Below are 47,244 nucleotides of genomic sequence, written 5' to 3'. Positions count from 1 at the left end.
CTGAACCATAACCCTCAGATACCAGGGAAAACTCACCCACCTCCGCCTCGTACGCGCCCACAAAAACAACCCCGTAATCGCCCTAATACACGGACCACACACCATAATCATCAACAAAAACACCGGGGAAATCATCGCCGAACACACCATCAACCCCAACAAAACCTAACAACCAAAAAACGGACAAATGTCCTGAAACCCCCCAAACCCAAAACGGACAAATGACCCGAAACACCCACCCCAAAAACCCAAAAAATCCCGCGACATATGCGGACATATGTCGCGGGACATCACATTGCGGTAGCGGTGGGATTTGAACCCACGGTGGGTTGCCCCACACAGCATTTCGAGTGCTGCACCTTCGGCCGCTCGGACACGCTACCAGGTAATTCTATTCAGTTGTTGGTGTGGTTACTCGCGGCCGAAGGCACCGTAGGTACCTGAGGCGAAAAGCGAGGAACCGCTACCACTGGTGACGAAAATACGCCATCAGCATCTGCATTAACAGACCTTCAAAAGTCTAGCGGATATGGACACCAGAACTAAACTTTAGGCGTGAAAATGTGACGACTCCCGCGGCGAGACCCTTCACCCCACCGCAGCCGAAAGCAACCACCGTAACGCAACCGCGCGAAACGGTGTCACCAGCACCCCGCAACGCAATCTCGCTAACCGCGCCACGCACCACTACTGGTCTACAATCCCATACAACCTATCGCCAGCATCGCCCAGACCAGGGCGAATATAAGCCTGCGGGGTAAGCCCCTCATCGAGCGCCGCCACCACTACGGTTACCTCGGCGCGCTCACCAACTGCTTCTTTAACCCGTTCAACCCCCTCAGGAGCCGCCACCAAGCAAATACAGGTCACATCGCGCGCCCCACGCTCTAGGGCATACTCAATTGCTGCCACCAGAGTCCCCCCGGTAGCGAGCATCGGATCCACCAAGAAAACTTGCCGGTCAGTTAAATCTTGGGGCAACCTATTCGCATAGGTTTCGATTGCCAGAGTCTCCTCGTCACGTTTCATCCCCAAAAAACCGACCTCAGCGGTAGGAAGCAGGGCAGTCATTCCATACAACATCCCTAGCCCTGCGCGCAGAATCGGAATCACAATCGGACGAGGAGTTGAGATAACCTCGCCTTTCATGGATTGAATCGGGGTTTCGATTTGCTTAGGAGTAACCCGCACATGACGAGTCGCCTCATAGGCAAGCAGGGTAACCAGTTCATCTACTAGCTGCCGAAACACTGACGAAGGAGTGTCTTTATCCCGCAAAATAGTTAGTTTATGTTTTACCAGTGGATGGTCAATGACTTTGAATTCCATACTCCCAAAATATCCCGTTTTTTCTTCCCGCGCCCACCCCTTGACAAATACTTCGTCCTCTAAAATAAAAATCTCAGCTCACTAACAGCAACGCGCCCTATCCCTGAAGAACCTCAAAGAAAGCCCTAGCCGATTTTCTTCTCCAAAATACCGAAATCTCTACCCCGTTTCGCCCCGCCGAAACCACCCGGTGTTCTAACCTATTTATTATCGCGAAGTCAGGAGACGCAGATGAGCCAGACAGAAAATGGGATTAGCGAAGCCGACGAAATCAAGGTACAAAAAATCCCTAATAAGGTTTATGAGGCTGAGCTGTACCGTTTACAGGGAGAGCTAGGCAAACTACAGACCTGGGTGAAAGCTACCGGAGCCCGGATTGTCATTATTTTTGAGGGACGCGACGCGGCCGGCAAAGGCGGCACCATTAAACGGATGACCGAATATCTTTCCCCGCGAGTCGCCCGGATTGTGGCGCTACCTAAACCGACAGAGCGGCAAGAAACTCAATGGTATTTTCAGCGCTATATCGAGCATCTGCCCGCAGCCGGTGAAATCGTCCTCTTCGATCGTTCTTGGTACAACCGGGCGGGGGTAGAAAAAGTAATGGGCTTTGCCCGCCCCGAACAGGTGCAACTTTTTATGCGTCAATGCCCAATTTTTGAGCAAATGCTGGTAGAGGACGGAATATACCTGCGAAAATACTGGTTCAGCGTCTCAGATAAAGTTCAATATAAACGTTTTGAGTCCCGATTAGGTGATCCTTTGCGCCAATGGAAACTCTCCCCCATGGATTTAGAATCCATCACCCGCTGGGAAGATTATTCTCGCGCCAAAGACGACATGATGGTACATACGGATACTTCCGTCGCGCCTTGGCATCACGTACTGTCTGACTCGAAGAAGCAGGCACGCTTGAATATGATTCATCATTTCCTCAGCTCTATCCCCTACACGGAGATTCAAAGCGAGGCAGAGCCGATAAAACTTCCTCCACGTCCCGACTCCAGTGGATACGTGCGCCCCTCAGTAGCAGTATCCAAGTATGTTCCTGATTTTGCGGGCGAGGTTGCCAAACAACACAAGAAAAAGAAGCTTGCGGGTACTGAGGAAGATTTAAAGCAGTATCGCGATCACGAAAACTAGCTACCCTGCCCTGATTTGTCCCCAGCAGACTCTTCTGCGCTCACGCTGATTAAAGGTGATTTGATTAGCTTTAACCGTTCGCGCTCACATCGTGCGGAAAATCTGACTGGTTTTCATTTTGAAGCTTTTCGCGAGAGTTTCCGCTAAGACCGCTATGTTCGTTTCTGCCAATAATTGCTTGATTAATCGCCACTTCGCGCGTCACTTTCGTCAAGCGACGCTCGGCTGCGTTACGCTGCTTAGCCTGCACCAACATATTGTAAAGCACCAGCACTACCAGTAAATACAGCAAAAGATCTGCGCCGCGCCCGACCCCTAAGAATCGGGCAATTTTCGTGGTAATTTCCGGGAAAATAACCGCAATCACCGCAGCAACTGCAAAACCTAATATTCCCAGGCGACGCCAGGCGGTCTGTTTTGCCCCCAGGTTGGCTTTGAACATATAGAGGGAAATTGCCAGCACCAGAACAATCAGCAGGATTTTTATTAGCATCTTCAACCCCTATTTGACGAGCAATTCGGTAAGGATATTTATGGAGTTAAGCAGAGATTGCCCCTTGGATTTGGAATACTCCGTGTAGCGAATCAGTACACTGTGTTCCGCCCAAGGCAGTCCGGTCCGCGCCAGTTGCGCGACAATCTCAGAGGCGTGCGCCATCCGGTTTTGCAGCAGGCTCACCTGCTCGAATGCATCCCGTCGCAAAACCCGCAAGCCGTTATGGGCATCGGTCAGCTGCATACCGGTACGGTTGGCAGTCACTCGCGCTGCGGTTTTTAACACCAATCGTTTCAACCAACCCACCTGGGTTTTAGGAGATAAAAATCGAGACCCGAACACTATTGCCAAGTCCTCGTTTTCGGCTTGCTCCACCATGGCGAGGGCGTCCTCTACCCGGTGTTGCCCGTCAGCATCAAAGGTGACTAAGTATTTCGCCGGGGTAAAAGCACGTACGTATTCAATCCCCGTTTGCAGTCCCGCGCCTTGCCCCAGGTTCACGGGGTGGCGAATAACGGTGGCACCGCTAGCAGCTGCCTTCTGCGCGCTTCGGTCGCGAGAACCATCATCTATGCAGATCACGTGGGGAAAAACTGGCAGAAGTTCAGACAGCACTTCACCTATCACTTGTTCTTCGTTATATATGGGGATAATCACCCAGGTGTCATCTCTAGCTGCCATACCCCTACGTTTCCCTCTTTTCCCTGAGGATTAATTTACGACTTACAGGATACCAATCATGCAGAAGTTTTCTTATAGATGTAAAGGGCTCTGACACTTATAATGGTGGTGACATAGGGACGAGACCCAAGAAACGTTAGATTTTAGGAGCTATCTGCTCCCACCAGAAAAAGAAGGTTACTTTACTTATGAGCGCTAGTTTTATTCCCGCCGCTAAACCCATTATTGGCGATACGGAACGCGCCGCGGTGGACGCGGTTTTAAAATCCGGCATGGTGGCGCAAGGTCCGCGAGTAGCAGAGTTTGAAGAAAAGTTCACTGCTCAAATGGCTAACGGAACTGGTCAGCAGTCAGTAATGGTCAATTCGGGCACTTCCGCTTTGCACGTGGGACAGCTGGCTGCCGGGATCAAACCTGGCGACGAAGTAATCGTCCCCTCCTTTACTTTCGCGGCCACCGGGAACTCAGTAGCGATTATTGGCGCAACCCCGGTTTTTGCTGATATCGAGGACGACTATTTCTGTCTGGATCCTGAATCGATTGAAGCTTCCATTACCCCGAAGACTCGCGCTATCTTGCCGGTTCACCTTTACGGACACCCGGCGAACATGACCGCCATCATGGATATTGCTAAACGTCACGACCTGTTAGTATTCGAGGACGCCTGCCAAGCTCACGGTGCTACCTGGAACGGTCAGCAGGTGGGTACTTTCGGGGCTTTCGGGGCTTTCAGCTTCTACCCCACCAAGAATATGACTGCCGGCGAGGGCGGGGCGATTACCACCGGGGACGGTGAACTGGCACGTGAAGCCCGGATGATTCGTAACCAGGGCATGGAACAGCGCTATGCGAACGAACTGGTGGGTCTAAATAATCGGATGACCGATATTAACGCCGCTATCGGCTTGGCGCAGCTGTCTCAGGTTGCCGGCTGGATGGAAAAGCGCCGCGCCAACGCGAAGTTCTTAAACGAGAATCTACAGGGGGTCACGATTCCCCCGGTAGCGCCAGAGGCTGAACACGTTTACCACCAGTACACTATCCGGGTCAGCGAGGATCGCGATGGTTTTGCTGCCGCCTTGAAAGATGAATACCAGGTTGGTTCCGGCGTGTACTACCCGATTCCTAACCATCGCCTGCCATCTCTTGCGCCCTATGCACCGGGACTGGAACTGCCGCACACCGAGAAGGCAGCGAAGGAATGCCTGTCGCTACCGGTTCACCCCTCCCTCTCGCAAGGCGATTTGGAGCGGATTGTGGAAGCGGTAAACAAACTAGCCAAGGCGGGTGCATAAAACATGGCGAACCTGCGTTACGGAATTATTGGTATCGGCTCGATGGGCCGGCATCATGTACGTAATATCCGCGAGCTGCCCGGCGTAGACCTGGTAGCGATGGCGGATCCAGCTGGCGATAAGTTCGGGGTTGCCGAGGGGATGAATCTCCTCCCCGATATTGATGCCTTGATTGCGCAAGGGCTAGATGCCTGCGTAGTGGCAGTTCCTACGGTTTTCCACGAGGAAACCGCGTTGAAACTAGCCGAGGCTGGGGTACATACCCTGGTAGAAAAGCCACTTTCTACCGATGCAGAATCCGGGGAAAGGATTGTAAAAGCGTTCGCGGATGCTTCTTTGGTCGGTGCCGTGGGATACGTGGAACGCTGCAACCCCGCCCTCCTGGAAATGAAGAAACGGATTTCTGCGGGACAGTTGGGCGAGGTTTACCAGATTTCTACCCGCCGCCAATCTCCCTTCCCGGCACGGATTTCGGATGTGGGGGTAGTCAAGGATTTAGCTACCCACGACGTGGATTTAACTGCTTGGGTGGCGGGTTCTAACTATGTGTCAGTGTCGGCGGTGACCGCTTACCGGTCTGGTCGCGAAAATGAGGACATGGTCAATGTGGTCGGCAAACTGGAAAACGGGGTGCTGGTAAATAACCTGGTGAACTGGCTATGTCCTTTCAAGGATCGCAAGACCATTGTGATTGGCGAAAAGGGCGCACTGGTCGCTGATACCCTCATGGGTGACCTTACGTTTTACCGTAACGGCTCCTTACCGGTGGAATGGACTCAGGTAGCTAACTTCCGCGGGGTTTCCGAGGGCGAAGTTACCCGCTACGAACTAGCGAAACGCGAACCGCTGCGGGTAGAGCATGAACACTTCCGGGACGCTATTTTAGGCAAAGGCAGTGAGCATGTCTCTATGTCCGAGGCGCTGCAAGCCCTGAAAGTAACAGAAGAAATTCTTAAATCTGCTAAACAGCGCTGACCAGTCTCTGCCCTCTAGAGGACTTGGGTATGATGCCTATATGCGTTCGACTCCCAAGATACTGGTTATTTCGTTTTCGGATATTCAGCGTGATGCTCGTCTGTTGCGACAGCTCAGCGTGGTGAAAGACTTCGGACACGTAACTACTTTGGGGTACGGCAAGCAGCCGGAGGGCAGCGATGAGCACCTGCAAGTTCCTAGCGAACTGCCCTCGCTGCCGCAAACCATTCCGGGAGTGCTGAAGCTAGCGTTGCATTTACATAAGGCAAGCGAGTTCGCTGCACCTGCCTTAAAGCGTGCTCGCGAGCTGCTGCGTGACCGCCAATTCGACTTGGTTATCTCTAATGATGCTCGAGCCTTGCCAGTGGCTTTCTATGCCGCTGGTGACTCCACCCCGGTGTGGGCGGATTTGCATGAATGGGCGCCGGAAGAGCGAACCCATATCGCCTCTTGGCGGATTTTAGTTGCCCCCTATATTCGCTATATCTGCAAGAAATATCTTCCCCTTACCAGCGCTCAAACTACCGTTGCCGGCAGAATCGCGCATTTGTATCAGGAAACTTTTGGCGTTCAGCCCCAGGTAATGCGAAACTCTTGTCCCTTCCAGAACTTGTTACCAACAGAAACCGGAAGCGAACAGATTCGCTTAGTTCATTCCGGAGGTGCCGTTCCTGGCCGGGCTTTAGAAACGACAATCAAGGCAGTTGTCGCCGCGGGAGAGCGCTTCACCCTCGACTTATATTTGGTTCCAGCAAATGATGGGGGCAAGTATCTACGAGAACTAAAATCCCTGGCTAAGGGATCACCGCGTATCGTGTTCCACGATCCGGTAAAACCGGCAGAACTACCGAAAACACTTAATCAATACGATGTCGGGGTATTTTGGATTCCCCCCTTCAACACCAATGCTCGCCTCACCCTGCCCAATAAACTATTTGACTTTGTTCAGGCCAGGCTAGCGGTGGCGGTAGGTCCCACAGTCGAAATGGTTGATGTTGTTAAACAGTACGATTTAGGAATAGTTTCTTCCGGCTTCTCAGTGGAACAGATTGTTGAATCTCTAAACACTTTAACCTCCGAAAACATTGCAGTCTATAAACAAAACGTAGATGCGGCCGCAAGGGACTTAAGTTTCGATAAAGACGCGGAGGTTGCGAGGAGTATTATCAGGGAACTGTTAGGAAGCAAGCGTTAGCTAATCTGGATTTTGAGACCCTAGATTTCATCACCTTAGGTATCGTTTAGCAGAGAAGCTAGGAAGCAGGGAGGAAGTAGTGCAAATAAAAAGCATTCGGAAAAAACTTCTTGCTCTTCTACGCCGCAGCACGTTCCTAAACAATGTCCTAACCCTGGTTACTGGAACTGCTATCGCCCAGGCAGTTGGAATTGCGCTGGCAATTCCTTTGGCACGCCTATACACCCCTAGCGATTTTGGGCATTTCGCCATCTTTTCTTCCATCTCTGCTTTTGCCGCCACCATTGCTTCTCTGCGCTATGACCTGGCAATAGTCTTACCGAAATCAGATTCGGTAGCGAAACAAGTTCGCCGCCTAGCGCGCAGATGCATTCTACTAGCTTCTATTTTGACTTCGCTGCTTTGCATTGCAGGCGCCGACTGGGTTGGGAAAACCTACCAATCTCGACCTCTAACCATCTGCCTGTTTTTTGCTGGCATCTCAGTCTACGAGGTTGCAGAACTGTCTAACGTACAATACTGGCTGACCCGGAAAACTGAATACAAACTGATTGCGCAAAACCGGGTCATCCAAACCACCGGCGTTGCTGTTTTACAACTAGGATTCTTTTTCCTCTTCCCTTCCGTGGTCGGTTTATTCCTGGGAACGATTACCGGTCAAGCTCTAGCCCTCATGCTTTTGCTGTGGAAAACCCGGAAAGACCTACGCCCGGACAAAACCGAAAATCTTCCTTCCCTGCGGGAGTTAGCGGTTCGCTACCGTAAAATGCCACTCCTCAACGGCCCAAATGTGATGGTAGATGCCCTACGAAACAACGGAATGAATCTCATAGTAGGTTTATCCGGAGCCGGGGTTCTCGGTCAATTCAGCAAGGCGCAAGGAATATTGCAGGTGCCGATGGGGTTCATTACTGCTTCGGTGACCCAGGTGTTTTACCAAAGAATGGCGGTAGTAAAACCGGGCGAAATGCTCCCCTTAGTAAAGAATGTAACCAAGAAATTAACTCTCTTCGCTATCCCGGTGTTTACGCTGGTGTTTATCTTCGCTCCCTGGCTTTTTGTCTTCCTCTTCGGTCCGCAGTGGGATCAGGCAGGTTACTATGCACGCGCCCTCACCCCCTGGATTCTGGTAACCGTGCTTACCTCCCCAATTTCCAATATTTTCATAGTTACCGAAACCCAGGAACGAATGCTGGTTTTCGCGATTTTTTATTGCGCGGTTCCCTTAGCGATTCTGTTCTTCTCGCCCCTCACCATGCTTACAACCGTTGTTATCATGAGTTTGACCATGGCGGCGATGCTGCTCTTCATGTTGGCGATGGCATTTAAAGTAGCCAAAAAGTTTGACCTGGGGTTACTAACGCGCAATCCCGCTACCTAAACCTGGTTCTTTACTAGGGCAGTTAAACATAGAATGACCCTATGAAGATTCTGTCTGTTGTTGGAGCGCGCCCCCAGTTCGTTAAACTTGCCCCCATTGCAAAAGCGATAGAAAAGCAGGGAGCGGAGCACATTATTGTGCATACCGGGCAGCATTATGACCCGATGCTATCGGATGTGTTCTTCCGTGACTTAGGGATTCCTGACCCAGACGAGCATTTAGGGATAGGCAGCGGCAACCACGGCGAACAAACCGGGAAAATGCTAATCGCCCTTGAACCAGTGTTTCAAAAATACCAACCAGATTGGGTTTTAGTTTACGGCGACACTAACTCTACTTTGGCTGCCGCGGTCGCAGCGGTAAAGCTGCATCTACCGCTCGCCCATTTAGAGGCAGGGCTGCGGTCTTTTAATCGCCGAATGCCCGAGGAACGCAACCGGGTTTTAACCGATCATGCCGCTGACTTGTTACTTGCTCCCACTGTGGTTGCAGCCGAGCATTTACGTAACGAAGGTCTAGCCGAGCGCACCGTAGTAGTCGGTGACGTAATGACCGACGTAGTTTTACAGGTAAAAGAGCAGGTAAAAGAGAAGCCTTCTCCGATTATGGAGGAATTTGGTTTTTCTGAGGGCGCATATCGGCTCGCCACTATTCACCGCCCCGATAACACCGACGATAAAAATCGGTTAGAGCAAATCCTTGATTCTCTTGCCGACCTGGATTTGCCGACAGTTATCTTGGCACACCCCCGCCTGGTGGCGAAGTGCAAAGAGCACGGTATCCAGCTTTCCCGCGGAAATCTTTTGGAGCATCGTCCTCTCGCTTACCCGGAGCTGGTAGCTTCCGCCCTGCATTCGGCGGGAGTGGTAACCGATTCCGGAGGGCTACAAAAGGAAGCATTCTTGTTGGGAACCATGTGCACCACCGTACGTCCTGAAACTGAATGGGTAGAGACCGTAGAACTGGGGTGGAACCAGCTAGTTGAACCGGGAGCTACCCTGGTGAAAGCTGCCCAGCGCCCTCCGGCAAAAGCTACCGACCAAGCCCCTTACGGAGACGGTAAAGCAGCCGAGGTCGTGGTCAAAACTATAAGTAACTGGCAAGGCTAAGATTAAAATGCGTGTTTTATGGATTCCCTCCTGGTATCCAACCGCTGATAATCCCGCGAATGGAAGTTTCTTCGCGGAACAGGTTGATATGCTTCGCACCTGCGATATGGACGTGAGGGTGGTGGTCACGACCAGTGCTACCATCAAACAAGTAGAGCAGCAGGAAGCCCTGAAATTAGTTCCGATTCCCGATGGCTGCTCGATTGCGGTTCCCGCTATCCCCAGATCTATCGTTCCCGGAGATACCGCTATTGCACGGCTGGCAGCTAACAAAATAGCAGCATTCTTTGATGAGCAAAACTGGATACCAGATGTTATCCACGCACACTCTGTTTTTCCGGCGATTCTAGTAGCACGACAACTAGCGCGTATTTGGAAGGTTCCGTTTGGGATAACTGAGCACCGCCCCTCTACTCTTAGGATTAATCCCAAAGGTTTTCGCTATAAAGCCATCAGGGAAGCGGTAACCAAAACTGCATTTCGTTTTACGGTTTCTGATGATATGGCAAGTGCGCTCACCACCTTTTATGATTCGAAACCGTTTATTGCCTGCCGCCTGCCAGCTGCAAGTAGTTTTTTCTATCAAGACCTTTACTGTGGATTTTCCGAAAAATTCACCTTTGGTCATGTTTCTTCTCTGGATAGCAATAAGTGTCCCGTAAACATTCTTAAAGCCTTTTCACAATTGGAAAGCGCTACCGGATGTGAGCTGAAAATCGCGGGAGGTAGCTACAAGGAAATCAGTGACCTAAAGGCGTTAGCAGAAAAATTAGGTATATCTACACGAGTGAAATTTTTGGGACAAATCCCCAGAGACGATATGCCAGAGCTGATGTCTAAACTGGACTGTTTTATTTTGGCTTCCACCCGAGAGGCTGGGGGCACAGTTCTTTCAGAGGCACAAGCCTGCGGAATCCCCTGTATCTCTACAACTACTCCGGCAGGAAACTTCGCTATTAACTCTTTTAATGGATCCCTGGTTCCCATCGGAGATATTGCCAGTCTCAAAAACGCTATGCAACATCACTTAAATCTGGGGAAACCTAGTTTGAGGCTACGGACGCTAATCAGGGAGCAGGCCCGCGACGCCTGCTCCCCGCCGGCTTTCGCCAAAATCCATAGCCACTGCTACCAGGAAGTCACCGCAGGGAATCAACGCTGTTAGAGCTATTGCAGGCGGGTGAGGGTGTCGGCTACGGCTTGCGCCCGTGATTGCCAAGTTTGAGACTTTGCGACTTCCCTAGCGGTGGTAGCCTTTTGAGCTATCTCGGACGGATTTTCCGCTAAATGATTCAAAAGATTCCCAATCGCTTCTCTGTCATAGGGAACTACCCAGCCAGCACCAGTTCTTGCCACTAGCTGCGCTACATAAGTACCAGCACTAGCTAAAACTGGTTTTCCTCTGCCTAGATATTCAAAAAGTTTAAACGGAGCAGCAAAAGCTCTATACTCTTCCGGTTCCAAAGCCAATAAGCCGATACCAGCCCATTCATATTGGCTGTCCAACTGATCTTTTTCAGCATGAACTATTTCTATGTTTTCAGCGTCCTGAAGATTATATTCGACTTTTACTTGTTCCCAGTCTTTGTTACGTACACACAGACGCATACGGGCATCAGATCCCCGCACTGCCTCACAAACTTTATGTAAACGATAGTGGGAGCCTATTCCCCCGACATAAAAGACATTGCACTGGTCTACCAGCGGAGAATCAACTAGTTCTGCCCCCGGAGGCAACTCGGCAACCGGTTTGAAACCCTTTAAATCTAGGTATTCGCCCATAGCTTGTGAAGGCAAGAACAGTTGCACTTTATTGCGCCGATAAATAAACCAATCCAGCCGTTGGAATAGGTCGGTTACCCGATTCCAGACAGTTGTCGAAGTTTGTAAATCTTTACGGAATCTCCAATATACATCCCGGTAAAACACCCCGACTGGGATACCATGCGCTTTACAAATCTGGTGAATAGAGTGGTCAAGGAAAGGGGCAATCCCTTTTTTCAAAGAATCAGCGAACAGGTTTGGCTGCGTAGAGTTCTCAAAATAAAGAAAATCGTATTTCACTCCCCTTTGCAGCGACCGCCGTAACTGTTTCTTTAGGCTGCGCCGACGGGAGACATCACCGCTTAAGTCAAAGACTTCGTACCCTAAACGCGAAAAAGCCTCGCGCATAATCCGAGGACGTAACCGGGAAGCCGAATTTGCAGTCTCTGGGATTTCATAGGGCGCATGAAAAATCATTCGTTTTACCAAAGATAACTCTCCAACAGGCTAGATTAACCAATAGTAGTATTCTGCCACACCGCCCTAAGGAAAATCCCTAGGTGCTAGCATGGAGCAGGTTAGGACTCTAACGAAGAAAAGGAAGGCAGTGGGCACAGTTACAACTGTTGGAATGAGTGCTAACTGGTCACAGTTAGATTCCGACCCTCAAGAAAAAATACAGGTAAAATCCCTGTTAGATATAGATACCACTCCCCTCAGAGGTGGTATTGACCCAGCCAGCTGCATGAAGATGCGACAAAACTGGGCTGCCCTGCAAATAGGTGAGCACGGGGCTATCTTGGCTACCGACCCCCTCCGCTCTTTCCCGCTATATTGGGCTCGAACCAAGGAGGGCGTGGCAATCTCCGATTCTTGCTTCACCTTAGCAAAGAAAATCGGAGCTCGTCCTAACCGAAAAGTATCAAACTATATGCGGTATACCGGTTTTTGCCCCGGAGAAGAAACATTTTTCGCAGAAATTTCCTGTTTATCACCAGGGACGATTCTACATCTTGATTCTGTCGGGAAAGAAGTATCCAGAGTTTTCTATGACGATAATAGTTTCTCACTAGAACCCGCAATCACCAATGAGTTATCTTTCCGAAAAGAACTAGAAAATAACCTAGATTTAGTGATGAATAGAATGCTGGCAAGCATTGGTTCTAGCCGGATTCTGTTACCCCTCTCCGGCGGTTTAGATTCCCGCCTATTAGCTACCTGGCTGGTCAATCAGGGGGTAAACAATCTGCTGGCATTTAGCTATGGGGAATCCGCAAGCCAACCCGAGGCTAAAATCTCCCGGGAGGTTGCCTCGCGTCTGGGGATTCCTTTCGAATTTGTGGAACTCTCTTCCCAAAGAGTACATAGCTACTGGCAACGTAAAGAAACAGCGGAACTGTTACGTTATGCATCCTCCGGAAATGCACTGCCCCATATCCAGGACTTTGTTGCCTTGCAAACTTTGCTAGATCAAGGGCAGACCTCCCCTGGCGATGTATTACTTCCCGGTCACACTGTGGTGGGGAATATGCACAACCTGGAGCTGTTAGAGCAGACCAACACTACCTTTAAAGATATAACTCACGCGGTCATCAGTAATCACATGGGTTTAAGATATGGTCGACCCCCGCAATCTATTCAAAACCAAATGCGGGACGATTTGCTTACTCTAGCTAATCATCTTGATTTTGATGGCACTCCCCGCTCTACTCAACGTCTGGTAGAAGCATTTAATCTGCATGAACGGCAAACTAAATACATTAATAATTCGATGAAGATTTATGAATACCTCGGTTTACGCTGGGCGCTTCCGATGTTGGACAGAGAGTTTGCAGCCTGCTGGTTCTCAGGTGCGGTGGAACTAACGGCAAGCCGAGAATTCTATAAACGCTGGATAAATGCACTCTATGACGCTAAGACCGGTAAATCTAATCCGCTGTATGGGGCTAGCCGACTCCCGATACCCGGCTTTATCCGCCCCCTGGCGATTAAACTCGCCCACCTGACCCACTTTGACGTTTTAGTGTCTCATCTGCGCTCAGTTCATCTCACCATGAATCATCCGCTTGGGTTTACAAAATATTTACCGAAGATGAATCGGCTAGAACTCGCCTCTCGTCTGTTATTCGAAGGACCAATCATGGGGATTTGGACACGAGAGTTCCTTCACGGCAGATGGCATCAAGATTTAGATATTTTTGACCAGGTCGATAGTTAAGAAAACTTAGTGCCAAACCAGGCGGGAACGAGGAAGAGAAAATGCGGGTTGCCTACACCATCGGGATACTCAGAGTTCCTCCCACCTATTTCGCGATTCAGCATGCGGAAAAACTGAAAACTAACATTTCTGCACTCTTCGGCCTGGTTGTGGAAAAAAATGATGATTCAATAAAAATCCCCTTAATCTCGGCTGTTCCGGGCGAGGGCGTGCTCTCTTTTCGCAAGCGAGAGTATATTGAACCTTTATTCTTAGGTCGAATGAGCAGACAAATTACTGCTTTCCATCCTGACATTATTCATCAGCACTTCGCTACCTGGGCGATTCCCGCAACGAAGGCGGCTAAGAAAACCGGCGCGCCCCTGCTGGTAACCTTGCATGGCGCAGATGTGTTTATGCAGTTACATCCACCCCGCACCCTAATGGGACGCTGGCACCAAAAGAACTACCTTGCGGTAAAGAAGGAAGCAAATAAAATCTTGCCGGTAAGCCGCTATCTAGCCGATAAAGCTATAGAAAGCGGATTACCTGCCAGCAAAATCGAAGTTCACTACCAAGGTATCGACACTGATTTCTTCACTCCCCCGCCGACGCCCTCTAAAAATGAAATTCCCACAGTTTTACACGTGGGGGCTTTAAGCCTTGCCAAGGGAATTCCCACTTTAATTAAAGCCTCAAATATATTAAAGAGAACCATTCCCCATAAGTTGCTGTTGGTCGGAGACGGATCATTAAAACCAGAGGTATTACAGGCTCAACAACAGTACTCTCATATCTGCTATCTGGGGGCAAGGAATCGCGAACAGGTAAGAGATATGATGCAAAAAAGTGACCTGTTTGTACTGGCCACGCAGCAACATCAAGGACGAGAAGAAGCAGCAGGTCTGGTAACTTTAGAGGCTCAAGCCTGCGGAACCCCAGTAGTAATTAATCGCTCGGGTGGGGCAGTAGAAATGTTAAGTGAAGACGTAACCGGTTTTACTGCCGAACGCGAAAATCCAGAGTCTTTAGCGCACCAAATGCAAAAGTTCCTTTCTTTAGATCGCGCATCCCAAATAGAAATGGGGAAAAAGGCTCGGGAGTTTGTACTTAATGAAAGAAGTCTTGACTCTTCATGTCAGCGATTACTGTCTATGTACCACTCACTTTTGTAATGTTCTGTCTCTGTTTCCAGGCTAGGGAACATCTCAGTTCCTAGTTACAGGCAGTAATCTCATAGAGGGCAGCGGTTCCCCCGGAATCAATTTTCCGCAAAGCCGACCAATTGATATTTCGATAGAATCCGGGAGACTGCTTTTCCGAATTTTTTGCCATATTTGAAAGGTCGGAATCGTAATAGAAATAGGCAATATGGTGTTTCTTTAGAACATCACAAACTTCCTGGTCACGCCCAATATCAGAAAACCTATTTTTTAGATAGTTTTCGGCTTTATTTGAAGGACGGTAATACAACTGAGGCAAAACCACTTCCCTACCACTGACAGCTTGCGCTAAAGCGGAGCCATTCATCGGATCTCCCAGTATCAAGCCTTTATCTAAATTTTCTTCACGCAGCCGGTAGAGCATAGCTATTTCGCCAGACCTGGCAACGATGGTAGAAAAAGTGGAGTCAGGGTTATAAACCATCCGATAATAAGAGGCCTTAGCTATCACTCCCAGGGGAATAGTGCTCACCAGAGCTAGAGCGCTAATCCCACAGAGAAGTGGATTAAGCTTTTTCGCGGATGTTTTCAGATATTTGCTAACTATTTGCGGAAGCACCGAGAAACAGGCAGAAACTCCCAAAGCCATGATTATGACGTGGGGGACAGCTAAAGCGCTCAAGGCGCGATAGGGACTCATATACCATATACCCCCCAGAATCGTAAGGGGGAATATGCGCCACATGGTAGATAGCACCACCAGTGACATTGCCCCCCAGGCGCAGGTGACAACTATCGCAGATTTTCCGAAATGGCGAACGAATACCATTCCCATAAGGGTTACGAACAAACATAGAAACGCCAATAAATGCCGACTCGTTCCTACCAGGGAAGAAACCGGAATAGGATCAGCAGAAGCCAAAGATAGGATTTTGATAAAAGCTGATAGGGAGACATTAGGAGTGGTCTCGTAGGCGGTTGCCATCCGGTGAAGGGTATCTGAAATATAGCTGTTAGACATGATGGTTACAGTTACCACTACTAGCAGAGCCGCCAAGCCACTTCCCACAGCAACTAAGGCTTTAGCTCGCTGCTTCACGGAAAGTGCTCTTAACCAATTCCAAAGCATATACAGCGAAGAACCTAGTCCCAGCATACAGACATTGAACAGGAATGACGGATGTACTAGGCACAGAGGCAACACTAAAGAGCTTAAAAATACTATACGAATCACGCGGTCATACAGCGCCCTGGGATAAGATATCCGAAATAGAAATACAAAAGCAGCCCCTAGGGACGGCAGGCAGGCAACAGCCAGAGAGTTCGGGAAAACTGGGTAAGCGCTTTGTAGATAGGTAGGATAGACACTCACAACGCTTGAGCAAATCTGCGTAGCCAACACTATATCTGGGCGTTTAGGGAATAGTCCGTATGCAAGCAGAGATAACCCTAGAACCCAAAGCACCCCCACTACGACGTGCATACTGTTCACGCCGCTAACAATGGTGTCTTTCGTGGTAAATAGAGACACAAAATCATGCCAACCACTCGGGTAAATAGTTTTAGTGGTCTCTAAACCATACATTCGGGTTGCCCCACCGAAGGTTGAACCATTTCCAGAATTTAGGATGTTCCAAACCAGATTCATATGGAAAGTCGAATCAATCTGCTGAATAGGGCTCCGAACAGAAGTTGCGAAATAGAACGGAATGATTTGTAAGAGACAAGCTGCAACCCCGGTAGGAAGAAGCCACCGCGGTGGAGCAGTCACGTGCACCGGCTGGCATTTTCGCGACAGGAGATAAGCTGGAACGAAACTTAAAGCAGTCATCAACGAAAAACTAGCAATCCCCCATCGGATTCCCGCTAAATCAGCTAATACTGCTCCTAATGCACAAAAAGATAAGCTAATCAGTGGGGCGAACGCCCAGGCTGCAACCCCTTTTATCCGGGAAACCCAGGCTAGGGTCAGACCGGGAATATAAAGAATCAGTAAGGAACAAATTACTTGCAGCAGGTAGACCTGAAACACTAATTCTCCTAGCAGTAGTCTTTAATGAATACTTTTCTCTATTACCGATTAGGATTTTAACGATTCCCTGCGAGAACCTTAGCAACCGCCCGAGAGGATGCCCGCAAGGAACGATTATTAATTATCCATTGTCGCCGTTTTTCCCGGCTCTCAAGTGTGCTTTTTTCAGCATCGAAATCGCTAAATACCTTGCTGATACTGCTAAGAGAATAATCGGCACAAAACCCTAAAGAATTATCCACAATGTCTGACCTAGCCGGCCCCGGTCCCGCATAGATTACCGGTGTTCCACATGCCAAAGTAGACAGGACTTTCGTGGGGTAGGCATGGTCATATCCAGCGCCAGCTTTTATAGAAACCAGTCCTGCCTCTGCGCCAGCTATCCAGCGTGCAGTTTCATCGGGAGGAAGCGTTTGTAGGACGTGAACGCGTCCTTTCAAATCCGGTTGTTCGGCCTGTTCTTTAAGTAAATCCCAGTCACTGCCCTTGCCAAGAAACACTAGATGATGAGGAATGCGATCAATCACCTGAGCCAGAGCAGAGATAAAGATGCTGGCACCTTGCCATTCGGAAGCAGTGCCGGTGTAAATAAAATAGGGCGCATCTGCCAATCCAATATCATCTCTCTCAGCGCGAGATAACGGCTTAACTTCGCTGGTAAAGGTATCAGTATCAATTCCGTTGGGAATAAGATATACAGACTTTGCTCCCATTGTGCGCGCGGTCTCAGCGATTTCTTCATTAACCGCGATTACTGCCGCCGCGCCCCGAATGGCGAATGACTCTAAGGCTTTCACCGCAGTTACCACAAATTTGGGTGCGAAGGACGCACTGGCAGCTCCCCACAAATCCGGCAAGTAATACACATAGGGAACTCCCAGAATCCTCTGGGCTATCCGCATAAAAAACCCGGTAGTAGGAGGGGGCTCCACTAAAGTCACGGCAGCGCGAGGCGAGAACAGGACTCGAAAAAATGCCGGGATATCAAAACTCAGATATTGCAGATACCCGCGTACGTAACCTTCTTTATCGCGCAGTACCGGGAAACGCCGTACCCTACCTTGTTCATTGGCTGCCGCTCCTGGGGGTGCGGTGGTGGTCACTACCTCGACTTCTACTCCCTTGTCGCGTAAAGCCTGAGCTACGCCCGCCAAACGGAACGAGGCCGCTGCAGCCTCTGGAACATAAATTCGGGACACTATCCTAACGAAACCACGCCGTTTACCCACCTAAATTCCCCTGACTAGATTTCTCGCAGCTTATTTTCGCAAATTTCGCGAAAACGCTTGCCGGACTGGGGACACTCATACACACCCTCTTCTCCCGGAACGGGCTGTAGTTTCACCCCTGCTGGCCCCACCCAGCCGATACGGCGCGCCGGAACCCCGGCCACCAGGGCGTATCCTGGAACATCTTTGGTGACTACTGAACCGGCTGCTACCAGAGCCCAGCGTCCGATAGTTACCGGAGCTACGCACACCGAGCGCGCGCCAATCGCTGCCCCCTGCTTAATGGTGACCCCCACCTGTTCCCAGTCGGAGGCAGACTTAATCGAGCCGTCCTCGTTAATAGCTCGGGGAAAATGGTCATTAGTGAGCACTACCGCCGGTCCGATGAACACTCCATCCTCTAGGGATGCCGGCTCGTACACCAGGGCATAGTTTTGCACTTTGCAGTTATCACCCATCCGCACGCCCTCGCCGATATATGCGCCGCGCCCGATAATACAGTTCTTACCCAGCTGGGCGTGTTCGCGCACCTGAGCCAAATGCCAAACGCTAGAGCCCTCCCCAATCTGCGCTTCGGGGGAAACATCTGCACTATCAACTATGCGGGTCATAAAACCTCCAATGGTGAGTTTTCTTCCTCTTACCCTAACGCAAGAACACAAGTGCAGTTACCATGCTTAGAATATAAATAAACTAAATTCGTCGCTATTATTTTGGAGCTTTCATGCGCGTAGCAGTTGTGGCAATGGGAAAAATCGGCTTACCCCTAGCGGTACAGTTTGCCTCTAGCGGACAGGACGTGATTGGGGTCGATGTTAATGAAAAGACCGTTGAGCTTATTAACCAAGGTAAAGAACCTTTCCCCGGGGAAGCCCACCTGCAAGAAAAACTCTCTGAACTAGTACCGGCTGGTAAACTTCGCGCCACCACCAACTACGCGGAAGCTATCCCTAACGCAGATGCCATCGTTTTGGTAGTTCCCCTGTTTGTTGATGACGAAACCTGGCAACCAGACTTCGGTTGGATGGATGGGGCTACTCGTTCCTTGGCAGAGCACTTAACCCCGGGAACCTTAATTTCCTACGAAACCACCCTGCCGGTGGGTACTACTCGTAATCGTTGGAAGCCCCTGATTGAAGAAGTATCAGGGCTAAAAGAGGGTGAGGATTTTCATTTAGTATTCTCCCCCGAGCGGGTATTAACCGGACGAGTATTCCAGGATTTGCGCCGTTACCCCAAACTGGTAGGCGGGCTATCTGAGGCAGGTACCCAGGCGGCAATCAAGTTTTATGAAAGTGTCCTCCAGTTTGACGAGCGTCCCGACCTGCCCCGCGAAAACGGGGTTTGGGACATGGGTAACGCCGAGGCCGCCGAGATGGCCAAGCTGGCAGAAACCACCTACCGAGACGTTAATATCGGGCTAGCTAACCAATTTGCTGTCTACGCGGACAAAGTCGGTATTGACGTACAAAAAGTAATTGATGCTTGTAATTCGCAACCATATTCTCACATTCACCGCCCCGGGATTGCGGTGGGCGGACACTGCATTCCGGTTTACCCGCGTCTGTACCTGTCTACCGACCCTGATGCTACCGTGGTTCGCACCGCGCGCACCTATAACGCCGGAATGCCCGAATACGTAGTATCCCGGGTAGAGGACGTGCTGGGCGATTTGAAAGACGTCAAAGTGGCGGTACTGGGGGCTTCCTACCGGGGGGCAGTTAAAGAAACCGCATTCTCCGGAGTGTTCGCTACCGTTGACTCCTTGCGCAAGCGGGGGGCAAAAGTACTGGTACATGACCCCATGTTTAGCGACCAGGAACTCGCGGGCTTCGGTTGGGAGCCCTACCACTTCGGGGAAGAAATCACCGCCGCCATCGTGCAAGCAGACCATGCGGAGTACCAATCCATCAGCGCAAAAGACTTACCCGGCATCAAATTATTATTTGACGGTCGCCGGATAACCAATCCTCAGCTATGGAAAGGCACCCCCCGCATGGTCATCGGAAATTGGGCTTCCCAATAAAACGAATACCCCTATTTTTACTGTTTAAGCACCTGGTGATAGCTGGCTAAATCTAGCACCCCGTTACCGGAAACTCCGATTAGCACTACCTGCCCGTCCTTAGCCTCGCCGGAGCGGATAAAGTCCAAAGCTCCCGCAATCGCGTGAGTGGATTCAGGAGCCGGAATAATACCCTCTGCCCGGGCGAATTGTAATCCGGCAGCAAAAGTTTCTTCCTGCGGGTATGCTCGAGCTTCCATGAGTCCTAGATGGTAGGCATGGGAAATCATCGGAGCCATCCCGTGATAGCGTAAACCTCCAGCATGAATGGGATCGGGAACGAAATCATGCCCCAAGGTGTACATCTTCATCAAGGGGGTCAATCCGGAGGCATCCCCATAGTCGTAACGGTATTCACCCTTGGTGAGCGAGGGACAGGCTGCCGGTTCACAGGCAACTACCCGGGTTTTGGCATTGTCTCGAATGTTGGTACCAATAAATGGGGTCGCCAAACCCCCTAGATTTGAGCCGCCACCTGCACAACCAAAGACCAGGTCAGCCCCGGATTCTCCCGCTTTAGATAGTTGTTCTTGTGCTTCTAAACCGATAACGCTCTGGTGGATAAGAACCTGGTTCATCACCGAGCCCAAAGCATAATGTGCCTGAGGATCGGACACCGCAGATTCCACCGCTTCTGAAATCGCCATTCCCAAAGAACCGGTGGTGTCGGGATGCTCCGCGAGGATTTTACGTCCCGACTCGGTTAGCTCCGAGGGCGAGGCGTGGCATTTTGCACCATAAACTTCCATTTGTAAGCGCCGATAAGGCTTGTGGTCATAGGAAGTACGTACCTGCCACACTTCACATTGCATCCCCAACATCGAGCACGCCATAGCCAGGGAGGCGCCCCACTGACCAGCTCCGGTTTCGGTAGTCAGTCGCTTAATTCCCGCAACGGCATTGTAATAGGCTTGGGCGATAGCTGAGTTAGGTTTATGGGAACCGGCAGGTGAGTTACCCTCATATTTGTAGTAAATCCGGCATTTAGTACCTAATTCACGCTCTAGGTTATGGGCGCGGTACAGCGGAGCCGGTCGAAAATTGGTGTAAAGTTCGCGAATTCGTTGCGGAATCTCTATATAGCGTTCCTTACTCATTTCCAGTTCGATTAGTCCCGGAGGAAACAGAGGCTGCAAATCCTGAGCAGTTATTGCTTCTTTGGTCTGGGGATTCAGATAAGGAGGCATCGGCTCTGGAAAATCAGCGGCAAGATTGTACCAATGGCTGGGAATCTGGTTATCAATAGGGAATCCACCCGGTTTTACCTTGAGATTATCAGTCATTATTACTCCTATCTTTTTGTTTGTTTTAACCGCCGCCACCTAGACATAAAAATACCCGCCAGGAGGCGGGTTAATATGCGCATGAGAAAGCAACCCGCCTAAGCGAGCCACCACCACTGGATTTTATTTACCGGTGTCATTCTCATACCCACACTTTAGCCAAAACGTGAAAGCAACTACAAGCTGTCTCAAAAATTGGTGTTTTCCTTTTTTGGGCTTTAGTCTGAAATTAGCCATCAAGAGCAGTGCAGAGACCTGGCTCGCGCACTGCAGCAACCGATAAGACGGTGCTAATGCCAGGACCGATGGAAAGGGACTTATGACTAGCGTTAAAACGGATAAACCGCTGATTGAATTGCGGGACGTTTATAAGATTTATCCCCGCAAAAAGCAGGACAAGCTACACGCCCTTGATGGGATTTCCTTAAAAATCGGGGCGGGGGAAATCCACGGTATCGTTGGTCAGTCGGGAGCCGGAAAATCTACTCTAATTCGCTGTTTAACCGCACTGGAACGTCCAACTTCCGGCGAGATTCTGGTTGCCGGTCAAAACCTTTCTACTCTTTCAGAAAAGCATCTACGCCAGGCTCGTCGCTCTATCGGAATGGTGTTTCAAGCAGCTAACCTATTAGATTCGCGTACAGCCGCCGGAAATATTGCCTATCCGCTATATTTGGCGGGACAAAAACGCGGTGAACGCCACGAGCGGGTGCAAAAGCTCCTGGATTTGGTGGGGTTGCATGATCGGGGTTCCTCTTACCCCTCTCAGCTTTCCGGGGGGCAGCAACAACGAATAGGGGTCGCCCGGGCACTTGCCGATGAACCCCAAGTGTTGCTGTGCGACGAACCTACCAGCGCTTTGGATACGGAATCTACCAAGCAGATTCTGCATTTGATTAAAGATGTTCATGACCGTCTGGGCGTTACCGTCCTGATTATTACCCACGAGATGAGTGTGGTTCGAGAGATTTGTACTCATGTCACCTTGTTAGAGGGCGGGAAGATTGTGCAGACGGGGTCGGTAGCAGATGTAGTCAAAGCGCACTCCTCGCGGCTAGCTAAAGACCTGGTTCCACCCCCTAATGTAGAGGGCGAAGTAACTTTACAGGGTAAAGCCGCCACGGTGGTGGATATTGCGTTTACCTCTTCACCAGGAGTACCTACCGGTTCGAAAGTTATGGATTTGGTTGCTGAGCTGGGGGGCGATATCGTTGCCGGAACTTTTGAGACTGTGGGAACCACTCAAGTTGGTCGCTTGGCTGTAGGGGTAGAATCCACGAGACTGGACGCTTTTATTCGCGAAATGGAAAATCATCACATCTATACGGAGGTGCGAGCATGAGCTTTATCGCTACTACCTCACAGGTTGTGAATATGATGCCCTTCGCCGCGGATAGCTCTGGTCGTTGGTTTTCCAACCCGGTGATTACTAATAATCTGCTGGACGCCACTTTAGAGACCATCTATATGTCTTTATGGGCGGGATTATTCTCGATTCTGCTGGGATTGCCTATCGGTTTGTTGCTGGTGGCGACCGCTCCCGCAGGGCTGCTCTCAGGGTCTAAAGTCGCGCGCGTGCTCTACGCAGTGCTGGGATTCATTGTGAATGTGGGACGCTCGTTACCCTTCATTATTTTGATGATTTCGATTATTCCCTTTACTCGCCTGCTAGTGGGCACGACTTTGGGCTGGAAAGCTGCCGTAGTGCCATTAACGCTGGCAGCAGCTCCTTTCTTTGCTCGCCTGGTAGAATCCAATGTCCAGGGGGTAGAGAGTGGCAAATTGGAGGCCGCAAAAATGGCGGGGGCTTCCAATTGGCAGATCATGATGGGGGTACAGGTGCGCGAGGCGCTACCTGCTCTAATCCAATCAGTTACCGTCACTTTGATTTCTTTGATTGGTTACGGCGCGATGGCCGGTACTTTGGGTACCGGCGGCCTGGGTGCTCTCGCTATAAACTATGGTTACAACCAGTTTATGGGTGACGTAATGCTAATCGTGGTCATCGACATCTTGTTAATCGTGGTCATCGTACAGTGGCTAGGAGATATGCTTAGCCGGCTGGTAGATCACCGCTAAGGGAAAACCAGTCGGAGACCTATTACCGCTAAATCTAGCGGTTTTCAATAAAAGTCATTTCTTCTGGAGTAGCACTTGCTATCCAGAAATCCCCCTCCGTAGTCCATTTCGTAGACGCTGGTGAGGGCGGGTAAGAAAACTTTGTAAACTACCTAAAAACTACTTATAAGGATATTTAAAATGAAAACTTGGAAAAAAATTGTGGCTGCAGCTGGAGCTGCTGGCTTAGCTTTGAGTCTTGCCGCTTGTGGCAGTAATTCCGCTGAAGATACCAATAAACTGGTCGTGGGTGCTTCCCCTTCTCCGCACGCACAGATTTTGCGTTACGTGGCCGATAACCTGGCGGAAAAGCAAGGTATTCAGTTGGAAGTAAAAGAATACACCGACTACATTCAGCCGAATGAAGCCCTGAACTCTGGGGATTTGGATGCCAATTATTTCCAGACCGTTCCCTACTTTGATGAGGTAACCGCCAAGAATAACTGGCAGTTCGATCATGGCAAGGGAATCCATTTGGAGCCGCTGGGTATTTATTCCGAGAAGATCAAGGATATTAAGGATGTTAAAGATGGCGCCAAGATTGGGGTCATTAATGACACCACCAACCAGGCACGTGCCCTAAAGCTACTGGCTGATAATGGTTTGATTAAACTACCGAACGACGAAAAGCAGCAGCTGGTATCGGTGATTGCGAAGTCCAAAGAATACAATCCCCGCGGCTTTGAACTCTCCGAGGTAGAAGGACCACAATTGGTGCGTTCCCTCGCCGACCTGGATATTGCGGTGATTAACGGTAACTTTGCGCTCGGTGGAGGCAAGAAACCCTCAGATGCTTTAATTTTGGAAGCCACTGAGAACAATCCTTCCCTAAATATTCTGGCTTGGAAAAAAGATTCCAAGAAAGCAGAAGCGGTAAAGAAATTAGATGCTCTTTTACATTCGACAGAAGTTAAATCATTCATTGAAAAACAATACGCAGATAAATCTGTGTTACCTGGGTTTTAAGGTTTAATTCCTAAATCTAATACCTAATAGATAAGGGTGGGGGCATCAGGATTATCCTGATGCCCCCACCCTTATTAATCACAATCAGTGGCGTGGAATAGAACTTATTTCAACGTCACCGTGCAACCTTTAGCTCCAGCCTTTACATCTCCACTAGGGGAACTGACTGATTCCACCTGAGCTTTTTTAGTAAACACCACAGGGGTAATCGGATCTTTTTCTAGGCTGATTATTTTAGGAACATCTACTCGAACAATCGGTTGTCCGGCACTTACGGTATCGCCTTCACAGGCGAGTAGTTCAAAACCCTCACCTTTCAGCTGTACCGTATCAATTCCTACATGTACCAGCACTTCCAGCCCATTTTCGTCCCCGACTATCCCAAAAGCATGTCCGGTTTTGAATAACTTAATTAGTTTTCCAGAAATCGGAGCCAATACTTCTTGAACCTGCTCGTCAGGCTGGACAGCGAACCCTTCACCCAGCATTTTTTGAGCAAACACTGGGTCGGGAACCTCTGTCACTGCGTGTAGCTTTCCGCTGAGCGGAGACAATACGGACTGTTTCTTTTTGCCGAAGCCAAACACTGTTTTATTCCTCCTGTTCACCCATAAGCACAGCTGAACTGGACTTTAGCAGCATTGCCATATCGTCGTACACGAACTGAACCTGAGGACCAATCACCACTTGGATTGATTTTTGACCAGGACGAATAATCCCAGCCACTTTGGCCGCTTTAATTACTTTCTCGTTAATCTTCAGCGGATCCTTTACATTTACCCGCAGACGGGTAGTGCAATAATCCAAAGTATCAATGTTCTCTGCGCCACCTAAACCATTGAGAATGGTTGCAGCTTGGGAAGAGGGATCAACGTCCTCTAGGTCGGACATATCTAGCTCGTCATCTTCTAGTTCCCGTCCCGGAGTATGCATATTCATTACCCCAATCAAGGCATAGAAAATCACGAAGTAGAGAGCGAAGAACACTACGCCCATTACCAGCAACATATACCACTTGTTAGCCACCGGGTTTTGAGCCGATAGGAACATATCTACGAAACCGGCAGAGAAACCGAAACCGGCAGTCCAGTGCATTGCCGCTGCAATCGCGACCGAAACACCAGTCAATAGGGCGTGAACCAGGTAAAGAACCGGAGCTACGAACATGAAGGAGAACTCTAGAGGCTCGGTTACACCGGTAAAGAAGGAGGCTAGCGCGCCAGCCATCATCAGAGCGGCAACAGTCTTCTTCTTCTTATCTTCAGAACGCAGGTAGATAGCCAAAGCAGCGCCCGGCAGACCGAACATCATAATCGGGAAGAAACCAGCCTGGTAACGTCCAACTACCCCAACAACCTCACAGGTATTAGCGGCAGAATCCCAAACACCAGGACAATCAGCGGCAGTCTTTGCGGCTTCAGCAGCAGCAATAGTTGCCCCGCCGCCTAGGAACTTGCCGATGTCATTAATCCCGACAACATCAAACCAGAAAATAGAGTTCAAAGCGTGATGTAGACCAGTGGGGATTAACAACCGGTTTACAACGGCGTACAGACCGGCACCGATAGCCCCCATACCTTGAATCCATTGACCGAAGTTGAACAGAGCCGAGTACAGTAGCGGCCACAGTACGAACAGAATCCCCGCTAATACGATCGAGAATAGCGAAGTAAGGATAGGAACCAAACGGCGTCCCGAGAAGAATGCCAAGAAATCAGGCAACTTGGTCTTGTGGAAATGGTTGTAAACCCAAGCAGCTAGTAGACCTACCAGGATACCAATCAAGACGTTCTTGTCATTGATTGCTGCCCAACCTTGAGAAGCCCAATTCAGAGCAGCATCGCCCTCAAGCTTCGTTAAATCTACGCCCTTGTAAGAGGCTACAGCGTCCTGTCCAACTACCAGTTTAACCGTGGCATAACCCAAGAAACCGGATAGTGCAGACGCACCGTTATTATCTTTTGCTAAACCGAATGCTAGGGCGATAGCAAACAACCACCCCAGGTTGTCCAGTACCGCTCCACCGGCTTTAATCAACACGTAGGCAGCTACGTTATTAGCACCCCAACCTGTAGGGTCAATCCAGTAACCGATACCCATGAGGATTGCAGCTACGGGCATTACTGCCACAGCACCCATTAGGGCACGACCAAAGCGTTGCAGCCCTGCCATTGCTCTATCTTTCATTATTCATCCTTTTGTCGGATAACCGCTTCGCGCCTTGCGATACGGCTTTTAAATCTTCGCACCAACCATGTAAAAACATCGCCAGATAGGCAATTTCGCCTGTAACCTGCGATGATAATGGTTTCTGGATAAGTCTCCCGATCAATATTTTCGCCATGCTCCATTCGTCGCCTAGCTGACCGCGCAATATAAGCGCGATTTTATTTTCCCGGAAGTTACCGGCATGTACCCGTCTTTGCAGGTGCGCCAAATGACCGGTGAGATCGGCGCGAAGATTATTAGGTACGTCCTCCACTCCTAACTGGGAAGCTACCGTGTCTACCAGGCTGGCGAGCTGATTGGCTTCCGCGAGAGGACGTTTTACATTCCTTCCCGTACGTGCCGCCTGCAAATGCAAAGTTATCAAGGCGGCTTCATCGGGAGGCAAATTAATACATAGATTAGAGTTAAGAAAATTCACTATCACCTGGGCGGCTTTAAATTCTTCAGGATAAACCGCGGCTATTTCAGCTAATAAAGTGGAATGAGGTAGGGAGCCATGATGCAACCTTTGTACCGTAAACACCAGGTGATCAGTGAGCATCAGGTAGATGGAGGGATCTAATGCCCCCCCCAATAAATCGATACCCATATTAATAGCTTGCGAAATAATTTCTAGGACAGGGGTCTCTACGTTTTCCAGCATTTCTAGGAATGCTACTCGGTCTTTCCCAGTAGCCACGAAAGTTTGTTGGGCGGTACTGGGGTCAAGATTAGAGCCCGGTTTTTTACCGAAACCTATTCCTCGTCCTAATAAAATAATCTCGTTTTCTTGATTGCCAACATAAGCCAGTACCGCGTTGTTATTAAAAACGCGCGTCACCGTATATTGACTGCCTACCAAGATGGGAATCTCCTTGCAAAAGGTTAATGAAGCGTCCTCGCTTTCCCTGTCCGGTATTGCCCATCACCCAAGGGACGGTTACACCCAGATACATTCTTCAAAGTAAAACACTAACCCCACTGAGTCAAGTTTTTTTGTAAACTAACGTTTTTCGGTGTTCATTTGTAAGGTAAAGATATACGCCTAGCGGGTTTTAAGGGTAAAAGATTGAAACCCCCAAAAGCTTACACATCAGGAAGGAACGGGAAATGAAAACTGCTGATACGACCAGCATCCAGGAAACGAACGACCTCAACGAGCGGGTTATGTTAAACCGCCAACTAGCGCAAATGCTAAAGGGCGGCGTGATTATGGACGTCACCACCCCCGAACAGGCAAGGATTGCCGAGGACGCAGGGGCGGCAGCGGTGATGGCGTTAGAGCGTATTCCCGCAGATATTCGCGCTGCTGGTGGCGTTTCCCGGATGAGCGACCCGGCAATGATCAAGGGGATTCAAGAGGCGGTTTCTATTCCAGTGATGGCGAAATGCCGCATCGGACATTTCGTAGAAGCACAACTGCTAGAGGCTATCGAAATCGACTATATCGATGAATCAGAAGTGCTCTCCCCCGCCGATGACGTTTACCACATTGATAAAACCCAGTTCAAAGTACCTTTCGTGTGTGGGGCTCGTAACCTGAGTGAAGCGCTACGCCGTATTGGTGAGGGCGCAACCATGATTCGTACCAAGGGCGAGCCGGGAACCGGTGACGTTGTACAGGCGGTACGCCATATGCGCGCGATGAACGCGGAGATTCGGCGGATTTCCAGCCTGCGCGAAGACGAACTTTTCGAAGCCGCCAAGCAGCTTGAGGTTCCTTTATCTCTACTTAAAGAAGTACACGATTCCTCGCGCCTGCCGGTAGTAAACTTCGCAGCTGGTGGCGTTGCTACTCCCGCGGACGCTGCTTTAATGATGCAGCTAGGCGCAGAGGGCGTGTTCGTGGGTTCTGGTATTTTCAAGTCCGGCAATCCCGCTAAACGCGCCAGCGCCATTGTCAAAGCAGTCACCAACTTCCGGGACGCGAAACTGATTGCTGAGCTTTCTGAAAACCTGGGAGAAGCCATGGTGGGGATCAACGAAAACGAAATCGACCTGCTAATGGCAGAGCGCGGAAAGTAAGTCCCTGCAACAGAAACGGTAAGAAAAACTCAATGGAAAAAGTTGGCGTCCTAGCAGTTCAAGGCGCATTTATTGAGCATGAACATTGTCTGGAAGCGCTGGGTGCACAGGTGGTAGAGCTGCGTGAATCCGCAGATTTACGCAGTGGGTTTAACCGCTTGGTGCTGCCCGGCGGAGAGTCTACAGTGCAATCTAAATTGTTAATTGAGCTGGGAATGGCGGAGCGTCTGCGGGAAATGATTAGCGCCGGAATGCCAGTTTTAGGTACTTGTGCAGGCTTAATTTTGTTGGCAAAGCGGATTATGGGCAAACGCAGCGTCGATCGCACCGCGCTCGGCACCTTGGACGTTACCGTGGAACGTAATGCCTATGGACGCCAGCTTGGTTCCTTTAATGCCCGGGCTGATTTTGCGGGAATGAACGATCTGCCAATGACCTTTATTCGCGCCCCCCGCATTAGCGAAGTGGCTTCAGGAGTAGAAATACTCGGACGAGTGGACGACAAAATTGTAGGAGCGCGGGCCGGGGGTCAAATCGGGGTTACTTTTCACCCCGAACTGACCGGCGACCCGCGCCTACATCAAATGTTCTTGAACCTTTAGTTCCGGCTACTCTTAGCCTTCTTCGCGCTGGAAGCTCATCGTGGCTTCATAGTGTCCGGACTCGCTCGGCCAACGGGTAGTAATCGCCTTGGCCTTGGTGTAGAACTTCACGCCTTCGGGGCCGTGAATATGAGTATCACCCATCAGGGAGTCTTTCCAGCCACCGAAGGAATAGTAGGCAACCGGGGTGGGAATCGGGACGTTTACTCCTACCATTCCGGCCTCTACCTCTAGGGTAAACTTGCGCGCTACCCCGCCGTCATTGGTGAAGATGGCGGAGCCGTTGCCGAAAGGAGAGGAGTTAACGATTTCGATGGCTTCTTCATAGCTATCGGCGCGGGTAATCACCAGCACCGGTCCGAAGATTTCTTCATAATAGGCGGGAGCATCTTTGGGGCAGTTATCGATAATGGTCGGCCCTACGAAGTAACCGTTCGGGTAGCCCTCCGGTCGGAAGCCGCGACCATCACGCACGATGGTTGCCCCGCGTTCCTCAGCATCAGTAATGAGCCCTTCAATACGCTCCTGCGCTTTCTTGTCAATCACCGGCCCCATTTCGCAGCCCTGGGCCATGCCCTGATCTACATGGATCTGATCGGCGTGAGCTTTAACTTTCTCGGCTAGTTTTTCTCCAGCGCTGCCCACCGCGACTACCACCGGTAGCGCCATGCAGCGTTCACCAGCTGCCCCGAAAGCAGCCGCCGAAATATGTTTGGCGGCGAAATCAATATCTGCATCCGGCATCACAATCGCATGGTTGTTTGCCCCACCCAGCGCTTGTACGCGTTTGCCATGAGCAACGCCGGTGTCCTGCACGATATGGGCAACTGGAGTGGATCCCACAAACGAAATCGCGTCAATTCCGGGGTGTTCCAAAATCGAGGTAACTAGGTTACGGTTTCCAGTCAATACCTGATAAATACCGTCCGGCAGTCCCGCTTGTTTGTATAGTTCGCCGGTCAAGAGGGCAGCGGAAGGAGTGGAGGAGGCAGGCTTAATAATAATGGCGTTACCAGTAGCGATAGCTAGAGGGTGCATCCACATGGGTACCATTGCCGGGAAGTTGAACGGGCAGATACCCGCTACTACTCCCACCGGTTGCCGCACGGTGAAGATATCAACGCCGGTAGAAATCTGGTAGGAATGTTCTCCCTTCATATTGGCGTTAATTCCACAGGCGTAATCTAAAGTTTCACGTCCTCGCTGGATTTCTCCAATCGCATCGGAATAGTTTTTCCCGTGTTCCTGCACGATGAGCCTTGCCATCTTGTCCTGGTTTTCAAAAACCAGGTGGCGCATCTTGAACATTATGTCTACTCGTTTAGCCAAAGATATTTTTGCCCATTCTTTTTGGGCTTTCTGCGCGATTTTTACTGCTTCATCTAAATCTTCGCTAGAGGCGGAGGGAATGGTGGCGATAACCTCCCCTAATGCCGGATCTTCGATTTTTATTTCTCCGGCGGGTTTTCCCGATGCGTATTCGCCATTAATCCAGTGCTGCAACTGTTTTACCATTGTCAGTATCTCCTTTGATTATTGCTGACTTTATCGCCGGTCATGCCGGTTTTTCGACATCCCTAACACTTAATTGAAATGTCCTTACAAAGATTACTTTACTCGACTTAGGTCCCAGACACAACCGCTCGGGTTACTTACCCCTGGTCACTTTAGGGACACTTTCAGGGCTATCCCTAAAACGCTAACCCCAGGTTTAGGCGCTGCACCCCTTTGATTAGCGATTAGATTTAGAGGACGCAGTGCAGATTAGCGCAATCCCCTCCCCACTTTAGGGCGCACCCTCAAAATACAGTTAGGCTTATAAGGTGTTCCAGAATTTCGCCTGCTCCCCCCAAAAGATATACCGGTTCGGCATCACCGTAATGGCAATCAGCCTTTTGACCCTGAGCGCTTGCAGTCCCACAACCGACCACCACGCTTTCTCTACAAAAAACACAACCGCTAGCAGCTCCACCCCTAGCGCTACCCGCAAGGATTCCTCTACTCCACCCTCCCCTTCCGCCTCGCCCTCGACCCCCAGTCCAGAACCTGAAAAGATACTGGCAGGAAAAACTGTCGTAATAGATCCCGGTCACTCGATTGGGCGACACTTAACCAAAAAAGTTCCTGACGGACGCGGAGGGAGCAAAGCCTGTAATACCTCCGGAACCGCGACTAACAGCGGATACCCTGAACATACTGCCAACTGGAAAGTTGCCCTGATTTTGCAGACTGAGCTGCAAGAAAAAGGGGCAACCGTTCATCTGACCAAAAAAGATGACCATGCAGATAAGGTATGTGTCGATCGGCGCGGACAAATCCCGAACGAGAAACACGCCGATGCGTTCCTATCTATTCACGCCAATGGTTCCCAGTCGTCTGCCCCTCACGGATTCTTCGTAATGGTTTCCAATCCTCCGTTAAACTCTGCGCAAGGCGAACCGTCCCGGAAGCTGGCACGGGCAGTTTCCGAAGGACTTAGAGGCGCAGGGCTTAGCCCCTCCACGATTTTTGGGGCAAATCCCGTCCCCCGCTCCGACCTCGCCACCCTAAATTTTGCGAAAGTACCAGCAGTAATGGTGGAGCTTGGGGAAATGAGGAACCCTCAAGACGCTCAAAGACTATCCACCCCTCAAGGGCAACAACAGTACGCTTCCGGTTTAGCAAAAGGAATCATTAGTTTCCTTTCCACCAGCTCCGGCAAAAACTAACGCAGCAGCTAGTAGCTATCAGCAAAAGAGCCCTCGCCCTCAACTCGTATGCCTACCCAAAATCAACATTAAACCCCCAAACACCCCAAAGGAATCACCGCAATCCCGTCTTTTCGCATATAAGCCTGTTTTCCACCATACAAGACAGCGGCAGCTCGCATTTTTTCGCCGACACGTTCGCGCAACCATAGCAAATGCTTAACATCATGGTCGCTGACCCGATTCGCGGTTTTGACTTCCAAAGCCACTATTGCCCCTCCTCGTCCTTCTAAAACCAAATCGACCTCATGCTCACCTGCGCGAGTACGGAAATGCCCTACCGTAGCTTCTAGAGCTTGAGCAAAGACCCTAACGCATAGCACAGCCAAAGACTCAAACAACGCACCGTACATATTAGCCCCGGCAGGAGTCAGTAAATCCTGAGACTCTAAATCCAAGAGACGAGCTGCAAAGCCAGGATCTACTAGATGATGCTTAGGGCTGCTGGTCAAGCGTTTCCACCCCGAACCCAAAGGCTGCCAAGCTTCCAGAGGCTCCAAAATCCACAGTTTGGTTAAGAAATCACGATAGGTGCGGGTAGTTTCGGAACTGGGTTTATCCCCCTCCCCGGCAGTCGCACCTTCTAATATCTGCGCATAGGACGCGGTAGTCGCGGTAGCCTGCGCATAAGAACGCAACCAAGCTCGCAATGTGTGCGGGGTGCGGGTGAAATATCCTTGAGTAAAGATATCTTTATCCATCACGTCACGCAGATAGGAATCTACCGCCAAGCGCAAAGCGCGCCCAGTTAATTGTTGAAATCCGGGCAGCCCGGTTTGACAGATGGCATCAGCGTAATCAGAGGCAGTTAAGTCACTGCTACCGGTTATCGCTTGCTCACCGGCGAATAGGTCACGCAAACTGACGGTGGGGGTAGTAATTCCTCGTTCGGAAAGGGTTAAAGGTCGCATTCGTAAAGTTATGATTCTGCCCGCTCCCGAATGGGTTTGTACCCCGAGTTTGGGACTGGCGGAACCGGTTAGCAGAAAACTTTCGGGAGGTGCCCCATTATCAACCGCGCGGCGAACGGTATCCCAAGTTTCTGGCAATAGTTGCCATTCATCCAGGAGAACCGGTGGTGGTTGTTGTAGGAAAAGACGCGGGTCTGCCTGCAAAATAGTTCGGGTATCGACTTGGTCTAATTGGTAGGTGGTGCGGGCGAGTCGCTGGGCGGTCTCGGTTTTCCCCACTCCTTTAGCTCCTGCTATACACAGTGCAGGTAATTGGGTAAACACTTGGGCAATCTCATAGTCAATTACCCGTTTTAAGTAGTCAGACATATTTTTACTATAGTCTATCCACCTGTTTGCCGGAAAGTTATCTGCCTATTTGTCGGATAGTTATCAATCTGTTTGCCGGAAAGTTATCTGCCTATTTGTCGGAATAACCGGTGATTCCAAAAAGCAAGCACCTAAACGCACCCCAACTAGAGTCAGAAAACACGAGCAGAGGATGCACAGAAGTCCCCAGTGAAAGGAACTGACGATTGGATGCAACTTCTGAATTAAAGCGCCGGTAAATGGCTGAACCCTAGGGTTACCCCTAGCGCCGCCTAGCGAAAAAATCTTTTAACTGCCCTCCGCACTCGTCCGCTAAAACCCCGCCAATAACTTCTACGCGGTGATTCAGCCGGCTGTCTCGTAAAACATCCCGAACAGAGCCAGCAGCACCTGCTTTATCATCCCAAGCACCGAACACTACCCGCGAAACCCGAGCATTCACGATTGCTCCGGCACACATCGTGCAAGGCTCCAAATTCACTACCAAAGTAGTATCTGACAACCGCCAGCTTCCGCGTCTCCTTGCCGCCTGACGTAAAGCCACAATCTCGGCGTGAGCAGTAGGGTCAAACGGGGAAACCTCCCGCTGGTTAAAGCCGCGTCCGATTATTTGCCAATCCTCTAACTCGGATTCTTCTGGAACATTGAAAGAGCTATTACCTTGAGCTTTGCCCGAGAAAGAGCGCATAGCTTTCATCCCTCGCGCGCCCTCGTCCTCGAAGATAACCCCGTCGGAAGCATTAAGGGGTTGCGTCCTTCCTTTCCTAGGAGCGAGTACCAGCGCGCCCACCGGAACATCCCCGCCCTCACCGGCAAGGGCTGCCAGCTGCATAGCTTGGCGAATAGCCCAATCGAATCGATGCACACTCCAAATTTAATAGAGAACAGCTACCTGGTTGAAACCTATGGACTTATCCAGACAGAAACCCAAATAAGTGAGAGACTAACTATATGTTTGAAAGAGCCGGGCAAAAAGCCAAACCAGAAGATTTAATCAATGTCGATGACCTCCTAGCCGCCTACTATGACCTAGAGCCAGACCCTACCGAGCCGAGCCAACGGGTAAGTTTCGGTACTTCGGGACACCGGGGCAGCGCCTTCGACCATGCATTTAACGAAGCTCATATCGTAGCTATCACCCAGGCAATCGTAGAGTATCGCCGCAATCAGGGAATTAACGGACCGTTATTTATCGGGCGCGACACTCACGCCCTCTCCGAACCTGCCCACCGCAGCGCCCTAGAGGTGCTGGTAGCTAACGGAGTGGACGTACGGATTGATTCGCGAAACTCCTATGTACCCACCCCGGCGGTTTCCTTGGCTATTTTGCAGGCCAATGGCGCGCCTGGCGAGGTGCGCACCTCGGGTGCAGATGTGGCAGACGGGATTGTAATCACTCCTTCCCACAACCCTCCCCGCGATGGCGGCTTCAAATACAATCCCCCCACCGGTGGACCAGCCGATGTAGACGCTACCGGCTGGATTGCCGATCGCGCTAACCAGATTCTTGAGGATGGCTGGCGGAATGTTCCCCGCTCTACTTTGTCAGATTTATCCCGAGCAGATTGCGTACACCCCCATGACTACCTGCGAGAATACGTAGATGCGCTCCCCAGCGTAATTGACTTGGACGCGATTCGCTCTGCTGGCGTGCGCATTGGTGCCGATCCCTTAGGGGGCGCTTCAGTCGATTATTGGGGCATGATTGCTGAACGCCACGACCTGAACCTGACGGTAGTTAATCCGGATGTGGATCCCGCTTTCAGCTTCATGACCTTGGATTGGGATGGAAAGATCCGGATGGATTGCTCCTCGCCCTACGCAATGGCTTCGCTGCGGCAAAAGATGGCTCCGGACGAGGACGGGATTACGCCTTTCGATATTGCGACCGGTAACGACGCGGATTCGGATCGCCACGGGATTGTTACCCCAGATGGATTGATGAATCCCAACCACTACCTGGCAGTGGCGATTGAATACCTGTACACGCACCGCCCGCAGTGGGGCGAGGGTTGCGGGGTTGGTAAAACCTTAGTTTCTTCCTCGCTAATTGACCGGGTAGTAGCCCATATGGGGCGCAAATTGGTGGAAGTACCAGTGGGCTTTAAGTATTTCGTGCCGGGATTACTTTCGGGAACTATCGGTTTCGGGGGCGAGGAATCGGCCGGTGCTTCTTTCTTGCGCAAGGACGGGTCGGTATGGACTACCGATAAAGACGGCATTATTTTGGCGCTGCTAGCCTCGGAAATCCTGGCGGTCACTGGTTCTTCTCCCTCGCAGCTGCATCAGCAGCAGGTGGAACGTTTCGGGGCTTCCAGTTATAAGCGTTTCGAGGCAGCGGCGACCCCAGAGCAGAAATCCAAGCTCAAGAAGCTTTCTTCCGAGGACGTAACCGCCCTGAAACTAGCCGGGGAGGATATCACCGACAAACTGGTGCGCGCCCCCGGTAATGACGCCGAAATCGGCGGGCTGAAAGTAGTCACTAAAGATGCCTGGTTCGCGGCTCGCCCCTCGGGTACTGAAGATATCTACAAGATTTACGCGGAATCCTTCCAGGGTGATGAGCACGTAGATAAAGTAATCTCCGAAGCGCAGGAGGTAGTAGGCGCCGCCCTTTCCTAGAGTGCGTAATAGCTGAGGGCGCGGGCTAGGTTTTTCCTCCCGCCCTCGCCACCTTCCCCCGAGACCGCAAGAGCGGAGATTACTTACGTCTCCCGCCCACCGTAAGCGTTGGGGGCTAGGTTTTTCCTCCCGCACCGACATTAAGAAACCTGACATCAAGGGCGGAGATTACTTTTGTCTCCCGCCCGCTGCAAGCGTTGGGGGCTAGGTTTTTCCTCCCGCCCAAGAATTCGGAAAACGTAGCGACGTTTCCCGAATTCTTATGCCCACCGCACCTGCTCGGATAAAACCTAGCCCCCACCACGCGCCTGGTACGCGAGATTCCAACCGGTTGCCATGCTGCCCGGATAATTCCCACCAAGCCGGTAAGGGTGAGGATTACTTTTGTCGATCAGGTTAGGCGGGCGTAAGAACTTGGGTGATACCCCTGGTATTACCCAAGTTCTTTGGGCGGGGAGACAAACGTAATCCTCGACCTTAATATCGGGGCGCGAGGTAAAATCTTTCCCCTGCTTCCCAGTATCAACCCCTTAGTTACCGGGAACGGAGTTGGCGGTTGGTGGCGGCAGTCGCGATAGCGGCGCGGGGGTCTTCCGGCCAAGGATGTTTGCGATACCTACCCCGCATTTCCGCACGCACCTGCGGATAGACTTCATCCCAGAAATGATGCAAGTCGGTCACTAACGCCAGCGGACGTCCTGCTGGCGATAACATCTCCATCGCCAGATTCACCTTTCCGCCCAGGATTTTCGGCGTGGATTGCAGGCCAAAGAACTCTTGTAGTTTTGCTTGCACCCGGGGCGGGCCGCTAGTTAGCTCCTCGGGATACGTGATAGCGGCGGTACGACCTGAAGGGAGAGTAATATCTCTGGGAACTTCCCTATCCAAGTTACGCCGGGAGTTATAGTCCAACACAGCCTCCAACCAGGTTGCTACCGGTGCATTTAACGCACTGTTTCCAGCGGAAAAATAATCTACCAGACTTAACCAAAAACTTGGATTGTCACGTAAGTCCTTATCGGAAACCGGGGGCATATTTGACAGGTACTCAGCAGCCCACGCCATACGGGCACGCAGATTTCGGGTTTTTGGACTCCAAGGGATAAACCCGAAACCGTCTCGTTGATACTCATTTTCGAGGAGGGACTCAGATTCAAGGATTTGAGCTGGCTCACGATGTAGAGGAATTTCACCCAGGTATTTAGTCTTCCAGGCCGTTATTTTCCCTTTTTGGAACTGTTCCTCGTGACATTCCCGCATATGGTGTTTACCTAGTTCAAGAGCTAACGGTTCAGTTAAGGGAGCCGCAAAACGAATAACATCATTTTTACCTTTACGCAGTCCAACTTCCGCAATTGCTAGCCATTCCGTATTGACCAGAGCATTTGCATTATTTAAACCGGCAGCACCTCCCCCACAAAGTTGATAGACCCCTTGTTTACTGGTTAAGCGCCCTATCTGTTCAGGAAAAGCCGTCGCAACTACTACCCCTACGCTTAAATCACCGGCGATTTCCTGCAAGGTAACCGATTTTTCGCCTTGCTGATTCGCTCCACTTCCTACCCGCTTGCCCGCGCTATATAGAAGCGAAAAATCTTTAACCACCTTACCGGCATCAATATCTTGATAGCGCTGCGCTAGGTTTTCAAAACGGGAACGCTCTTTGCAGTAGTTCGTATCTCCTTGGCGTTCTGCCTCGCAAATAGCTGCCCATAAATCCCCATCTGGACGATGTAAATCCGCCTGCAAAGCCGCTACTACTTGGGCTGCCCTGCGTTTTCCAACCAGATGTGAACCCAGTATTAACGCCCGTGCCAGGCGCGGGTGGGCAGGAATTTGTACTAACTGGCGTCCAAAAGCGGTAATCCGGCAGTCAGCATCTAAAGCGCCGAGAGCCTGCAAATCCTTCTCCGCCTGCTGCCAGGCAGCAGGCGGAGGGGTAGTCGGCAGCGCCAGAACTTCCAGATCGGTTTGCCCCCAATCTGCCAGCTGCAAATAGGTCTGCGCCAAATCACTGCGCAAGATTTCCGGCTGAGTATCGGACTCCATACGTGCATAAGTTAGCTGGTCATAGGCGCGGATTGCTCGACCGGTTCCCAGGCGCGCGGCGCGTCCTGCGCGTTGAATGGCGGTGGCTTGCGAGCAGCTAAGAGTGATTAGTCCCTCGGAATTGCCACGCAGACGGCGGGTTGGAACTCGTGATAAACCACTGTCAATTACCTGATACACCCCAGGAACCGTCAGTGCCGATTCAGCCACCGAGGTGGCCACAATAATCCGCCCCTCCCCCGGCTCTAGGGCGTCCTCGCTAGCAACAGAGGCGCCCTCAGAAAGTACTTTTGCCTGCTGGCGGGGAGACAACTGCCCGTGCAGGGTCATTATTCTTTCCGGGTGTTTTGCGCGGGTACGTAACGCCGAAGCAATCGCCTCTACATCCGCGATTGCGGGGGCAAACACTAAAGTGTCACCTTGAATACGACGGTTTAACGCCAGATCGGCCAAGTAATCCCGAAATTCCCAAGAAGTTCCGCGCTCACTAATCCGACGCACCCGCGCTGGCGGGGGCGCGAATACTTCTTGCAGAGGAAAAAGTTTACCTTCCGCCTGAAGCACCGGGGTATCCTCACCTAAAACCTTCCGGAAAAGCTCGCTATCTAAAGTCGCCGACATCACCACTATCCGCAGCTCCGGACACAGCTGCCGTACTTCGCAGAGCAGAGCTAATAAAACATCAGTCTCTAAAGACCGTTCGTGTACTTCATCGATAATTACCGTGCCAATACCAGAAACTTCTGGATCTGCCAGCAGCCGGCGCAAAAACAGTCCGGCAGTAACAAAATCCAGGCGAGTATCCTGCCCGCGAGTAGTTTCTCCCCGTACCGAAAATGCGACTTTCGCTGACAGGTTTTGCTTCTCTCTAGGCAGTAATGACTGCAAGTAACTGGCAGCTGCCCGGCAAGCAATCCGACGTGGCTCGGTGACCACTACCCCCGCCGCCATGTCACCATCATTTGCCCGCCTATCCTCAAGAGCCCAGCAAAAAGGAGGAATCAAAGTAGTTTTCCCCGACCCTGGCTCGGCACTAACAATCGCTTTCCCTACAGTTTCGAGGGCGTCTTTGAGTTTTGGCAAAATCTTCGCTGCCGGAAGTCCGGGGGCGAGGGGCGCTGCCTGAGAAAGCGTGAACATATTTCTATTTTGCACCGCCGCCAATAAATCCGAATATCCCTCAGCGCGGTAAAGTTAAAGCAAATCAAATCGTCAAAAAAGCACAATAGAAGCATGGGGTATCGTAAGCAAAACCAATATGCACGGTTATGGAAAAAATCTTCCTGGGGAAGCCGGATAGTCACATTTTTTACAATTGCCTTGTTAATCTGGGCTTTTGTTCCCGGACTGGGACCAGATTTAGCTGGTCTTTCCCATAGGGGAGCCCCTAAGATTCAGCTACCTGATTGGGGTAAAAGCGCAGATCAGATTTTGGCTGAATCGGTGCAGACTGATTTAGTGAAAGCAATCTCAAAGTTACCGGAAGCTCAATGGAAAAGCGCCAGCGCTTATGACCGTTCCGAATTTGGTATCCGCTGGGCAGACATTGACCACAATGGCTGTGATACGCGAAATGATATTTTACGGCGTGACCTTTCAGCAGTAAAGATTAAACCAGGTACACATGATTGCACGGTACTGTCTGGGACTTTCACTGAGCCTTATACCGGTAAATATCAGCAGTTCCATAAAGGTGCCGAGACTTCATCAAAGATTCAGATTGACCACGTAGTTGCGCTTTCTAATGCCTGGAAAACCGGAGCTAGTAAGTGGGATACAAAGACTCGTGAACGTTTCGCCAATGATCCCTTGAATCTGCTGGCGGTCGATGGAACGGCAAATCAAGATAAGAAAGATAAGGACGCCGCCAGTTGGCTGCCCCCAAATAAGGGGTTTCAATGCCAATATGTTGCTTTACAGGTGGCGGTAAAAAATAAGTGGCATTTATGGGTCACCCCGGCAGAAAAGCGCGCGATGGCTTCGGTGGCGGCATCCTGCCCCGCGCATCCCCTTCCCGTTGGTTAGCGCGGTTCGGTAATAGTACGCGAGTGTTGTTAGTCCCCTGCTCGCAGGGGTAGATTTTTCCTCCCGCCCAAGAATTCGGAAAACGTAACGACGTTTCCCGAATTCTTATGCCCACCGCACCTACTCGGATAAAATCTACCCCTGCAAACGTACACTCCTGCCAATCTTCTCTCGTATCTTTTACCGGCCGCGGCTCGCACCTCCACCGCACTCACTCGGATAAAATCTTCCCCTGCGAATTTATATACCTGCTGGTTAAATCGCTGTTACGCGCGTGCTACAGCCGTACCCAAAGAAGCCGGTTTTTCCTCCCGCTCTTACCTGACGTGCACGAGCCCGTCTCGGTAAGTTACCGTGATTATTCGTAGCACTTGCCTCGCAGGGGTAGATTTTTCCTCCTGCCCAAGAATTCGGAAAACGTAGCGGCGTTTCCCGAATTCTTACGCCCACCGCACCTACTCGGATAAAATCTACCCCGGCGAACATACACTCCAGTCAAGACCCTCTCGTATCTTTTACCGGCCGCGGCTCACACCCCCACCGCACCTACTCGGATAAAACCGGCTCCTCTGGGCATTAATCCCGATATCTGCCAGCTCCTGCATTCTGCCAGCATCGACAGTAATCAATTGTTGCACCTTCCAAGACAAAAACGCCCTCCACAGACAAAAACACCCTCCCAACTGGACACAGACTCCACAAATAACCGGAAATTCTCCCAATCGGGAGGGCGATAATGTACCGGGAGGGCGAAACGGGCATCTTCACGGGGTGAACCACAAAACAATTTGATTAAGTTTCTTAACCGTTAATATACTTAACTACATGACTGAAGAAGCTAAGCCAGAAATCAAACGCAAACAACACCTAGAGAAACTCCTCTACCAGTTACATCGCCTGATTTTCACAGCAAATGACCTAACCAATCGGTATTCATCAAAAGTAGGGCTGCACGGAAAAGATGGAGAGGCTCTCTTGCAAATCTGGCAAGCAGAACTATCCGAACAACCCCTATCCCCCTCGCAACTAGCGAAAAAGTTACAAATTACGCGAGCGGCAGTCAGCTATTTGACTGATCGGCTAGTCGATTCTGGATATGTAAATCGCGAAACCAGCGATAGCGACCGCCGTAAAACTATACTGCGCATCTCGGAACTAGGCGGGAAAATCGGACACGATTTTACCGCCCCCATGGAGGCAGGATTAAAGGGATTATTTGCCAATCGCAGCGAAAACGAACTGGCTACTTTTAGCGAAATGCTAGGTCAGTTTTTAGATTCTCTAGACACTTCCCCACATCAAGAGTTCTAAAACTTTAGAAACCAAAACTAAACATTAAGGATTGTTATGCGCAGCGAGCTAAAAACCCCGAAATCCGAAAAAGTTGAACAGAAAACAGAAAAAAGCGACTCCCAGCTAACCAATACCGACTTTACCGCTCCTAAGCGCTGGAAACTCGTCCTCGTCCTCTACTTAGCAGGAATCGGCATGGGCGCCCTAGATATGGGGATCGTAAACCCGGCTCGTACCGTTATTCAAAACGGGCTCGGAGTCGATGACAAAGTTGGAGTTTGGGTATTTACTATTTACACCCTCGCCTATGCGGCCGCGATTCCAGTTATCGGCAAAATCGCGGACATTATTGGCCGTAAACCGGTGTACGTGCTGGCAATTGGGTTATTTGGGCTTGGCTCCCTAGGATGCGGACTAGCGCAAGATTTCTCCTCTCTAGGATTGCTGCTGGCTTCACGAGCTATTCAAGCAATCGGAGGGGGCGGGATGGTACCAGTTGCCACCGCGGCAGTAGGCACCATCGTCCCTCCCCCTAAGCGTGGTATGGCTCTAGGGCTGGTAGGGATGGTTTACGGCGTTGCCTCAGTATTTGGCGCCTCTGCCGGTTCCCTAATTCTCGATATTGCCGGTCAAGAAAATTGGCAATGGATTTTCTACATTAACGTTCCCATTGCCATAGTTGTTGTAGGACTGGGGATTTGGGCATTACCAAAGGAAACCCAAGATTCCTCCCGCAGACTTGATTTACCAGGGATATTAGTTCTAGTAGTAATGACAACCTCGATACTATGGGCATTCCAAAACCTGGATTTCACCCAGATTGGCGACTCCCTCAAAGACCGCAACGTTTGGGTAGCGTTAGTAGTCTTCTTAATCTTGTTACCCCTCTTTTGGGTTATTGAACACCGGGTAGCCGACCCAATTATCAATTTCAAATACTTCGGAAACATAAATGTGGGATCGACCCTGCTAATGGGCGCGGTTGCTGGCATCTTGATGATGACGGTAATGTTTATTCCTCAGTTTGCAGAGAATTGTTTACGTCTACCCTCGGGAGCCGGAGGCTATCCCACCATCATTATCGGAGTGGGCTCGGCAATAGGATCTCCCATTAGTGGGCGCTTAACCGACCGTTTCGGGCCGCGGCGAATCCTGGGAGTAGGCACTGCAATCTCCACCATAGCGGGCATAATGCTAATCTTCTGGGCAAGCCCCCACCCAGGGATAATATCAACTTCACTATCAATATTTGTGATGGGATTAGGTCTAGGTTTCTTGATGGGCGCACCACTAACCTACCTAATCTTGCATTTAATTCCCGAGTCTGACGCTAATTCCGGACAAGCAACCCTATCGCTGATTCGTTCGCTGGGCACTACTTTGGCTCCCGCGATCTTAGTAGGGTTGCTCGCCACCGCGATGGGAGGTCTATCCGGCAAGGTAATGGAGGCAATGCCCGAAATGCCGCCGATGCCTACCATGGCTGCCATAGAAAATAGCAAATCTGGAATGCCCCAGATGAAAGCAGATATGGGCTTTAAAATGTCAGATTTACCCGCTCCCATTCAAGAGAAAATCAAATCTGCGGATGTCACGAACGTTGTGGATAGGACTAAAGAAATAGCGAACTATCTGTTTGATCAGCAAGAAGCCAAGATAAAAGCCCAGATGGGAACGGTTCCTCCAGGTGTGGAACAGATGCGAGCTAAGTATCTGCAAGATATTGAATCCCATCGCGACCAGATAGAGACCGCATTCCAGATGGGGTTAAACGAAGGATTTTCTCGCTTGTTCTGGTTCTATACCATCTTGTCCTTAGCTGGGATACTACTGCTGGCTGGGCTGCCTTCTAAGCATAAAATTGATGCCGTAATCAACCCGGATCCTTCTCGGTAACAGCACTCCATGTCCGGGTCTGGCTCGGTAAAAACCCCGGTTATTTCGGCGCGCAGGGGTGGGTTTTTCCTCCTGCCCAAGAATTCGAAAAATGCCAAAGCATTTTCCGAATTCTTATGCCCACCGCACCCACTCGGATAAAATCTCCCCCTGCGGTAATAAGTTTTTCGCACGCTCTCTTTCCCATCACCATCGCACCTACTAACTGCCCTGCCCGAACTCCGATAAAACCCTCTCGTATGCATATGCGTATCTCAACAAAGAGGAAAATCTGGGTGGCGATAAACGGCTCCCGAAGAAGAGGGGCTCGGTTCTAGGGGGTGTATCCGCAGACTACTCCAGGAGTGGAAAAACTAGAGGGAAAAATAGAAAAATAAAGCTATGTCCACAACTGCTTTCGGTCCTGAAGTCGTAGCGACCGCATTTCGCGTCGTTGATGTAACCGGCGTTTTCTGCGCAGCCATCATCGGAGCTAAATTAGCTCGAGAACGCCACTTTGATGCCGTAGGATTCGCTACCCTAGCAGTTATTTCAGCCCTCGGCGGCGGCATGGCTCGAGACGTTTTATTACAAAAGATTCCAGTCGCATTTACCGACCCTTTTTACCTCGCGGGAGCATTACTAGGTGCATTAGTGGCATTCTTTTGGCGACTGGAATCTAAATGGACTAATCGGATAATTACGGTTGCCGACGCCCTCTGCCTGGGATGTTGGGCAGCCACCGGAGCGCAAAAAACCCTTGCCCTAGGGCTAGGGATACTACCCGCACTAATGATGGGGCTAACCACGGCAGTCGGCGGAGGCATCATTCGCGACATTATGGTTGGTCGTATCCCGCGCGTGTTCGGAGGAGCTAACCTTTACGCCACCCCCGCCGCCCTATCAGCAGTACTAATGGTCATTTTCTTTAAAGTGGGAATGCCGGTACTAGGGATGGGGATTTCTATTATTACCTCACTGATTTTCGTGTTACTGGCACAGTGGCGCGGTTGGACCTTGCCAGAAGCCCCCGATTTCACCATCACACTAACCACTCGCCAATTGCGACAGTTACTGCGTTTAAGAGACTTAAAAATACGCGGCTCCAGAACTTTAGACAAAGAGGACGAAACAGGAGAAATCGACCTTGCCACCGGCAAAAATACTGGCGCTAAGCACGCTCAGATTATAGATAACTACAACCAAAACGAAACAAACAACCGACCAGAAAGCTAAAACCTCTTAGCGGTAAAACAACTATTAAAGTTGTGTGCCGATAGCTAAACCCAACAGATAAGTAACTCCGGCCGCGCCGTACCCAATAAACAGTTGCCGCAAGGCTTTCGGAGCAGGGTCGGAGCCAGACAGCAACCCGACAACCCCCCCGACTAGCAGTAAAGTTACCCCCACTAAAACCACCGCCGCGATTGCACCACTAAGCGCCGAACACGGCAGCAAAAATGGGAAAAGGGGCACAAACGCTCCGATAGCAAAGAAAGCGAACGAAGAAACCGCGGCCCTCATACCGGTTCCGATTTCTTCATAATCACGATTTTTTGTCCCTAAATTCGCCTGCTCGCCTATTTTTATCTTCGCAAAAGCAGCGGCCGCTTTCCGATCAGCAGTTTGCGCGTCATCCCCGCGCGCTCTAAACACCAACGCTAATTCATTTTGATTCATATTTAGCTTGTCAATCGCATGTTCAGATTCTGGATCTGGCGAGGAAGAAGCTAAGAGTTCAGTTTGAGAACGCACCGACACATATTCCCCTGCCCCCATGGACAGTGCACCTGAAAGCAGACCGGCCAACCCGGTCGCGATAATCGTGGTTTTTGAAACTCCCGTCCCAAAAATCCCTAGAATCAAAGCACAGGTAGAGACTAATCCATCATTCACACCGAAAACTGCGGCGCGAAAACTACCAGAAATAGTGGCACGTTGCCGGGCAGCAAGAGCCCGCACCACCTCGGAGTGAATCTTTTCGTCTGCCACGATTTCGCTGGGAACATCATGGTCAGCTTCGTAATCGTGACGCTGCTCTGCCCGCTGCATCATCGCCAACATAAATATGGTGCCGAAAACTCGGGTAAAAAAGTTCAGCAAGCGTGAACGCAAACTTGCCCGGGGAGCCGGCAATGCGTCCTCACCCAAAAGATTTAACCAATACTGTTCGTGACGCTCCTCGGCAACTGAAAGTTCCTGAAGCACTTCCCGTTCATCACCGAATCGGTGACGAGCCAGGTAGCGATAGGTATCAGCCTCTAGACGTTCTTCCGCGAGGTATTTGCGCCACCGCCGCAGTTGTTTTTTTGAGGTTTCTTGCACCGTACGGTCTATCCCCTTGTCACAAAAGTAGATGTTCTAACTTTTTTCAGGGGTAGAATCTGGCACATCAACCGTTATTTCCTCGATTTGCACGTCCACGAACTCGGGATTTGTTTTATTGGTGACCGGCACTCCGAACAGACGTTCCTTAACCGCATCCGCGATTTTATCGGTTATGGCTTCTCCTTGGCGGCGAAAAACCTCAGACGCTTTTTGCTTTGTAGCCCGCCCCGCCCGGCGAACCTGCGGATTGGAAGTCACTGCATTAACGGTTTTGGCAACCCCACCCTCGGGATTCTCACGAACCTCACGGCGAACTAGCGCGATACCAGCACCGATGCCGAGGACGGTCAATAGTTTCTTTCCCACAGCTATTACCTTTCGAATCGTCAAAAGCGGGCGTGCACTATTCTACCGCAACCACCGTACAGGGCTCCGGTTAAAAAAACTAGCTAGCCAGACTAAGAAAATTCTGGTCATTCTCACAACATTTTTTATGATTACCGGTTTACGGTGGTTATATGAGCGAAATAAACATCGACACGTCACGTGGCATTAGCTTAGCTGCCGATTTCGTAGTTCCGGTTGATTCTAGTAACTGCGCAGTGATTTTTGCTCATTCATTCTTACTTGACCGCCACAATCTGGGTTGGTTCGATATTTTCGCAAAATCCTATCGAGCTGCTGGTTACGCGACTTTACAAATGGATTTTTCGGGATGCGGAAAAAGCGATGATGACGTTGTCAGCTTGGAAAACCAGATTGAAGATTTAAAAGCCGTCGCCGGCTGGCTAGCCGAGCGAGGCTTTGACCAGCAAATTCTTCACGCTGATGGTTCGGGAGCTCTAGCTGCTTTACGCGCCGTCCCGGATAAGGTACAGGCTTTAGTTTTGACGGCACCAATTTTAGGGCCAGCAGAGGTTCCTTGGGAGGACGTGTTTTCCTCCTCCCAACTAGCCGAATTGGAACAGGTAGGACATACTCGTATCCCCAACGATCAGGGGGCTTCCCGACAGTATTTCGTGATAGGTAAACAGACCTTGAAAGAACTGACCATTGTCGATACCGAGAAACTACTGCAAGATATTGCCCTGCCTACTCTGTTCGTAGTTGATCCGCAAACTTTGGCTTCGCAGTGGTTCGCTCCCCTGCTTAATGACCCTCAAGCTTTGTTGCCTCCCAACTGTGAGTTGTTGATTTTAGATCAGCTAAGTCTCTATGGGGTCTTACCCAGTAACTATCGCAAGCTAGATGAGGGCTACGAGGACGCAGATAAGGTTGATTTCTTACGTAACCAAATCCTTACTTGGGCTACCCGCACTGTTCCCCCCACTACTTAAGAAGCGCCCCAATTCAAAATCCGAATATAGGCAGGTTTATCTAGCTTTTAGCCCCGTTTCTAAGCTGCTGCTACTATCTTGATTTACCAGCCATTTTAGCTTTCAGGTAGTTGTCAGAAAAATTAGAGGAAATCTTTAGAAATAGCTTTTAACTGTACTTTTTACCAAATATAAAGCATTCTTTCAGGTTTGTTTATATTCTCTTCCAGATGCAGTGTTTACCTTTAATATCAGCAATAAGGGTTAAGCGACAAGCGTTTGATATCTCCTTATTTGCTTGAGATGGGGAACAAAGGTTGGGGGCGGATTCCGATACGGAATCCGCCCCCAACTGACATCTAGGATTCAAGGCAAACCCCAAGGTCTATCGCGAATTAAGCGCTACCATCCCAGCACTGAGCTGCCCGGGTTTTGGGTCAATAACAGGCAATT

39 protein-coding genes and 1 tRNA gene are annotated in these 47,244 nt (G+C 50.5%); 22 read left to right on the top strand and 18 right to left on the bottom strand.

The genetic code is table 11. The annotated features are described in order from the left end of the window. Positions 1-298: 298 nt before the first annotated feature. Positions 299-383, bottom strand: a tRNA-Ser gene (locus QZT94_RS01170). 304 nt (positions 384-687) lie between these two features. Then, positions 688-1,329, bottom strand: coding sequence for a uracil phosphoribosyltransferase (gene upp, locus QZT94_RS01165; protein WP_072510213.1), 642 nt, complete (start codon positions 1,327-1,329; stop codon positions 688-690). A gap of 231 nt (positions 1,330-1,560) precedes the next feature. Between upp and ppk2 the strand changes: the two genes are divergently transcribed. Further along, complete coding sequence (ppk2, locus tag QZT94_RS01160; protein WP_296761946.1) at positions 1,561-2,472, top strand: polyphosphate kinase 2; 912 nt, start codon at positions 1,561-1,563, stop codon at positions 2,470-2,472. Between the two features lie 70 nt (positions 2,473-2,542). Here ppk2 and QZT94_RS01155 read toward each other — a convergent pair whose 3' ends face one another. Both QZT94_RS01155 and QZT94_RS01150 read right to left on the bottom strand, forming a co-directional pair. After that, positions 2,543-2,965 (bottom strand): DUF2304 domain-containing protein, encoded by a 423-nt coding sequence (locus QZT94_RS01155; RefSeq protein WP_296761948.1) that lies wholly within the window; start codon positions 2,963-2,965, stop codon positions 2,543-2,545. Between the two features lie 9 nt (positions 2,966-2,974). Next, the gene (locus tag QZT94_RS01150) at positions 2,975-3,649 is read right to left on the bottom strand and encodes a glycosyltransferase family 2 protein (RefSeq protein ID WP_072510216.1); all 675 of its coding nucleotides are present in this window, start codon (positions 3,647-3,649) and stop codon (positions 2,975-2,977) included. A 188-nt stretch (positions 3,650-3,837) separates the two neighbouring features. Here QZT94_RS01150 and QZT94_RS01145 point away from each other — a divergent pair, with 188 nt between their 5' ends. The 6 genes from QZT94_RS01145 to QZT94_RS01120 all read left to right on the top strand — a co-directional run bounded on the left by QZT94_RS01145 (position 3,838) and on the right by QZT94_RS01120 (position 10,769). After that, positions 3,838-4,944 (top strand): DegT/DnrJ/EryC1/StrS family aminotransferase, encoded by a 1,107-nt coding sequence (locus QZT94_RS01145; RefSeq protein WP_072510217.1) that lies wholly within the window; start codon positions 3,838-3,840, stop codon positions 4,942-4,944. A gap of 3 nt (positions 4,945-4,947) precedes the next feature. Further along, positions 4,948-5,919, top strand: a complete 972-nt coding sequence (locus QZT94_RS01140; protein ID WP_270627017.1) for a Gfo/Idh/MocA family oxidoreductase — start codon at positions 4,948-4,950, stop codon at positions 5,917-5,919. Between the two features lie 40 nt (positions 5,920-5,959). Next, entirely contained in the window at positions 5,960-7,114 is a 1,155-nt protein-coding gene (locus QZT94_RS01135; protein ID WP_296761953.1) for a glycosyltransferase, read from the top strand. A gap of 79 nt (positions 7,115-7,193) precedes the next feature. Continuing rightward, positions 7,194-8,495 carry an oligosaccharide flippase family protein gene (locus tag QZT94_RS01130; protein ID WP_296761955.1) on the top strand — a complete coding sequence of 434 codons (1,302 nt, stop codon included), beginning with the start codon at positions 7,194-7,196 and terminating at the stop codon, positions 8,493-8,495. Between the two features lie 41 nt (positions 8,496-8,536). After that, positions 8,537-9,604 carry a UDP-N-acetylglucosamine 2-epimerase (non-hydrolyzing) gene (wecB, locus tag QZT94_RS01125; protein ID WP_296761958.1) on the top strand — a complete coding sequence of 356 codons (1,068 nt, stop codon included), beginning with the start codon at positions 8,537-8,539 and terminating at the stop codon, positions 9,602-9,604. 7 nt (positions 9,605-9,611) lie between these two features. Further along, positions 9,612-10,769 carry a glycosyltransferase gene (locus QZT94_RS01120; protein ID WP_296761960.1) on the top strand — a complete coding sequence of 386 codons (1,158 nt, stop codon included), beginning with the start codon at positions 9,612-9,614 and terminating at the stop codon, positions 10,767-10,769. A 2-nt stretch (positions 10,770-10,771) separates the two neighbouring features. Here the strand turns inward: QZT94_RS01120 and QZT94_RS01115 are convergent, their stop codons facing one another. After that, positions 10,772-11,845: a glycosyltransferase gene (locus QZT94_RS01115; RefSeq protein WP_296761962.1), complete on the bottom strand. Its 1,074-nt coding sequence runs from the start codon at positions 11,843-11,845 to the stop codon at positions 10,772-10,774. A 130-nt stretch (positions 11,846-11,975) separates the two neighbouring features. On the opposite strand from QZT94_RS01115, the gene QZT94_RS01110 reads away from it, so the two are divergent. Together QZT94_RS01110 and QZT94_RS01105 are read left to right on the top strand one after the other, a co-directional pair. Continuing rightward, entirely contained in the window at positions 11,976-13,586 is a 1,611-nt protein-coding gene (locus tag QZT94_RS01110; RefSeq protein WP_296761964.1) for an asparagine synthase-related protein, read from the top strand. Between the two features lie 41 nt (positions 13,587-13,627). Next, entirely contained in the window at positions 13,628-14,740 is a 1,113-nt protein-coding gene (locus tag QZT94_RS01105) for a glycosyltransferase family 4 protein (RefSeq protein ID WP_296761966.1), read from the top strand. 40 nt (positions 14,741-14,780) lie between these two features. On the opposite strand, the gene QZT94_RS01100 is transcribed toward QZT94_RS01105, so the two are convergent. From QZT94_RS01100 to QZT94_RS01090, 3 genes are read right to left on the bottom strand one after another with little or no spacing between them, the layout of a single operon-like run. Beyond that, entirely contained in the window at positions 14,781-16,760 is a 1,980-nt protein-coding gene (locus QZT94_RS01100; RefSeq protein ID WP_296761968.1) for a DUF6541 family protein, read from the bottom strand. A 56-nt stretch (positions 16,761-16,816) separates the two neighbouring features. Beyond that, positions 16,817-17,959, bottom strand: a complete 1,143-nt coding sequence (locus QZT94_RS01095) for a glycosyltransferase family 4 protein (RefSeq protein ID WP_296761970.1) — start codon at positions 17,957-17,959, stop codon at positions 16,817-16,819. A 44-nt stretch (positions 17,960-18,003) separates the two neighbouring features. Further along, entirely contained in the window at positions 18,004-18,600 is a 597-nt protein-coding gene (locus QZT94_RS01090; protein ID WP_296761972.1) for an acyltransferase, read from the bottom strand. Positions 18,601-18,713: 113 nt separating this feature from the next. On the opposite strand from QZT94_RS01090, the gene QZT94_RS01085 reads away from it, so the two are divergent. Next, positions 18,714-20,015: a nucleotide sugar dehydrogenase gene (locus QZT94_RS01085; protein ID WP_296761974.1), complete on the top strand. Its 1,302-nt coding sequence runs from the start codon at positions 18,714-18,716 to the stop codon at positions 20,013-20,015. A gap of 17 nt (positions 20,016-20,032) precedes the next feature. On the opposite strand, the gene QZT94_RS01080 is transcribed toward QZT94_RS01085, so the two are convergent. Further along, the gene (locus QZT94_RS01080) at positions 20,033-21,337 is read right to left on the bottom strand and encodes a TrpB-like pyridoxal phosphate-dependent enzyme (protein ID WP_296761976.1); all 1,305 of its coding nucleotides are present in this window, start codon (positions 21,335-21,337) and stop codon (positions 20,033-20,035) included. A gap of 319 nt (positions 21,338-21,656) precedes the next feature. On the opposite strand from QZT94_RS01080, the gene QZT94_RS01075 reads away from it, so the two are divergent. From QZT94_RS01075 to QZT94_RS01065, 3 genes are all read left to right on the top strand, one after another. Then, entirely contained in the window at positions 21,657-22,679 is a 1,023-nt protein-coding gene (locus QZT94_RS01075; protein ID WP_296761978.1) for an ATP-binding cassette domain-containing protein, read from the top strand. Beyond that, on the top strand, positions 22,676-23,416 hold the full coding sequence (locus tag QZT94_RS01070; protein WP_296761980.1) for a methionine ABC transporter permease: 741 nt from the start codon (positions 22,676-22,678) through the stop codon (positions 23,414-23,416). Before QZT94_RS01075 ends, QZT94_RS01070 begins: the two co-directional genes overlap by 4 nt. Before the next feature lie 180 nt (positions 23,417-23,596). Then, positions 23,597-24,421: a MetQ/NlpA family ABC transporter substrate-binding protein gene (locus QZT94_RS01065; RefSeq protein WP_296761982.1), complete on the top strand. Its 825-nt coding sequence runs from the start codon at positions 23,597-23,599 to the stop codon at positions 24,419-24,421. A 104-nt stretch (positions 24,422-24,525) separates the two neighbouring features. Here the strand turns inward: QZT94_RS01065 and QZT94_RS01060 are convergent, their stop codons facing one another. The 3 genes from QZT94_RS01060 to QZT94_RS01050 are packed head-to-tail and all read right to left on the bottom strand — an operon-like array spanning position 24,526 to position 27,470. Beyond that, a complete protein-coding gene (locus QZT94_RS01060; protein WP_296761985.1) occupies positions 24,526-25,008 on the bottom strand; it encodes a PTS glucose transporter subunit IIA in 483 nt (160 codons plus the stop codon). Between the two features lie 4 nt (positions 25,009-25,012). Then, positions 25,013-26,608, bottom strand: a complete 1,596-nt coding sequence (gene nagE, locus QZT94_RS01055; protein WP_296761987.1) for an N-acetylglucosamine-specific PTS transporter subunit IIBC — start codon at positions 26,606-26,608, stop codon at positions 25,013-25,015. After that, on the bottom strand, positions 26,598-27,470 hold the full coding sequence (locus QZT94_RS01050; RefSeq protein WP_296761989.1) for a PRD domain-containing protein: 873 nt from the start codon (positions 27,468-27,470) through the stop codon (positions 26,598-26,600). Before QZT94_RS01050 ends, nagE begins: the two co-directional genes overlap by 11 nt. Positions 27,471-27,739: 269 nt before the next feature. Between QZT94_RS01050 and pdxS the strand changes: the two genes are divergently transcribed. Together pdxS and pdxT are read left to right on the top strand one after the other, a co-directional pair. Further along, on the top strand, positions 27,740-28,654 hold the full coding sequence (gene pdxS / locus QZT94_RS01045; RefSeq protein WP_296761991.1) for a pyridoxal 5'-phosphate synthase lyase subunit PdxS: 915 nt from the start codon (positions 27,740-27,742) through the stop codon (positions 28,652-28,654). Positions 28,655-28,686: 32 nt separating this feature from the next. Continuing rightward, positions 28,687-29,256, top strand: a complete 570-nt coding sequence (gene pdxT, locus QZT94_RS01040; protein ID WP_296761993.1) for a pyridoxal 5'-phosphate synthase glutaminase subunit PdxT — start codon at positions 28,687-28,689, stop codon at positions 29,254-29,256. 12 nt (positions 29,257-29,268) lie between these two features. On the opposite strand, the gene QZT94_RS01035 is transcribed toward pdxT, so the two are convergent. Next, positions 29,269-30,771, bottom strand: coding sequence for a CoA-acylating methylmalonate-semialdehyde dehydrogenase (locus QZT94_RS01035; protein ID WP_296761995.1), 1,503 nt, complete (start codon positions 30,769-30,771; stop codon positions 29,269-29,271). Positions 30,772-31,079: 308 nt separating this feature from the next. Here QZT94_RS01035 and QZT94_RS01030 point away from each other — a divergent pair, with 308 nt between their 5' ends. Then, positions 31,080-31,964, top strand: coding sequence for an N-acetylmuramoyl-L-alanine amidase (locus QZT94_RS01030; RefSeq protein WP_296761997.1), 885 nt, complete (start codon positions 31,080-31,082; stop codon positions 31,962-31,964). A gap of 68 nt (positions 31,965-32,032) precedes the next feature. Here the strand turns inward: QZT94_RS01030 and QZT94_RS01025 are convergent, their stop codons facing one another. Next, positions 32,033-33,283 carry a DUF4143 domain-containing protein gene (locus QZT94_RS01025; RefSeq protein WP_296761999.1) on the bottom strand — a complete coding sequence of 417 codons (1,251 nt, stop codon included), beginning with the start codon at positions 33,281-33,283 and terminating at the stop codon, positions 32,033-32,035. Between the two features lie 262 nt (positions 33,284-33,545). Next, on the bottom strand, positions 33,546-34,148 hold the full coding sequence (locus QZT94_RS01020) for a nucleoside deaminase (protein WP_296762001.1): 603 nt from the start codon (positions 34,146-34,148) through the stop codon (positions 33,546-33,548). 86 nt (positions 34,149-34,234) lie between these two features. Here QZT94_RS01020 and pgm point away from each other — a divergent pair, with 86 nt between their 5' ends. Further along, positions 34,235-35,905, top strand: coding sequence for a phosphoglucomutase (alpha-D-glucose-1,6-bisphosphate-dependent) (pgm, locus tag QZT94_RS01015; RefSeq protein WP_296762003.1), 1,671 nt, complete (start codon positions 34,235-34,237; stop codon positions 35,903-35,905). 534 nt (positions 35,906-36,439) lie between these two features. On the opposite strand, the gene QZT94_RS01010 is transcribed toward pgm, so the two are convergent. Continuing rightward, the gene (locus QZT94_RS01010) at positions 36,440-39,094 is read right to left on the bottom strand and encodes an ATP-dependent helicase C-terminal domain-containing protein (RefSeq protein ID WP_296762005.1); all 2,655 of its coding nucleotides are present in this window, start codon (positions 39,092-39,094) and stop codon (positions 36,440-36,442) included. Between the two features lie 93 nt (positions 39,095-39,187). On the opposite strand from QZT94_RS01010, the gene QZT94_RS01005 reads away from it, so the two are divergent. The 4 genes from QZT94_RS01005 (at position 39,188) to QZT94_RS00990 (ending at position 44,383) form a co-directional block, all read left to right on the top strand. Then, positions 39,188-39,979 (top strand): HNH endonuclease family protein, encoded by a 792-nt coding sequence (locus QZT94_RS01005; protein WP_296762007.1) that lies wholly within the window; start codon positions 39,188-39,190, stop codon positions 39,977-39,979. An 825-nt stretch (positions 39,980-40,804) separates the two neighbouring features. Then, positions 40,805-41,290 (top strand): MarR family transcriptional regulator, encoded by a 486-nt coding sequence (locus tag QZT94_RS01000; RefSeq protein WP_296762009.1) that lies wholly within the window; start codon positions 40,805-40,807, stop codon positions 41,288-41,290. A 36-nt stretch (positions 41,291-41,326) separates the two neighbouring features. Further along, positions 41,327-43,168 carry an MFS transporter gene (locus tag QZT94_RS00995; RefSeq protein WP_296762011.1) on the top strand — a complete coding sequence of 614 codons (1,842 nt, stop codon included), beginning with the start codon at positions 41,327-41,329 and terminating at the stop codon, positions 43,166-43,168. Positions 43,169-43,549: 381 nt separating this feature from the next. Then, entirely contained in the window at positions 43,550-44,383 is an 834-nt protein-coding gene (locus QZT94_RS00990; protein ID WP_296762014.1) for a trimeric intracellular cation channel family protein, read from the top strand. 24 nt (positions 44,384-44,407) lie between these two features. Here the strand turns inward: QZT94_RS00990 and QZT94_RS00985 are convergent, their stop codons facing one another. Then, the gene (locus tag QZT94_RS00985; protein ID WP_270626965.1) at positions 44,408-45,472 is read right to left on the bottom strand and encodes a VIT1/CCC1 family protein; all 1,065 of its coding nucleotides are present in this window, start codon (positions 45,470-45,472) and stop codon (positions 44,408-44,410) included. A 36-nt stretch (positions 45,473-45,508) separates the two neighbouring features. Further along, the gene (locus QZT94_RS00980; RefSeq protein ID WP_072510247.1) at positions 45,509-45,841 is read right to left on the bottom strand and encodes a hypothetical protein; all 333 of its coding nucleotides are present in this window, start codon (positions 45,839-45,841) and stop codon (positions 45,509-45,511) included. A 152-nt stretch (positions 45,842-45,993) separates the two neighbouring features. Between QZT94_RS00980 and QZT94_RS00975 the strand changes: the two genes are divergently transcribed. Continuing rightward, on the top strand, positions 45,994-46,812 hold the full coding sequence (locus QZT94_RS00975) for a hypothetical protein (protein WP_072510248.1): 819 nt from the start codon (positions 45,994-45,996) through the stop codon (positions 46,810-46,812). The last annotated feature ends 432 nt before the right edge of the window (positions 46,813-47,244 follow it).

It is taken from the genome of Varibaculum sp., from assembly GCF_008661855.1.
Taxonomy (GTDB): Bacteria; Actinomycetota; Actinomycetes; order Actinomycetales; family Actinomycetaceae; genus Varibaculum; species Varibaculum timonense_A.
Note: the sequence above shows the minus strand (reverse complement) of the source record. Positions and strands in the feature narration are given on the sequence as shown.

What these genes read in the sequence shown, in the direction of transcription:
- upp (WP_072510213.1), bottom strand. Translation starts at nt 1,329, where the DNA reads ATGGAATTCAAAGTCATTGACCATCCACTGGTAAAACATAAACTAACT.
- ppk2 (WP_296761946.1), top strand. Translation starts at nt 1,561, where the DNA reads ATGAGCCAGACAGAAAATGGGATTAGCGAAGCCGACGAAATCAAGGTA.
- QZT94_RS01155 (WP_296761948.1), bottom strand. Translation starts at nt 2,965, where the DNA reads ATGCTAATAAAAATCCTGCTGATTGTTCTGGTGCTGGCAATTTCCCTC.
- QZT94_RS01150 (WP_072510216.1), bottom strand. Translation starts at nt 3,649, where the DNA reads ATGGCAGCTAGAGATGACACCTGGGTGATTATCCCCATATATAACGAA.
- QZT94_RS01145 (WP_072510217.1), top strand. Translation starts at nt 3,838, where the DNA reads ATGAGCGCTAGTTTTATTCCCGCCGCTAAACCCATTATTGGCGATACG.
- QZT94_RS01140 (WP_270627017.1), top strand. Translation starts at nt 4,948, where the DNA reads ATGGCGAACCTGCGTTACGGAATTATTGGTATCGGCTCGATGGGCCGG.
- QZT94_RS01135 (WP_296761953.1), top strand. Translation starts at nt 5,960, where the DNA reads ATGCGTTCGACTCCCAAGATACTGGTTATTTCGTTTTCGGATATTCAG.
- wecB (WP_296761958.1), top strand. Translation starts at nt 8,537, where the DNA reads ATGAAGATTCTGTCTGTTGTTGGAGCGCGCCCCCAGTTCGTTAAACTT.
- QZT94_RS01120 (WP_296761960.1), top strand. Translation starts at nt 9,612, where the DNA reads ATGCGTGTTTTATGGATTCCCTCCTGGTATCCAACCGCTGATAATCCC.
- QZT94_RS01115 (WP_296761962.1), bottom strand. Translation starts at nt 11,845, where the DNA reads ATGATTTTTCATGCGCCCTATGAAATCCCAGAGACTGCAAATTCGGCT.
- QZT94_RS01105 (WP_296761966.1), top strand. Translation starts at nt 13,628, where the DNA reads ATGCGGGTTGCCTACACCATCGGGATACTCAGAGTTCCTCCCACCTAT.
- QZT94_RS01090 (WP_296761972.1), bottom strand. Translation starts at nt 18,600, where the DNA reads ATGACCCGCATAGTTGATAGTGCAGATGTTTCCCCCGAAGCGCAGATT.
- QZT94_RS01085 (WP_296761974.1), top strand. Translation starts at nt 18,714, where the DNA reads ATGCGCGTAGCAGTTGTGGCAATGGGAAAAATCGGCTTACCCCTAGCG.
- QZT94_RS01080 (WP_296761976.1), bottom strand. Translation starts at nt 21,337, where the DNA reads ATGACTGATAATCTCAAGGTAAAACCGGGTGGATTCCCTATTGATAAC.
- QZT94_RS01075 (WP_296761978.1), top strand. Translation starts at nt 21,657, where the DNA reads ATGACTAGCGTTAAAACGGATAAACCGCTGATTGAATTGCGGGACGTT.
- QZT94_RS01070 (WP_296761980.1), top strand. Translation starts at nt 22,676, where the DNA reads ATGAGCTTTATCGCTACTACCTCACAGGTTGTGAATATGATGCCCTTC.
- QZT94_RS01065 (WP_296761982.1), top strand. Translation starts at nt 23,597, where the DNA reads ATGAAAACTTGGAAAAAAATTGTGGCTGCAGCTGGAGCTGCTGGCTTA.
- nagE (WP_296761987.1), bottom strand. Translation starts at nt 26,608, where the DNA reads ATGAAAGATAGAGCAATGGCAGGGCTGCAACGCTTTGGTCGTGCCCTA.
- pdxS (WP_296761991.1), top strand. Translation starts at nt 27,740, where the DNA reads ATGAAAACTGCTGATACGACCAGCATCCAGGAAACGAACGACCTCAAC.
- pdxT (WP_296761993.1), top strand. Translation starts at nt 28,687, where the DNA reads ATGGAAAAAGTTGGCGTCCTAGCAGTTCAAGGCGCATTTATTGAGCAT.
- QZT94_RS01035 (WP_296761995.1), bottom strand. Translation starts at nt 30,771, where the DNA reads ATGGTAAAACAGTTGCAGCACTGGATTAATGGCGAATACGCATCGGGA.
- QZT94_RS01025 (WP_296761999.1), bottom strand. Translation starts at nt 33,283, where the DNA reads ATGTCTGACTACTTAAAACGGGTAATTGACTATGAGATTGCCCAAGTG.
- pgm (WP_296762003.1), top strand. Translation starts at nt 34,235, where the DNA reads ATGTTTGAAAGAGCCGGGCAAAAAGCCAAACCAGAAGATTTAATCAAT.
- QZT94_RS01010 (WP_296762005.1), bottom strand. Translation starts at nt 39,094, where the DNA reads ATGTTCACGCTTTCTCAGGCAGCGCCCCTCGCCCCCGGACTTCCGGCA.
- QZT94_RS01005 (WP_296762007.1), top strand. Translation starts at nt 39,188, where the DNA reads ATGGGGTATCGTAAGCAAAACCAATATGCACGGTTATGGAAAAAATCT.
- QZT94_RS01000 (WP_296762009.1), top strand. Translation starts at nt 40,805, where the DNA reads ATGACTGAAGAAGCTAAGCCAGAAATCAAACGCAAACAACACCTAGAG.
- QZT94_RS00995 (WP_296762011.1), top strand. Translation starts at nt 41,327, where the DNA reads ATGCGCAGCGAGCTAAAAACCCCGAAATCCGAAAAAGTTGAACAGAAA.
- QZT94_RS00990 (WP_296762014.1), top strand. Translation starts at nt 43,550, where the DNA reads ATGTCCACAACTGCTTTCGGTCCTGAAGTCGTAGCGACCGCATTTCGC.
- QZT94_RS00975 (WP_072510248.1), top strand. Translation starts at nt 45,994, where the DNA reads ATGAGCGAAATAAACATCGACACGTCACGTGGCATTAGCTTAGCTGCC.